Raw genomic sequence first — 56560 nt, 5'->3', positions numbered from 1 at the left:
AGGTCGTAGATCGCCGGCAACAACTTGCGCTTGGCCAGGTCGCCCGTCACGCCGAACAACACCATCACGCACGGTCCCGCCACCCTGGGCAGCCGCTTGTCGCGCGGGTCACGCAGCGGGTTGGCGGCCGCCACCTCAAGGGTGGTGGCGGTGCCCGCGACGGCCGCCGCCACGGTGACGGCCTCCTCTGCGGGCGCTGCCGGGTCTGTCATGTCAAGCCTCCTGTGCGGCTGCGAGCAAGTGCGCGACTCCGGTCACGCGGTCGGTCAGATGCAGGCGTACGGCAGGCCGCCCCCGGCCCGCCAGCGCCTGAAGGTCGCCCAGAGCCTGGGCCAGCTGCAGCCCGCCCAAGCCGTACGGCCGGCCGGGCACCCCGAGGTCGTCCTCCACCACACCGGTGATCAGGACGTACACCCCGTTCCGTGGCCCGCCCTTGTGGTACTGCCCGGTGGCGTGCAGGTAGCGCGGCCCCCACCCGAAGGTCACCGGCCGGTCGGTGCGCAGGGCGAGCAATGCCCGCAGCGTCGCCGCGTCGGCCGCCATCCAGGCGTCGGTCATCTCCTCGAAGTCGGCGCCGTCGCGCACCGGCGCGTCGAAGGCGGCCAGCCGGTCGAGGTGGGCCAGCACGGCCAGGTAGCCGTCGCGGGGCACTGCGGCCAGCAGTTCGGCCAGCAGCCCGGGAAGGTCACGGGCGGCGGTGGGGCCGTAGACCTCCACCGGGCCGTCGGTGAACGCGGGGAGTTCCGCCGCGGGCAGGTGCTCCAGCAGCGCCGCGGTGTTCCGCTCGGCCCCGGCCACGTCCGGCCGGCCGAAGGGATCGACCTCCAGGAGCCGCCCGGCCAGCGCCGTCGCGTACTCCCACACCAGGAACTGCGCTCCGAGCGCGCCGTCCACGCGCACGTCGCCGTTGTCGGAGCCGATCGCCACGACGAGCTCGTCGCCGGCCCCGCTGGGGTCGGCGGCGACGACGGGCAGGATGCCGCGGCCGTCCTTGCCGAGCGACGCGGCGACGAGCTGCTCGATCCAGCCGGGCAGCCCGGTGATCTGCGCGAGCCGGTCCTCCAGGATGAGCTTGTCGCGCCCGGCCAGCGCCGCGCCGCCGAGCACCGCGCCCAGGTCGAGGCCGGGGTTGCCGGCCGAGCGCGCCAGCAGCGGCGTCACCTCGTCGGCGTCGTCGAGCAGCCGCTCGATCTCCGCGCCCGCCAGCGCGCTCGGCACCAGTCCGAACGCCGACAGCGCCGAGTAGCGGCCGTCCACGTCCGGCCTGGCCAGAACCATCTGGTACCCGGCGTCGATCGCGGCCTGCTCCAGCGGGGAGCCGGGGTCGGTCACCACCACGATCCGGTCGCCGGGGTCGATCCCGGCGGCGCGGAAGGCGGCCTCGAACACGCGCAGGGCGGCGTCGGTCTCGACGGTCGTGCCGCTCTTGCTCGCGACCACGAGGACGGTCCGGTCCAGGTCGTCGTCGGCCAGCGCGCGGCGTACCTGCCGGGGGTCGCTCGTGTCGAGCACGGTCAGCGGCACGTCGGCGGTGTCGCAGATGACCTCCGCGGCCAGCGACGAGCCGCCCATCCCGGCCAGGACGACGTTGGTCAGGCCCTGCGCCCCCGCCCACTCGGCCAGCTTGCCGATCTCCGGCAGCAGCTCGCGAGAGGTCAGGGGCAGGTTGAGCCAGCCGAGGCGGGTCGCCGCCCCGGCCGCCGCCTCCTCGCCCCAGAGCCCTGGGTCACCGGCGGCCAGCCGTGCGGGCACACCGTCGTCGAGGAGACGTACCGCGGCGGAGGAGGCGGCCTCGGCCACCTCCTCGTCGCGGATCGTGACTTCCACTAACCGGCCAGCTTCTTCGCCACGCTGTCGAGCAGTTCGGTCCAGGAGGCCTCGAACTTGTCGACGCCCTCGTCCTCCAGGACCTTCACGACGTCGTCGTAGTCGACGCCGGCCTCCTTGAGCGCGGCCATCGTGTTCCAGGCCTGCTCGTAGAAGGGGCGAATGGTGTCGCCGGTGATGTTGCCGTGGTCGGCGGTCGCGTCGAGCGTCTTCTCCGGCATGGTGTTGACCGTGCCGGGCGCGACGAGGTCGTCGACGTACATCGTGTCGCGGTACTCGGGGTTCTTCACGCCGGTCGAGGCCCACAGCGGGCGCTGCGGGCGGGCGCCGGCGGCGCGCAGGCGCTGCCAGCGCTCGGAGTTCATGACCTCCTCGAAGGCCGCGTAGGCCAGGCGCGCGTTGGCCACGCCCGCCTTGCCCTTCAGCTCCGGCTTGCCGGCGGCGTCCAGGCGCTTGTCGATCTCGGTGTCGACGCGGCTGACGAAGAACGAGGCCACCGACTCGACGCCGGACAGCTTGAGCCCCTTGGCCTGCGCGGCCTCCAGGCCGGTCAGCCAGGCGTCCATCACCGCGCGGTAGCGCTCCAGCGAGAAGATCAGCGTGACGTTGACGCTGATGCCCTCGGAGATCGCCTGCGTGATCGCCGGCAGGCCCTCCCGGGTCGCCGGGATCTTGATGAACAGGTTGGGCCGGTCGACCATCCACCACAGCGCGCGGGCCTCGGCGACGGTCTTCTCCGTCTCACGGGCCAGGCGCGGGTCGACCTCCAGCGACACGCGGCCGTCCACGCCGCCGGTGGCGTCGTAGACGGGGCGCAGCACGTCGGCGGCCCAGCGGATGTCGTAGGAGGTGATCGCGCGCACGGCCTCGCCCACGTCGACGCCGCGTACCGCCAGGTCCTGGATCTGGCTGTCGTAGGCGTCGCCCTTGCTGAGGGCGCCCGCGAAGATCGTCGGATTGGAGGTGACGCCGACCACGTTCTTCTCGCGGATCAGCTGCTCCAGGTTGCCGGTGCGCAGGCGCTCCCGGCTGATGTCGTCGAGCCAGATGGACACACCCTGGCCGGACAGCTTGTTCAGGTTCTCGCTGCTGCTCATCTCAGTTTCCCGTCGTCTCGCCCTTGTCGTGGCCGAGCTTGGCGAGGCTGGCCTTGGCCGCCGCCGCCACGCGCTCGGCCGTCAGGCCGAACTGCTCGTACAGCGTCTTGTAGGGAGCAGAAGCCCCGAAGTGCTCAAGGCTGACCGTCTCGCCCGCCTCACCCACAAACTCCCGCCAGCCGAGCGCGATTCCCGCCTCGACCGCGACGCGGGCCTTGACCGAGGGCGGCAGCACGCTCTGCCGGTACGCGGAGTCCTGCCCGTGGAACCACTCCACACACGGCATCGAGACCACGCGCGCCGGAATGCCCTGCGCCTCCAGCAGCTCCCTGCCCTCCACGGCCAGCTCGACCTCGGAGCCGGTGGCGATGAGGATCACCTGCGGCTGCCCGTTGGAGGCCTCGCGCAGCACGTACCCGCCGCGCTTGACGCCCTCGGCGCTCGTGCCCTCGTAGACCGGCAGGTTCTGCCGGGTCAGGGCCAGCGCGGCCGGGCGGTCGGTGTGCTCCAGCACGGCCTTCCACGCGAAGACGGTCTCATTGGCGTCGGCCGGGCGGACCACGTCCAGGCCCGGGATCGCGCGCAGCGCCCACAGGTGCTCGACCGGCTGGTGGGTCGGGCCGTCCTCGCCGAGGCCGATCGAGTCGTGCGTCCAGACGTAGGTGACCGGCAGCTTCATCAGCGCCGCCAGGCGTACGGCCGGCCGCATGTAGTCGGAGAAGACCAGGAAGGTGCCGCCGTAGGGCCGGGTGCCGCCGTGCAGGGCGATGCCGTTGAGGATGGCGCCCATGCCGTGCTCGCGGATGCCGAAGTGCAGCGTCCGGCCGTAGCGGTTACCGGGGAAGTCCTTCGTCTGGTGCTCCTCCGGGATGAAGGACGGCTCGCCCTTCATCGTGGTGTTGTTGGACTCGGCCAGGTCGGCCGAGCCGCCCCACAGCTCGGGCAGCACGCGGGAGACGGAGTTGAGGAACTCGCCCGAGGCCTTGCGCGTGGCGACCGAGGCACCGGCCTCGAACTCCGGCAGCGCGCCGGTCCAGCCGGCGGGCAGTTCGCGGGCGGAGATGCGGTCGAGCTCGGCGGCGCGCTCGGGGTTGGCCAGGCGCCACGCGGCGTAGCCCTTCTCCCACTCGGCGTGCGCCGCGCGGCCGCGCGCGGCCACCAGCCTCGCGTGCTCCAGCACCTCGGCCGGGACGTCGAAGGACTTCTCCGGGTCCATGTCGAGGATCTTCTTGGTGGCGGCGACCTCGTCGGCGCCGAGCTTGGAGCCGTGGATCTTGCCGGTGTTCTGCTTGTTGGGCGCCGGCCAGCCGATGATCGTGCGCAGCATGATGAACGACGGCTTGCCGGTCTCGGCGCGGGCGGCTTCCAGGGCGGCGTTCAGGGCGGCGACGTCCTCGGTGTACTCACCGGTCTTCGTCCAGTCGACCTTCTGCACGTGCCAGCCGTAGGCCTCGTAGCGCTTGAGGATGTCCTCCGACAGCGCGATCTGCGTGTCGTCCTCGATCGAGATGTGGTTGGAGTCGAACAGCACGGTCAGGTTGCCGAGCTTCTGGTGGCCGGCGAGCGCGCTGACCTCGTGGCTGATGCCCTCCTCGATGTCACCCTCGGAGGCGACGCACCAGATGTGGTGGTCGAAGGGGCTCGTGCCGGGGGCGGCGTCCGGGTCGAACAGTCCGCGCTCGCGGCGGGCGGCCATCGCCATGCCGACCGCGTTGCCGACGCCCTGGCCCAGCGGGCCCGTCGTGGTCTCCACGCCGATCGTGTGCCCGTGCTCCGGGTGGCCGGGGGTGAGGCTGTCCCACGTACGCAGGCCCTCGATGTCCTGGAGCGTCAGCCCGTAGCCGGAAAGGTAGAGCTGGATGTAGAGGGTGAGGCTGGAGTGGCCGCACGACAGGACGAAACGGTCGCGGCCGAGCCAGCTCGCGTCGGTCGGGTCGTGCCGCATCGTGCGCTGGAAGAGCAGGTAGGCGGCCGGCGCCAGGCTCATCGCCGTGCCGGGGTGGCCGGAGCCGGCCTTTTCCACCGCGTCCATCGCCAGTGCTCGGACGACGTCGACCGCCTGCTTGTCGAGGTCGGTCCATTCAAAGGTGCTCAACTGCTCGATCTCCGGAATCTCGTTGTCATAGGTGGTGCCGGTTGGCATTTCCCGCCCACACCGGACCCTAACGGAGCAGCGGTCAAGATCGATTCCCTTGCCGCTCCGTGCGTGTCCGAGAGCGGGTCACGCCCCCCATGGCCGGACCGGCCGACCCTGCTACTACAGTTTGTGTGTTCGCAGAGACGCCACGGCGTCCATTCACGGATCCGCTCTAATCAGAGGTTACGCGTTGACTCCGCACGTGCTGGAAGCGCCTTGACGGTGCTCACGAACAGGCAATCGACGGCCCCGGCCCCGCAGGCCACGCCGCCGCGCTCCTTCGGCGCGGTCGTCAAGGCCTATGTCGCGCTGACCAAGCCGCGGGTCATCGAGTTGCTCCTGATCACGACGCTGCCGGTCATGTTCCTCGCGTCGGGCGGCCTGCCGCCCCTGTGGAAGGCCCTGTGGGTCATGGTGTTCGGCACGCTGTCGGCGGGCAGCGCCAACGCGCTCAACTGCTACATCGACCGCGACATCGACGTGAAGATGCGGCGCACCCGCAAGCGCCCGCTGGCCCGCCACCAGGTCACACCGCGCAACGCGCTGATCTTCGGAATCGTCCTCGGAACTTTGTCCGTTGTTGGCATGTGGGTCACCACGAACCTGCTCGCCGCCGCGCTCAACCTGTCGGCGATCCTGTTCTACGTCTTCGTCTACTCGATGATCCTCAAGCGGCGCACGTCCCAGAACATCGTCTGGGGCGGCCTGGCCGGCTGCATGCCGGTGGTCATCGGCTGGTCGGGCATCACCGGCAGCCTGGAGTGGACGCCGCTGGTGCTGTTCGGCGTGGTGTTCTTCTGGACGCCGCCGCACACCTGGACGCTGGCCATGCGCTACAAGGAGGACTACGCCGCCGCCTCGATCCCGATGCTGCCCGTGGTCGCCACCGAGCGCAGGGTCGTCGTGGAGTCCATCGTCTACACGTGGGCGACGGTGATCTGCTCGCTGCTGCTGTGGCCCGTCGCCGGCACCACGCTGCTCTACCCGGTCGTCGCGCTCGCGCTCGGCGTCGTGTGCCTGTGGGAGATCCACCGCATGCTGGCCAGGGTCAACGCCGGCAAGACCGGAGTCGATCTGCGGCCGATGCGCTTCTTCCACTGGTCCAACGCCTACCTGGCGCTCCTGTTCCTCGCCGTCGCCATCGACCCGCTGCTCAGCTGAGCGTGTGCGGCGGGACACCATGCACACGATCCGTTAAAGTCACCCTATGGCGTCCCGTGATCCACGCTGGGTGTTCAAGGACCGGCCATCCTTCGCCCTGATCATCGGGCTGGTCGTCACCGGCATCTGCGCACTCGTCTCGCTCTCCTTCGACGTGATCAACGGCGCGCCTGTCGACTTCCTCGTCGCCCTCCTGCTGGCCCTGGCCCCGGTGCCCGTCCTGCTCGCCGCGGTGCTCGCGCTCGACCGCATGGAGCCGGAGCCGCGCAGCAACCTCGTCTTCGCCTTCGCGTGGGGGGCGGGCGTGGCCGTCCTGGTCGCGGGCGTCGTCAACTCGCTCAACCTGCACTACATCGTGGACGCCGCCAACCTCACCCCCGACAACGCCCGCAGCGTCGCCGCCACGTTCGGCGCGCCCGTCGTCGAGGAGACGATGAAGGGCCTGGTCCTGCTCGGCCTGCTGCGCTTTCGCCGGGCCGAGCTCGACGGCCCCACCGACGGCATCATCTACGCCAGCATGGTCGGCCTCGGCTTCGCGATGAGCGAGAACGTCAGCTACTACGTGGCCGCGCTCACCGAGCGGGGCGTCGAGGGCCTGGCCGTCACCGTCGTGCTGCGCGGCATCCTGTCGCCGTTCGCGCACCCGCTGTTCACCTCGATGATCGGTGTCGCGGTGGCCTACGCGGCGCAGCGCAGCGGCTCGGTGCGGGTCGGCTACATCCTGGCGGGCTGGATCGGCGCGATGCTCCTGCACGGCCTGTGGAACGGCATGGCCTCCTACGGCGGCTTCGGCGGCCTCCTGATCGCCTACCTGATCCTGCTGCTGGTCCTCCTGGTCATGATCGGCATCGTCATCAAGGACAGACGGCGCATCGTCGCCCTCATCCAGCGCTACCTGCCGCCCTACGCACCGACCCGCCTGGTCGACCCGGCCGACATCCACATGCTCTCGGCCCTGTCCCGCCGCCGCCGCGCCCGCCAGTGGGCCAGCGCCCACGGCGGCAAGCGCGGGCTGCGCGCGATGAGCGACTACCAGCTCGCCGCCACCGAACTCGGCCTGCTGCACGACCGCGCCGCCCGCCGCGTGGTCGACGAGCAGACCTTCCACGAGGAACAACGCGCCCTCCTCGAATGCATGAGCGCCGCCCGCTCCGGCTTCCCCGCCCCCGCGAGGAGATGACCGCGTTCCTCTGTCCGGCTGCGTGCGCGAGGACAATCGTCGTGATCGCGCGATGACGGTCGCTTTCCGTTACGGCTGCCGCCACCCCACCGCCACCCGCCGCCGTGGGCGGGCGCCGATCGTGGGGGTCGCTTCTCACGCCGGACGTGGTCCCCGCCGTCACGGCCCACGTGAACCGCTGCTTCAGGCCATGACGACCCGGCTCCGGCATGGGCCGGAACCCAGGCCGTCGCGACCACCCCCTTCTTTGGGCCGATCGCGTCCTGTGGTGTCTCTTGGGCCGGTGCTCCGGCACTCGTGGCTTTGGCCGGGCTTGTGGGTTTCAGGTTTCAGGGGGTGGGGTGGGCCAGGAGGTGGGTCAGGGTGGTTTCTCTCGGGCCTGGGAAGACGGGGTCGGAGCGGAGGAGGACGGCGTCGGCGAAGCCCTTCGCCGTGGCCAGGAGTTCTCTGGTCGCGTAGACGTAGGTGGCCGCCGCCCACTGCTTGGTCGAGTCGTCGCCCACCCCGTAGGTCTCCAGGCCGGCCGTACGGCAGAGCGTGACGGCTCGTGGGATGTGGAAGACCTGGGTGACCACGGTCAGGCGCTGGGCGCCGAAGACCTTGCGGGCGCGTACGCAGGAGTCCCAGGTGTCGAACCCGGCGTAGTCCAGGACCATCGCGCTCACAGGTACGCCCTTGTGGGTCAGGTAGTCGCGCATGGCGGTGGGCTCGTCGTACTCCCTGCGGCTGTTGTCGCCGGACAGCAGCAGTGCCTTCACCTTGCCGGCCCGGTACAGCTCGGCGGCGATGTCGAGGCGGCGGGCGAGCATGGGGGAGGGCTGCCCGCCGTACAGGCCGGCGCCGAGCACGAGGGCGGCCTGCGCGTCCGGGACCCGCGCGAGCCAGCCCTCGGTGCCGGCGGTGGCGCGGTGCGGTGAGCTGTCGAGCCAGGCCCAGGTCATGGGGGCCAGCGCGAGCACGCTGGCCAGGACGAGCGTCTGGTAGCCCCTTCTCTGGAGCTTCCGCTTATTTCCTGACAAGGGGGGCCTTCCGCCGGTGGGGGAGGGGCGGACCTATCGTGCCATAACCGGTCAGGCGGTGGCGGGCTCCCGGCTGGGGGAGGGGAGGGTTCCGACCGGCTCACGGGTGCGTGTAGCGGTCGCCGCGCGCAGCGCGAAGATCCACACCAGGGTCGAGCCGAGCACGTGCAGGCCCACGAGGAAGGCGGGCACGCCCAGGAAGTACTGCGTGTAGCCGATGACGCCCTGCAGCAGTTCGATGCCCAGCAGCGCCAGCGCGGCCCGGCGGGCGGCCCGTGGCGCGTCGCTCACGTGCAGGGCGATCAGCAGCGCGAAGGTCAGGCCGACGACGAGGTAGGCGAGGTCGGCGTGGATCCTCGCCACGGTCTCGATGTCGAAGTCGAAGCGCGAGGCGAGCTCGTCGCCGGAGTGGGGGCCGGTGCCGGTGACCAGCACGCCCGCCATCAGCAGCGCGAACGTCGCCGCGATCAGGACCTGTGCCAGCCGTCTGATGTCGCGGTGCACGGTGCGCCGGATCACTCCCTCGCGCTCGCCCGTGCGCACGTAGAACATCCAGCAGGCGGCCATCAGGCCCACGGAGATCAGGTAGTGCGCGCCGACCGTGGCCGGGTGCAGGGCGGTCCTGACCACCAGCCCGCCCCAGAGCGCCTGCACGACGATGCCGACCGGCTGCAGCCAGGCCAGGCGTACCAGGTCGGGACGGCGCGGCGCCAGGCGCAACGCGGCGATCACGCAGGCGAAGCCGACCGCCAGCACCAGGAACGTGAGCAGCCGGTTGCCGAACTCGACCGCCATGTGCAGCGGCGAGATCTCCGGGTGCAGGACCGGGAGGTAGCTGTCGCTGGTGCACTGGGGCCAGGTCGGGCAGCCCAGCCCCGACTCCGTCACCCGGACCGTGGCGCCGGTGACCGTGATGCCCGCGTTGACCACGACCGACGCCAGCGCCCAATAGCGGATCGAGGCCTGGGTGGGCGCCCAGAAGAAAAGACTCCTGATGATCGGGTTCGGGTGGTCCGTGGGTAGCTTCACGTCATCGATGGTAGGGGCCGTATGTGCCGGTCCTTCCACCGCGATGGCCTCTGGCCGACCGAGCGAAGTTCAGTGTAGTGTGACATATTACTGAAGGGAGGCCGATGTCGGACGTCATCGTCATCGGCGCCGGAGTGGTCGGCGCCGCCTGCGCCTACTACGCGGCGCGCGCCGGGCTGGACGTGACCGTCGTCGACCGCGGCCCCGTGGCGAGCGGCACCACGGGATCCGGCGAGGGCAACGTGCTCGTCTCCGACAAGGAGCCGGGCCCCGAGCTCGACCTCGCCCTTCTGTCCAACCGCCTCTGGCGCGAACTGGCCGGGCACGGCGGGTTCGAGTTCGAGGCCAAGGGCGGGCTCGTCGTCGCCGAGACCGCCGACGTCCTGCGGCAGCTCACCGAACTGGCCGCCAAGCAGGGCGTGGAGCACACGGCGGTACCCGGCGAGGCGCTGGGCGGCTACGAGCCGCACCTGGCGCCGGGGCTGGCCGGCGGCGTCCACTACCCCCAGGACGCGCAGGTCCAGCCCATGCTCGCCGCCGCCCGCCTGATCGGGCTCGGCGCGGACGCCTACGGCCACGGCACCCTCCACCTGCGCACCGGCGTCACCGTCACCGGATTCCTGCGCGGCGGAGAGCGGGTGAACGGCGTGCGTACCTCCCACGGGGACATCCTCGGCGGCGCCGTCGTCAACGCCGCCGGCACCTGGGGCGGCGAGATCGCCGCACTGGCCGGCCTCCACCTGCCGGTGCTGCCCAGGCGCGGCTTCATCCTGGTGACCGAACCGCTGCGCGAACCGCTGATCCGGCACAAGGTCTACACCGCCGCGTACGTCACCAACGTGGCCAGCGACGCCGAAGGGCTGGAGACCTCCGCCGTGGTCGAGGGCACCCCCGCCGGACCCGTCCTCATCGGGGCCAGCAGGGAGCGGGTCGGCTTCGACCGGACCACCTCGGTACCGGTGCTGTCCAGGCTGGCCGCGCAGGCCGTCGCGCTGTTCCCCGCCCTGCGCGAGGTGCGGGCCATCCGCTCCTACTGCGGCTTCCGCCCGTACTGCCCCGACCATCTGCCCGTCATCGGCGAGGACCCCCGGGCGCCCGGCCTCTACCACGCCTGCGGCCACGAGGGGGCGGGCATCGGCCTGGCCCCCGCCACCGGCCACCTGCTGGCTCAGCTCCTCACCGGGCAGCGGCCCGGCCTGGACCTGCGCCCGTTCCGCCCCGACCGCTTCACCCGAGAGGAGACCGGCTGATGGAGCGGTTCGACATCTCCGTCGACGGCCGCGCCGTGCCCGCCGAGCCGGGGCAGACGATCGGCGCGGCGCTGCACGCCGCCGGGGTGCGCTCCTGGCGCAGCACCCGGTTCGGCGGCCGGCCGCGCGGGCTGTTCTGCGGCATCGGGGTCTGCTTCGACTGCCTCGTCGAGGTCAACGGCCGCCCGGCCGAGCGCGCCTGCCAGCTGGAGGCCCGTCCCGGTGACGAGGTGAGCACCTCATGATCCACGACCTGGCCGTCATCGGCGGCGGCCCCGCCGGGGTCGCGGGCGCGCTGACCGCCGCGCTCGCCGGGCTGCGCGTCGTGCTGCTGGACGGCGGCCCGCGCCTGGGCGGCCAGTACTTCCGCCACGCCCACGGCGCGGAACCCGCACCCCGCTTCGCCCGCCAGTCCCACGCCCTGCGCCGGCGGGCCGAGGTCCTGCTCAAGCACCAGGTCTGGGCCGTCAGCCGCGAGGACGACGGGTTCACCGTGCACGCCCACGGCACCGCCCGTACGGAGGTACGGGCGCGGCGCCTGCTCATCGCCACCGGCGCCCACGACCGGCCCCTGCCCTTCCCCGGCTGGGACCTGCCCGGCGTGCTCACCGCCGGCGGCGCGCAGGCGCTGCTCAAGGGCGAGCGCGTCCTGGCCGGGCGGCGGATCGCCGTGGCCGGGACCGGGCCGTTCCTGCTGCCGGTCGCCGCCGGGCTGGCGGGGGCGGGCGCGGAGGTGGCCGGGGTGTTCGAGGCCTCGGGCGGGCTGGGGCTGGCCCGGCATCCGGTCATGGCACTCGGCAAGGCGGGCGAGGCCGCCGGGTACGCGTGGGCGCTGGCCGCGCGGCGCGTGCCGTACCGGAGGAACCACGCGGTGATCGCCGCGCACGGCGAGCACGAGCTGCGCGCGGTCACGGTGGCCAGGCTGGATCGCGACTGGAACGTTCTGGGCACCGAGGAGCTGGAGTGCGACGCGCTGGCCGTCGGCTACGGGTTCGTGCCGCAGATCGAGCTGGCCGTCCAGCTCGGCTGCCGGACCCGCCACGACGCCGACGGCACGCCGGTCGTGGACGTGGACGCGCGCCAGCGCACCAGCGTCCCCGGGGTGTGGGCGGCCGGTGAGCCCACCGGCGTCGGCGGCTGGGAGCTGTCGGAGATCGAGGGCCGCGTCGCCGGCCTCGCGCTCGCCGGCGGGCCCACGGGCGAGGTGCCCGGCCTGCTGCTGCGCAGGCGCGCCCGGCTGCGGGCCTTCGCCGCGGCGCTGCAGAGCGCCTACCCGGTCAGGCCGGGCTGGCAGTCGTGGCTCACCCGGGACACGCTCATCTGCCGGTGCGAGGAGGTGCCGCTGTCTCGCGTGCGCGAGGCGCAGGAGCTCGGCGCCACCGACGCCCGTTCGATCAAGCTGCTGGCCAGGCCCGGCATGGGCTGGTGCCAGGGCCGCATGTGCGGCTACGCGCTCGCCTGCCTGGCCGGGGAACCCCAGCAGCCCCCACGCCGCCCCATCGCCCAGCCGATCTCCCTAGGCGCCCTAGCGGAGCCCCCACAGAAGGAACATCGATGACAACACGCACCAAACCCTGGCACGGCGTCATGGTGGCCACCGCGCTTCCCCTGCACGACGACCTGTCCGTGGACCACGACGGCTACGCCGCGCACTGCCGCTGGCTGGTCGAGAACGGCTGCGACGGCGTCGTGCCCAACGGCTCGCTGGGCGAGTACCAGACGCTCACGCCGGAAGAGCGCGCCAAGGTCGCCGAGACCGCCGTCGCCGCGATCGGCGGCGAGCGCGTCATGGCCGGTGTCGGCGCCTACGGCGCGGCCGAGTCGCGCCGGTGGGCCGAGCACGCCCGCGAGATCGGCTGCGGCTCGGTGCTCGCGCTGCCCCCCAACACCTACCGCGCCGACGAGCGCGCCGTGCTGGAGCACTACCGCCAGGTGGCCGAGGCGGGCGTGCCCGTCGTGGCCTACAACAACCCCTATGACACCAAGGTCGACCTCACCCCGGCGCTGCTGGCCAAGCTGCACGCCGAGGGGCTGATCGTGGCGGTCAAGGAGTTCACCGGGGACGTGCGCCGCGCCTACGAGCTGGCCGAGCTCGCCCCCGGGCTCGACCTGCTGGTCGGCTCCGACGACGTGCTGCTGGAGCTGGGCATCGCCGGGGCCGTGGGCTGGATCGCCGGCTTCCCCAACGCGCTGCCCGCCGCCAACGTCGCCCTGTACCGCGCCGCGCTCGCCCGCGACCTGGACACGGCGCTGCCCCTGTACCGCATGCTGCACCCGCTGCTGCGCTGGGACTCCAAGATCGAGTTCGTGCAGGCCATCAAGCTCTCCATGGACGTGGCGGGCCGCCGCGGCGGCCCCTGCCGCCAGCCGCGCGTGCCGCTGACGGAGGACCAGGCCGCCGCCGTCCGCGCCGCCACCGAAAAGGCCCTCGCCGAGGGGATCGCATGACTCTCCCTTAGCGTTGCTCTCAGAGCAAGGCTTTCCTTTACGGCAAGCCGTGTGACCCCCACCCCGGTCACGGGGCGGGCGGCACTCCAGGGGGACGGCCGGCGGCCGTGCCCCCTCCCGCCGTGACGAGGTCCGCGGCACCGGCCAAGTGGCCCAGGCACCCCCCAGAGGAGCGACATGAGAACCAACCGGGTCTTCCACGCGGTCGACTCGCACACCGAGGGCATGCCCACGCGGGTGATCACCGGCGGCGTCGGGGTGATCCCCGGCGCCACCATGGCCGAGCGCCGGGTGTACTTCCGTGACCACCTCGACCACCTGCGCAACCTGCTCATGCGCGAGCCCCGCGGCCACTCCGCGATGAGCGGGGCGATCCTGCAGCCGCCCACCCGGCCGGACGCCGACTGGGGCGTGCTGTTCATCGAGGTGTCCGGGCTGCTGCCGATGTGCGGGCACGGCACGATCGGGGTGGCGACCGTGCTGGTGGAGACCGGCATGGTGGAGGTGAGCGAGCCGGTGACCACGATCCGGCTGGAGGTGCCCGCCGGGCTGGTCACCGTCGACGTCGCGGTCAGGGACGGCGTCGCCGAGTCGGTCACGCTCCGCAACGTCGCCGCCTTCAGCGACCGGCTGGACGCCGAGGCCGAAGTGCCCGGGTTCGGGCGGATCCGCTATGACCTGGCCTATGGCGGCAACTTCTACGCCATCGTCGGCCTCGACTCCTACAAGCTGCCGTTCGACCGGGCGGCCAAGAACGAGATCATCGCCGCCGGGCTGGCCACCATGGACGCGATCAACGCCGCCGACGAGCCGGTCCACCCGGAGGACCCGCGCATCCGCGGCTGCCACCACGTCTACTTCGCCGCCCCCGGCTCCACCGCCCAGCACTCCCGGCACGCGATGGCGATCTTCCCCGGCTGGTTCGACCGCTCGCCCTGCGGCACCGGCACCAGCGCCCGGATGGCCCAGCTGCACGCCAGGGGCGAGCTGGCGATCGGCGCCGACTTCGTCAACGAGTCGTTCATCGGCACCCGCTTCATCGGGCGGCTGCTGGAGGAGACCACGGTGGGCGGGCGGCCCGCGGTCATGCCGTCCATCACCGGACGGGCCTGGATCACCGGGACCGCCCAGTACTTCCTCGATCCCCGCGACCCCTTCCCCGAGGGGTTCGAGCTGTGATCACGACGGTCGACTACCACACCGGTGGCGAGCCGTTCAGGATCGTGACCGGCGGGGTGCCGGACATTCCCGGCGCCACGGTGCTCGAACGGCGCTCGGCCACCGAGGGGGTCGATCATGTGCGGCGGCTGCTGTGCCATGAGCCGCGGGGCCATGCCGACATGTACGGATGTTTCCTGGTGCCGCCGGACGACGCCGGGGCTCATCTGGGTGTGCTGTTCTGGCACAAGGACGGCTATTCCACCGCGTGTGGTCATGGCACGATCGCGCTGGCCGTACACGCCGTGCAGGAGGGGCTGGTCGCCGCCGGCCCGGACGGTGTCACCGACGTGGTCGTCGACGTCCCGTCGGGGCGGGTGACGGCCCGGGTGGCCAGCGCGGGGGGCCGGGTCACCGGCGTCACCTTCCGCAGCGTGCCCTCGTGGGTGATCGCCCGCGGGGTCGAGGTCGCCGGCGTCGGCCTCGACATCTCCTACGGCGGCGCCATCTACGCCAGCCTGCCCGCCTCCGCCGTGGGACTGTCCGTGGAGCGGGAGCACCTGCCCGCCCTCATCGCCCACGGCCGCCGCGTCAAGGCCGCCCTGCGGGACCACCCCGCCGCCCGCCACCCCACGGACGAGCGGCTGTCCGGGATCTACGGCGTCATCTTCCACGACGAGTTGTCCGCCGACGGGACCGCCCTGCACCAGCGCAACGTCACCGTCTTCGCCGACGGCGAGGTCGACCGCTCGCCCTGCGGCTCCGGCACCGCCGCCCGCATGGCCCTGCTGGCCGCCGAGCACGGCGACGCCGTCACGCTGACCCACGACAGCGTGATCGGCACCCGCTTCACCGCCCGGGTGGCCGGGCGGACGGTCGAGGGGATCGTGCCGGAGATCGACGGCATGGCCTACCGCACCGGCCGCCACACCTTCGACCTCGACCCCGCCGACCCCCTCGGCACCGGCTTCGTCCTCCGTTGACCCCCCTTCCCTTCCCCCCGCCGTGACCTGGATGCTTGGCCCATGAACGCGCTGCCCTATATCGACGCGGAGGCCCTCGGCCGCCTGGTTCCGGTGACGCGGGCCGTACAACTGCTGGAGGAGGCGCTGCGCGACGGCCTGGACCCCGAGGACACCCCGCAGCGGCCGGTCGTGGACCTGCCCGGCGGCCAGATGCTGCTGATGCCCGCCGCCACCCGCGCCTACGCCGGAGTCAAGGCGGTCACGATCGCGCCCGACGGGCCCGAGCGCGACCTGCCCCGCATCCAGGGCGCCTACCTGCTGTTCGACGGCGGCACCCTGAGCCCGCTCGCGGTCATGGACGGCATCGCGCTGACCAGCCTGCGCACCCCGGCCGTCTCCGCGCTGGCCGCCACCCACCTGGCCGCCGCCGACGCCCGCACGCTGGTGGTCTTCGGCTCCGGCCCGCAGGCCTGGGGTCACGTCCTGGCCCTGCGCGCCGTACGCCCGGTGGAGCACGTCACCGTCGTCGCCCGGCACAGAGAGCGGACCGAGGCCATGGCCGCCCGATGCCGGTCACTCGGGCTGACCGCGCAGGCCCTCTGCGGCGACGATCCCGGCACCCGCGCGGCCGTCGACGCCGCCGTGGCCGGAGCCGGCCTCATCGCCTGCTGCACCACCGCCCGCGAGCCGCTCTTCGCCGGTAAGCTCGCCCGCGACGGCGCCACCATCCTCGCCGTCGGCTCCCACGAACCCGGCGCCCGCGAGGTCGACGACGACCTCGTCGCCCGCTCGTGCGTGGTCGTCGAATCCCGGGCGAGCGCGCTGGTCGAGGCCGGAGATGTGATCGTCCCGATCCGCCACGGTACGATCACGACTGGTCACCTCGCCGGAAACCTCGCCGAGCTGATCAACGGCCGCATCACCGCAGGCCCGGGGCCCAGACTGTTCAAGAGCACAGGGATGGCCTGGCAGGACCTCGTGGTGGCCGCGGCCGCATACGAGGCGTGGACGTAGGGAAAGGGATGCGCGCGATGGCTGCGGAGGACCGGCTCGACCTGCCGATGGTGGGGGAGCGGCAGAGCCTGCGCGAGCAGGTCGCGCACGCGCTCCGGGCGGCGCTGATCACCGGCGAGATGCGGCCGGGCGTGGTGTACTCCGCGCCGGTGCTGGCCGCCCAGTTCGGGGTGTCGGCGACCCCCGTCCGCGAGGCCATGCTCGACCTGGCCAAGGAGGGCCTGGTCGAAGCGGTCCGCAACAAGGGCTTCCGGGTCACGGAGCTGTCCGACCGCGACCTCGACGAGCTCACCGAGATCCGCCAGCTGATCGAGGTGCCGACGGTGACCCGGCTCGCGGACGCCTCGCGGGCCGCGGAGTTCGAGAGCCTGCGGCCGATCGCGGAGGAGATCGTCTCCGCGGCCGAACGCGGCGACCTGCTGGCCTATGTGGACGCCGACCTGCGCTTCCACGTGGAGCTGCTCAAGCTGTCGGGCAACGCGCACCTGGTGGAGGTCGTCCGCGACCTGCGCAACCGGGCCCGCCTGTACGGCCTGCAGCAGCTCTTCGAGCGCGGCAAGCTCCCCGACTCGGGACGCGAGCACCTGGCCCTGCTCAGCGCCCTGGCCGCGGGCGACTCCGCCGCGGCCGAAAGCATCATGAGCGCCCACATCCAGCACGTACGCGGCATCTGGGCCGACCGCCCCGAATAGGCGGTCAGGGGGTGCGCGCCCTGACCAGCCACAGGTCCATCGCCGGGGTGCGCAGCCGCCGCGGCAGCGGAGGCAGCCACCTGCACGCCCCCGCCGCGATCTCGCGGTGCAGGGCGGCCGAAGCGCTCCACCCGTGCCGCGCCAGCAGCCCCGCCGGATCGCGCAGAGCCCCCACGAACGGCACGCCCCGCAGCGCCATCTCCCGCAGGAACGGCTGCATCACCGGATCCCGCAGGAACAGCTCGTGCGGCACGTCGAACGTCAGCCACGACCCCGGTGCCGCCAGCGCGCTGACCGAGTCCAGCACCGCGTGGGTCTGGGCCGGGGTCAGGTAGTAGAAGAGGCCGTCGGCGATCCAGCAGGCGGGCTCGGAGACGGAGAACCCGGCCGCGACCAGCGCCGGGGCCCAGTCGAGCCGGAGGTCGGCCTCGACCACCCGCACGTCGCAGCGCGCGCCGAACCCGGCCGCGGCCAGCAGTTCCGCCTTGCCGTCCAGCTGGCCGGGCAGGTCCACCTCGTAGTAGACGAGCGAGGGCTCGACGGGCAGCCGGTAGGCGCGGGCGTCGGTGCCGGACCCGAGGCAGACGGCCTGCCGTACCCCGGAGGAGAGCAGCGTGAGGTCGCCCAGCCGCGCGCGCAGCGGCACCACCGCGGACGGCAGCGCGTCGGCGCGCACGGTGTCGACGCCCGCCTCGGAGGCCGGGGTGACGAAGACGGCCGCGCACGGATCGTCCAGGTACGCATCGGGCTGGGCGTGTTCGCGGGCACGCAGCACGGCCATCCAGTCGCTGGTGAGCTTGACCGGCTCGGACCCCATCGCCCACGACCCTTCGCATCCGAAGAATGACTCAGGGTAATAGTGCCTGGTGGCGGCGGCGGAAACCAGTCCGGGATCAGAGCTTCTTGCGCGCGCGGGTGGCGCCCAGGCTGGCCGCGACCACGCAGATGACCGCCGCCCACTCGCGGAGGTGCAGGATCTCGCCCAGCACCACCAGCCCGATCATGGCCGCCACGGCGGGCTCCAGGCTCATCAGGATTCCGAACACGTGCTTGGGCATCCGGCGCAATGCCTGCAGCTCCAGCGAGTACGGGATCACCGACGACAGCAGCCCGACCCCCAGCCCGATCAGCAGCACCTCGGGCTGCAGCAGGTCGGCCCCGCCGGCCGTGACGCCGACCGGCGCGACCACCACCGCCGAGACCACCATGGCCAGCGACAGCCCGGTGGCGCCGGAGAAGCGCTGCCCGGCCGCCGCCGACAGCAGGATGTACCCCGCCCAGCAGGCCCCGGCCACCAGCGCGAAGCCGATGCCGGCCCAGCTCACCGAGGTCGACTGCCCCCAGGGCGCGAGCAGGACGACGCCGCCCCCGGCCAGGAGCACCCACAACAGGTCGAGCCGCCGCCGCGAGGCCGCCACCGCGACCCCCAGCGGCCCCAGGAACTCGATCGCCACCGCGATCCCCATGGGCAACCGGGCCAGAGCCTCGTAGAACGTCAGGTTCATGAGCGCCAGCGTGCCGCCGAAGCCGACCACGACGGCCCAGTCACGCCTGGTCATGCCCCGCAGCCGCGGCCGCGCGACGGCGGTGATGATCAGCGCCCCCGCCGCGATGCGCAGGAACACCATGGCGCTCGGCGGCAGCAGGTGGAACAGGTCCTTGGCGAACCCGGCGCCCAGCTGGACGGAGACGATGGCCAGCAGCACGAGCCCGGACGGCGGGATCGAGTCGGCGGCCGTGCGCAACAGACCGCCCGGTCCCGGTACGCGGGCCTTGGAGCGGTCGAATGGGTCATCAAGTGCAAAGGCGGTCAAAGGGACTCCTCAGGTCGTCGTCAGAGGGTACTCACGACGACCGACACAAACCGAGCCCGGGTGTCACTCCCAGCGGAACGTGCGCGAGGCCAGCCCCAGCGTGAGCACCGCCCAGACCACCAGGACGGCCAGCGCGCCGAGCGGCAGCGCGGCTCCGTCGCGCAGCACCGCGCGCAGGCCGCCGGTCAGCGCCGAGATCGGCAGCAGCTCAAGCGCCGAGCGCAGCCCCTCGGGGAACTTCGACAGGGGGAACACCACCCCGCCCGCCCCCAGGAGCACGAGATAGACGAGGTTGGCCGCGGCCAGCGTCGCCTCCGCGCGCAGCACCCCCGCCATGAGCAGGCCCAGCCCGCTGAAGGCCGCGGTGCCGAGCAGCACCAGCAGGGCCGCCCCCAGGAACGAGCCCTGCGGCCGCCAGCCGAGCGCCAGCGCCACGGCCACGATGACCACCACCTGCAGGGCCTCCACCGCGAGTACGGCCAGCGTCTTGGCCAGCATGAGCCCGGCCCGCGACAGCGGCGTGGCCCCGAGCCGCTTCAGCACGCCGTAGCGGCGCTCGAAGCCGGTCGCGATCGCCTGCCCGGTGAACGCCGTGGACATCACGGCCAGGGCCAGCACGCCGGGGGCCAGGAAGTCCACCCTGCTCCCGCCCCCGATGTCGATCAGCGGCGCCAGCGAGAAGCCCGCGAGCAGGAGCACCGGAATGATCAGCGTGAGCAACAGCTGCTCGCCGTTGCGCAGGATGGCCCGCACCTCGGCTCCCGCCTGCGCCAGCACCATCCTGGGCAGCGGCGCCGCGCCGGGCGCCGGAGTGAGGTCAAGGGTGGTCATCGCAGTTCGCGTCCCGTCAGTTCGAGGAAGACGTCCTCCAGCGTGCGGCGCTCGATGCGCAGGTCGTCGGCGGTGACGCCCTCGGCGGCGCACCAGGCGGTGACCGTGGCCAGCAGCTCGGGCCCGACCTGGCCCTCGAGGATGTAGTGGCCGGCCGGGGACTCCTTGGCGGCGCTGCCGGCCGGCAGCGCGTTGAGCAGTTCCTCCAGCGCCAGTCCTGGACGGGCGCGGAAACGCAGCTGCCGCTCGGCGCCGGTGAGCTGGGCGGGGCTGCCCTCGGCCACGACCTGGCCCCGGTCGATGATGACGACGTGGTCGGACAGGCGCTCGGCCTCGTCCATGTGATGGGTGGTGAGCACCACGGAGACCCCGGCCGCGCGCAGGTCGCCGACCAGGTCCCAGCAGCCGTGCCTGGCCTGCGGGTCGAGCCCGGCGGTCGGCTCGTCGAGGAAGACCAGTTCGGGGCGGCCGACGACCGCCGCGGCCAGGGACAGGCGCTGCTGCTGGCCGCCGGAGAGCCTGCGGTAGGGGGTGCGGGCGTGCTCGGCCAGCCCGAGGCGTACCAGAAGGGCCTGCGGGTCGAGGGGGCGGGCGTAGAAGCGCGAGACCAGCCGCAGCCACTCGCCGCAGCGCATCGCGGGCGGGACGCCGCCCGCCTGGAGCATGACGCCCACCCGGGGGCGCAGCGCGTGGGTGCGCGGATCGGCGCCGAGCACGCGGACGGTGCCGGCGTCGGCGCGCCTGAAGCCCTCGCAGATCTCGATCGTGGAGGTCTTGCCCGCGCCGTTGGGGCCGAGGATCGCGGTGACCGCGCCGCGCGCCGCCGAGAGCGTGAGGCCGTCGATCGCCGTGGTGGCGCCGTAGCGCTTGACCAGTTCGATGATCTCGACGGCTGGGGAATCCATGGCAAGAGTCTAGGGACTGCCCGCGGTGGTCCGGGCTTCGACCTGGCAGTGCGTAAAGGCTTGCGGATGAACTTTCGGACGAACCCGTCAAGTCGCCGGACGGGTGAGACGGGACGTGATTGGGTGATTGTGGTCCATCTCACAGAAGGAGGGGGAAGTGTCAGTACGCAGTGCTTATGATCCAGGCGTTCCCTGCTGGGTGGATCTGTCGACCACCGATGTGGGCGGCCGCGGTCGGCTTCTACGGCGAGCTGCTCGGGTGGCGGGCCGAGATGGCGGAGGACCCGGCCGCGGGCGGTTACGGGCAGTTCTACGTCGGCGACAAGGTCGTGGCCGGCGTCGGCCCGATCCAGGCGCCGGGCATGCCGCCGGTCTGGAACATGTACGTCTCCACCGACGACGCGGCGGCGGTCGCCGACCGGGTCAAGAACGCGGGCGGCACGGTCTTCGCCGAGCCGTTCGCGGTGTTCGAAGAGGGCACGATGGCGGTCTTCCAGGGCCCCGACGGCGGCTTCTTCAGTGTCTGGCAGCCCGGCAACCACCACGGAGCGGCGCTGGTCAACGAACCGGGCGCGTACTGCTGGAACGAGCTCGTCAGCCGCGACGTCGAGGCGGCCACCCGCTTCTACGCCGAGGTCTTCGGCTGGCGGCCCCACGCGCAGCAGATGGGCGAGATCGCCTACACCGAGTGGTACAACGGCGAGAACAGCGTCGCGGGCATGATGCCCATGGGCGAGGAGTACCCGCCGCAGGTCCCGTCCCACTGGGGCACCTACTTCGCCGTGGCCGACCTCGACGCCACGATCGCCAAGGCCCGTGAGAAGGGGGCCACGGTCCTCGTGGACAGGATGGACGCGCCGCCCGGCCCGTTCGGCGTGCTCACCGACCCGCAGGGAGCGGCGTTCAACGTCATCCAACTTCGTGAAAATTCCTGAAATAGGGAATTAGGGCGACCTAATCCCGGTTCCACCCCTCGGCCCTCGTGGGCCATCGGCCTGCGAGGGAGAGGGGATCACGCATGTCCGTGGCAGAGGCCACGCCGGCGATCGAGGTCAGGAAAGAACGCCGCGGACTGCTCCTGGTGATCCTGGGCGCGCTGAGCGCCATCGGACCGCTGTCCATCGACATGTACCTGCCCGCGCTCCCGGCCATCTCCGGCGAGATGATGTCGGCCCCGGCGCAGGTCCAGCTCACCCTCACCGCCTGTCTCATCGGCGTCTCCGTCGGCCAGGTGCTGGCCGGGCCGCTGAGCGACGTACGCGGGCGCCGCGGGCCGCTGCTCGTGGGCGTCGGCGGGTTCGCGCTGGCCTCGCTGCTGTGCGCCTTCGCCCCGAACGTGCCGGCGCTGATCGCGCTGCGCCTGCTGCAGGGCGTGCTCGGCGGCGCCGCGCTGGTGATCGTCCGCGCCGTGGTGCGCGACCTGTACGACGGGGCGGCCATCGCCCGCATCTTCGCCACCCTCATGCTCGTCAGCGGCCTCGCGCCGATCCTGGCCCCGATCGCCGGCGCGCAACTGCTGGCGTTCACCTCCTGGCGCGGCGTCTTCGTCGCGCTGAGCCTGCTCGGCCTGGCGCTGCTGCTCGCGGTCATCCCCGGCGTCAAGGAGACGCTCCCCGCCGACCAGCGGGAGAGCGGCGGGCTCCGGCACACCGCGATGACGTTCTGGCGCCTGCTGCGCGACCGTGCCTTCATGGCCAGCGCGCTGACCGCCGGCCTGGCCTTCGCCGCCATGTTCGCCTACATCTCCGGCTCGCCGTTCGTCCTGCAGGGCGTCTACCAGGCCACGCCGCAGCAGTACTCGCTCATCTTCGGGCTCAACGCCCTCGGCCTGACCGTCATGGCGCAGGTCGGCGGGCGCCTGGCCGGACGCGTCCGCCCGGCGCTCCTGGTCCGTGTCGGCCTGGTCGTCACGCTGGCGGGCGGCGTGCTGCTCGTCGCCGCCGCCACCGCGGGGCAAGGCCCTGGCGGCCTCGGCGGCCTCGGCGGCCTCGGCGGCATCGTGGCGGGGCTGTTCGTCATCATGTGCGGGCAGGGCCTCGTGCTGCCGGGCACCGGCGCGCTCGCCCTCGCCAGCCAGCCCCCGCAGGTGGCCGGCAGCGCCTCGGCGCTGCTCGGGGTGCTGCAGTTCGCCCTCGGCGCGGTCGCCGCGCCGCTGGTGGGACTCGCCGGATCCGGTACGGCGGTGCCGATGGCGAGCGTCATGCTCGGCCTCATCCTGGCCTCCGGAGTGGCGTTCACCCTGCTCCGGCGTGGAGTTAGGTAAGGCTACCCTGCGTGAGAAATTGCATTCTCCGCATCTCCGGAACCGTTTGTGAACGGGGAAGGAATTACGGCACACTGATGTTGTGAAAAACGTGACCTCCTCGATCGAGCCAGGAAGCGAGCGCAGCACACGCGCCCGCGTGGCCCGGCTGATCCTGGAGCACGGTCCCATCACGGCCGCCGCGCTCGGCGAGCGGCTCGGGCTCACGCCCGCAGCCGTCCGACGCCATCTCGACGCGCTGCTGACCGACGGGATGATAGAGCCTCGCACCGTGCGGCCGCGCGGGCAGCGCGGCAGAGGGCGGCCGGCCAAGCTGTTCGCCATCACCGACGCGGGGCGCAGTGCTTTCGAGCACGCCTATGACGACCTGGCCGGGAGCGCGCTGCGTTTCCTGGCCGAGCGCATGGGTGAGGAAGCGGTGACCGAGTTCGCCCGCTCGCAGGTCAAGAGCCTGCTGCAGCGGCTTGAGCCGGTCATGGCGACGGTGCCGGAGGACCAGCGGGTGCACGTGCTGGCCCAGGCGCTGTCGGCAGAGGGTTACGCCGCCTCGGCCAGCAAGGCCAAGTCCGGCGGCGACCAGCTCTGCCAGCACCACTGCCCGGTGGCGCACGCGGCGGCGGAGTTCCCGCAGCTGTGTGAGGCCGAGACGGAGGCGTTCGCGCAGCTGCTCGGCACCCCGGTGCAACGCCTGGCCACCATCGCACACGGCGACGGGGTCTGCACCACGCATGTGAGCCCCGTTCGGATACAGGGAACGCATCCGCTCGCCCAGCGCAATGAGCGAGGAGCGGTGCGCGACCCATTGGACACTGAGAGCAAGGAGACCGGAAGGTGACTGTCACCGACCGCCCGGAGCTGGAAGGCCTCGGGAATTACAAGTTCGGCTGGGCCGACTCGGACGCGGCGGGCGCGGCCGCCAAGCGCGGCCTGTCCGAGGAGGTCGTCCGCAACATCTCCGCGCTCAAGAACGAGCCGGAGTGGATGCTCGACCTGCGTCTGAAGGGCCTGCGGCTGTTCGGCAAGAAGCCGCTGCCCACCTGGGGCTCCGACCTCACCGGCATCGACTTCGACAACATCAAGTACTTCGTGCGCTCCACCGAGAAGCAGGCCGCTTCCTGGGAAGAGCTGCCCGAGGACATCAAGAACACCTATGACCGGCTCGGCATCCCCGAGGCCGAGAAGCAGCGCCTCATCGCCGGCGTCGCCGCCCAGTACGAGTCCGAGGTCGTCTACCACAAGATCCGTGAGGACCTTGAGGAAAAGGGCGTCATCTTCGTCGACACCGACACGGGCCTGAAGGAGCACGAGGAGCTCTTCAAGGAGTACTTCGGCTCGGTCATCCCGGTCGGCGACAACAAGTTCGCCGCGCTCAACACGGCGACCTGGTCCGGCGGCTCCTTCATCTACGTGCCCCCGAACGTCAACGTCGAGATCCCGCTGCAGGCCTACTTCCGGATCAACACCGAGAACATGGGCCAGTTCGAGCGCACGCTGATCATCGTCGACGAGAACTCCTACGTTCACTACGTCGAGGGCTGTACCGCGCCGATCTACTCCAGCGACTCGCTGCACTCCGCGGTCGTCGAGATCATCGTGAAGAAGGGCGCCCGCTGCCGTTACACGACCATCCAGAACTGGTCGAACAACGTCTACAACCTGGTCACCAAGCGCGCCGTCGCCTACGAGGGCGCCACCATGGAGTGGATCGACGGCAACATCGGCTCCAAGGTCACGATGAAGTACCCGGCCGTCTACCTCATGGGCGAGCACGCCAAGGGCGAGACCCTGTCGGTCGCGTTCGCGGGCGAGGGCCAGCACCAGGACGCCGGATCCAAGATGGTCCACCTGGCGCCCCACACCTCCTCCAGCGTCATCTCCAAGTCGGTGGCGCGCGGCGGCGGCCGTACCTCCTACCGCGGTCTGGTGCAGATCGAGGAGGGCGCCCACGGCAGCGCGAGCACGGTCAAGTGCGACGCGCTCCTGGTCGACCAGATCAGCCGCTCCGACACCTACCCCTACGTCGACGTCCGCGAGGACGACGTCTCGATGGGTCACGAGGCCACGGTCTCCAAGGTCAGCGAGGATCAGCTGTTCTACCTCATGAGCCGCGGGCTCGGTGAGGACGAGGCGATGGCGATGATCGTGCGCGGCTTCGTCGAGCCGATCGCCCGCGAGCTCCCCATGGAGTACGCCCTCGAACTGAACCGCCTGATCGAGCTGCAGATGGAAGGAGCCGTCGGCTGATGGGCCTGAACGAGAAGCCCCTGTCGACCCTGCACGAGAAGTCCTCCTACAACCTGGACGACTTCGAGGTGCCCACGGGCCGCGAGGAGCAGTGGCGTTTCACGCCGCTGTCCCGTCTCAAGGGCCTGCACAACGGCACCGCCGCTGCCTCCGGCCACGTGATCGTGGACGTCGACGCGGCCCCCGAGGTCACCGTGGAGACGGTCGGCCGCGACGACGCCCGGGTCGGCAAGGCGTACGTGCCCGCCGACCGGGTCAGCGCGCAGGCCTACAACTCCTTCGAGAAGGCCACAGTCATCACCGTGCCGCGCGAGGCCGTCGTCTCCAAGGAGACGGTCATCACGCTCACCGGCTCCGGCGACGGCGCCACCTACGGTCACATCGTGATCAAGGTGGAGCCGATGGCCGAGGCCGTGGTCGTGCTCGACCACAAGGGCAGCGCGGTCTACGCCGACAACGTCGAGTTCGTGGTCGGCGACGGCGCCACGCTGAAGGTCGTCAGCCTGCAGGACTGGGCGGCCGACGCCGTGCACGTCTCCCACCACCACGCCCAGCTCGCCAAGGATGCGACCTTCCGCAGCTTCGTGGTGACGCTCGGCGGTGACCTGGTACGCCTGTCGCCCAGCGTCTCCTACACCGGCCCCGGCGGCGACGCCGACATGTCGGGCGTGTACTTCGTCGATGCCAAGCAGCACCTGGAGCACCGCCTCCTGGTCGACCACTCCGAGCCCAACTGCAAGAGCAACGTGGACTACCGCGGCGCCCTGCAGGGCGAGGAGGCGCACGCCGTCTGGATCGGCGACGTGATCATCCGCGTGGCGGCCGAGGGCACCGACACCTACGAGCTCAACCGCAACCTCATCCTCACCGACGGCGCCCGCGCCGACTCGGTGCCGAACCTGGAGATCCTCACCGGCGAGGTCGCCGGGGCGGGCCACGCCTCCACCTCGGGCCGCCTGGACGACGAGCACCTGTTCTACCTCCAGGCCCGCGGCATCCCCTTCGACGAGGCCCGCCGCCTGGTCATCAGGGGTTTCCTCGGCCAGCTGATCGAGAAGATCGAGGTCGAGGCGATCCGCGAGCGCGTGATGAACGCGGTGGAAGCGGAGCTCGCGCGGTGAGCTACCAGAAGGTCTGCAGGGTGGGTGACATTCCCGACTCGGGGGTCATCGCCGTCGAGGTGGGCGAGACGCCGGTCGCGCTCGTGCGCAAGGGCGCGGAGGTCTTCGCACTGCACGACATCTGCTCACACGCCGAGGTCAAGCTCAGCGAGGGCGAGGTCTACGACGACACCCTCGAATGCTGGCTGCACGGATCGTGCTTCGACATCCGCAGCGGCAAGCCGACCGGTCCGCCGGCCACCAAGCCCGTGAACGTCTACACAGTGAAGATCGATGGCGATGACGTGCTCGTCTCGCTCTCGAAGGAGTCATAAATGAGCACTCTCGAAATCCGCGAGCTGAAGGTCGCCGTCGAGGACAAGGAAATCCTGCGCGGCGTCAACCTCACCGTGAAGTCGGGCGAGACCCACGCCATCATGGGCCCCAACGGCTCGGGCAAGTCGACGCTGGCCTACGCCATCGCCGGCCACCCGAAGTACACCATCACCGGCGGCCAGGTGCTGCTCGACGGTGTCGACCTGCTGGAGCTGACGGTCGACGAGCGGGCCCGCGCCGGCCTGTTCCTGGCCATGCAGTACCCGGTCGAGGTCCCCGGCGTCTCGGTCTCCAACTTCCTGCGCTCGGCCGTCACCGCGATCCGCGGCGAGGCGCCGAAGCTGCGTGAGTTCGCCAAGGACCTCAAGGGCGGCATGGACGCGCTGGCCATCGACGCGGCCTTCGCCCAGCGCAACCTCAACGAGGGCTTCTCCGGCGGCGAGAAGAAGCGCCACGAGATCCTCCAGCTCGAACTGCTCAAGCCGAAGATCGCGGTGCTCGACGAGACCGACTCCGGCCTCGACGTCGACGCCCTGCGCGTGGTGTCGGAGGGCATCAACCGCTTCCGCGCCACCGGCGAGACCGGCGTCCTGCTGATCACGCACTACACCCGCATCCTGCGGTACGTGAAGCCCGACTTCGTGCACGTCTTCGCCAACGGCAAGATCGTCGAGGAGGGTGGCCCCGAGCTGGCCGACAAGCTGGAGGCCGAGGGCTACGAGGCCTACACGAAGGCTGCCGTCTAATGTCGGCGGCCTTCGACGTGGAGAGGATCAGGAAGGACTTCCCGGTCCTCTCCCGCGAGCTGCCCGGCGGCCGGTCGCTGGTCTATCTCGACTCGGGCAACTCCTCGCAGAAGCCGGCGCAGGTCGTCGAGACCATGCGCGAGCACCTGGCGATGCACTACAGCAACGTCGGCCGTGCCATGCACGTGCTCGGCGCGGAGTCCACCCAGGCCTATGAGGACGCCCGTGACAAGGTCGCGGCCTTCGTCGGCGCGCCCTCGCGCGACGAGGTGGTCTTCACCAAGAACGCCTCCGAGGCGCTCAACCTGGTCGCCTACAGCTTCGGCAACAGGACGAACGAGGACCCGCGCTTCACCATGGGTCCCGGCGACGAGATCGTCATCTCGGAGATGGAGCACCACTCCAACATCGTGCCGTGGCAGATGCTGGCCCAGCGCACCGGCGCCACCCTGAAGTGGTTCGGCGTCACCGAAGAGGGCCGGCTGGACCTGTCGGGCGAGGTCATCACCGAGCGCACGAAAATCGTCTCGATCGCGCACCAGTCGAACGTGCTCGGCACCGTCAACCCCGTCGCGCCCGTGCTCAAGCGGGCCCGCGAGGCCGGCGCGCTGGTCATGCTCGACGCCTCCCAGTCGGTCCCGCACCACCCGGTGGACGTGGCCGCGCTGGGCGTCGACTTCGTGGCCTTCACCGGCCACAAGATGCTCGGCCCTTCCGGCATCGGCGTGCTCTGGGCCCGCGGCGAACTGCTGGAGGCCATGCCCCCGTTCCTGGGCGGCGGCGAGATGATCGAGGCGGTCTGGATGGACCACTCGACCTACGCGCCCTACCCGCACAAGTTCGAGGCCGGTACGCCGCCGATCGTCGAGGCCATCGGTCTCGGCGCCGCCGTCGACTACCTCGCGGCCGCCGGGATGGAGGCGATCGAGGCGCACGAGCGCGCCCTGACCGCCCATGCTCTCGACGCGCTGGCCGAGGTCCCGTCGCTGCGGCTCATCGGCCCCTCCACGCTGGAGGAGCGCGGCGGGACCGTCGCGTTCACGCTTGAGGGGATTCATCCGCACGACGTGGGGCAGATCCTCGACGACGAGTTCGGCATCGCGGTACGCGTCGGGCACCACTGCGCCCGGCCGCTTCACCTGCGCTTCGGAATACCCGCGACCACGCGGGCGTCGTTCTACCTGTACAACACCACGGGCGAGATCGACGCCCTGGTGCGCGGCCTCCATCACGTCCAGAAGGTGTTCGCATAGTCATGATCGGCGAGTCGATGTACCAGGAGCTGATCCTGGAGCACTATAAGCACCCGCAGGGGCGGGGGCTGCGCGAGCCGTACGATGCCGAGGTTCACCACGTGAACCCGACGTGCGGCGACGAGATCACGCTCCGGGTGAAGCTCGGCGACGGCGGCAAGATCGAGGACGTGTCCTACGACGGCCAGGGCTGCTCCATCAGCCAGGCCGCCGCGTCGGTGCTGCACGAGCTGACCACCGGTTCGACCGTCACCGAGACGTTGTCCGTGGTCGATGAGTTCACCCGTCTCATGCAGGGCAGGGGACAGGTGGAGGCGGACGAGGACGTGCTGGGCGACGCCGTCGCCTTCGCCGGGGTCGCCAAGTTCCCGGCGCGGGTCAAGTGCGCGCTGCTGTCGTGGATGGCCTACAAAGACGCTGTGGTGAGGAGTGCCTCGTGAGTAAGCCAACGCAGACCCCGACGCAGGGGTATGACGGTGAGGCCACCGTCGAGGAGGTCATGGAGGCCCTGAAGGACGTCGTGGACCCCGAGCTCGGGATCAACGTCGTCGACCTCGGCCTGATCTACGGCCTCCACCTCGACCCGGCCGAGGGCGCCACCGCGCCCGTGGCCACCATCGACATGACCCTGACCAGCGCCGCCTGTCCGCTGACCGATGTCATCGAGGACCAGGCGCACTCGGCGCTCGACGGCATGGTCTCCGACGTGAAGATCAACTGGGTCTGGCTCCCGCCGTGGGGCCCGGACAAGATCACCGACGAGGGGCGCGAGCAGCTCCGTATGCTAGGCTTCAACGTCTGATCCCCAAGGGTCTGACTTTTTCTTGTGCTGCACGGCTGACGCAGCCCGTGTCAGCCGCTTCAGCGTGCCAGGGCGGGAATAGATCGATCTCCTCCCGTGTTGGCCACCACGTGCACCTGACGCATCATCTCGCGTCTTCAGCCGCCTGCGCCGGCACCGGGTGCGCGTAGACGACCGCCTCCATCAAGGCGGGCACGTCCCCACCCCGAGGTGTTTTCTCTGCACAGGTACGGCGCTGCCGTACGCCCCGGCTCGTCCTTTCGCAGAAGTGACGCGCCACTTCGACCGAAAGGCACGATTTTCCGTGACCATGCTTGACGTTGTCCTGCCCGAAACCTCCCCGGAGTCGGGTCCGTCCGAGTTCGAGCTGCTGGGCCTGCCCGCGCCGATCGTGAACGGCCTCACCCGTATGGGCATCAACGCCCCGTTCCCCATCCAGAGCGCCACCATCCCGGACGTGCTGGCGGGTCACGACGTGCTCGGCCGCGGCCAGACCGGCTCCGGCAAGACCCTGGCCTTCGGCCTGCCGACGATGGTCCGCATCGCCGGCGACCGGCCCAAGCCGAAGCACCCGCGCGCCATGATCCTCGTTCCCACCCGTGAGCTCGCCCTCCAGGTGCACGACGCCCTCGAACCCCTCGGCCGCGGCCTCGGCCTGCGCATGAAGGTCGTCGTCGGTGGCATGTCCATGGGCAAGCAGGTCGAGGCGCTGCGCCGCGGCATCGACCTCGTCATCGCCACCCCCGGCCGCCTCGGCGACCTCATCCGCCAGGGTGAGTGTTCGCTGTCGGAGGTCGAGGTCAGCGTCCTGGACGAGGCCGACCACATGTGCGACCTCGGCTTCTTCCCCGTCGTCACGGACCTGCTCTCGCAGACCGCGCCCGGCGGCCAGCGCCTGCTGTTCTCGGCCACGCTCGACGGCGACGTCGACAAGCTGGTGCGGAAGTTCCTGAAGGACCCGATCACCCACTCCGTGGCCCCGGCGACCTCCCCGGTCGACACCATGGAGCACCACGTGCTGCAGGTGACCCGCGACGAGAAGTTCGACGTGACCGCCGAGATCGCCAACCGCGAGGGCCGCACGATCATCTTCGTCCGCACCCAGCACGGCGTGGACCGGCTGTGCAAGCAGCTGGCCCGGGTCGGCGTGCGCTCCGGCGGCCTGCACGGCGGCAAGCGCCAGAACCAGCGCACCCGCATCCTGGCGGAGTTCCGTGAGGGCTCCGTCAACGTCCTGGTCTGCACCGACGTGGCCGCCCGCGGCATCCACGTCGACAACATCAGCCTGGTGCTGCACGTGGACCCGCCGCAGGACCACAAGTCCTACCTCCACCGCGGTGGCCGTACGGCCCGCGCGGGGGAGAAGGGCACCGTCGTCACCCTGGTGCTGCCCAACGAGCGGCGCTCGACCGACCAGCTGACCCGGCGCGCGGGCATCCACCCGTTCCGCCTCAAGGCCGCTCCCGGCAACTCCCGGGTGGCCGAGGTCACCGGCGCCCGCGTTCCCAGCGGCGAGCCGATCCCGGTCTGGGAGCCGGACGTCCGCAAGCCGCTGCGTCCCCGCCGCGAGGGCGGCCACGGCGGCGAGCGTCGCGGCCGTCGCGGCGACCGTTCCTACGGACGTCGTCCCGAGGGCGGTGACCGCCCCGCCGGCGGCCGCCGTCACGAGGACGGCGAGCGTTACCCGAAGCGCCACTTCGACGGCGGCCCCCGCACGGCCGGCGAGAACCGCCCCGAGCGTGAGGACCGCGGTCAGGGCGGCGGCGGCTTCCGTTCGGGCGAGCGCTCCGGCGACCGCGGTCCCCGTGGGGGCGGCTTCCGCTCCGACGACCGCGGCCGTGGTGGCTACCGTTCCGACAACCGTCAGGGCTACCGGTCCGACGACCGTCAGGGCCCTCGTTCCGACGACCGCGGCGGCTTCCGCTCCGGCGAGGACCGCGGTCCCCGTGGTGGCGGGTTCCGCTCCGACGACCGTCAGGCTCCCCGTTCCGACGACCGTGGCTTCCGCTCGGACGACCGTGGTGGTTTCCGCTCTGACGACCGTGGCGCTCGTGGTGGCTCCTTCCGCTCCGACGACCGGGGCTCGCGTCCCTTCCGCGCCGACGACCGCGGCCCGCGCGGTGGCGCGTTCCGTGCCGACGACCGTGGCGAGCGCCGTCCGTTCTCGGCCGACCGCGGCGAGCGTCCCCGTGACGGTTACCGCTCCGGCAACACCGGCAACTCCGGCCGCCGCTACGGCCGCTGACCCCGGCCGCCGGGCCTGACGCCCGGCGCGCCTCCTGAGATCCCGGCCGATCAGCGCGATCGGCCGGGATTTTCGCATTCCGGTACGGCCCGCCCGCGGTAACCCGCGAAGCCGTGACTGGCTGTGCCCGCCGTTCCCCCGCAGGAGGCACGGCGGGCCGCAGCACCCCGTTGTGTCCGTGCGCCCTGAGGCGCACTCCCCCGACACAGCCGCGAGCGTAGCGCCGAGCGCTTTCGATTCGTTATCGACGGACCGAAACCAGGGCGTCTCGGGTCGCGGACGCCGCACGTACCAAGCCGCCGCGAACGTTAGGCTGGAGCCGCATGTCAGCCGACCGACGAGAGAGATCATGAAGACCTTCGAAGAGCTGTTCGCCGAGCTGTCAGACAAGGCACGCCTGCGCCCCGAGGGATCGGGCACCGTGGCGGCGCTCGACGCCGGCGTCCATGCCATCGGCAAGAAGGTCGTGGAGGAGGCGGCGGAGAGCTGGATGGCCGCCGAGCACGAGTCGAAGGACCGCGCCGCAGAAGAGATCTCTCAGCTGCTGTACCACGTGCAGGTGCTGATGATCGCCCGGGGTATCGGGCTGGACGAGGTTTACAAGCACCTGTAGGGGGTTGACCACTGATGTTGCGGCTTGCCGTACCGAACAAGGGCGCGCTCAGCGAAGCGGCCCAGACCATGCTCAAGGAGGCCGGCTACCGGCCCCGCCGCGACAGCAAGGAACTGGTCGTCGTCGACACCGACAGTTCCTGCGAGCTGTTCTTCCTGCGCCCGCGGGACATCGCCGTCTATGTCGGCGAGGGCACGCTCGACGCCGGCATCACCGGGCGCGACATGCTCATCGACTCCGGCGCGCAGGTCGAGGAGGTGATGCCGCTCGGGTTCGGCGGCTCCACCTTCCGCCTGGCGGCGAGCAGCGGGCAGATGAGCTCCGTGCAGGATCTCAAGGGGCTGCGCGTGGCCACCGCGTACCCGGGGCTGCTGGAGAAGTACCTGGCCGAGTGCGACGTCGACGCCCGCGTGATCAAGCTCGACGGCGCCGTCGAGACGGCCATCAGGCTCGGCGTGGCCGACGCGGTCGCCGACGTCGTCGAGACCGGCACCACCCTGCGCAACGTGGGGCTGGAGGTGTTCGGCGAGCCGATCATGCGCTCGGAGGGCGTGCTGATCAGGGGCCGCGAGGGCGCGGGCACCCCCGGGCTCGAACAGGTCGTGCGCCGCCTGCAGGGCGTCATCCACGCGCGCGACTACGTGATGATGGACTACGACATCCGCGCCGAGCGGATAGAGGAGGCCATCGCGCTGACCCCCGGCATGGAGGGCCCGACGGTCTCCCCGCTCCACCGCGAGGGCTGGGTGGCGGTACGCGCCATGGTCCGGCGCAAGGGGCACCAGCACGTGATGGACGAGCTGTGGGACATCGGCGCCCGGGCCATCCTGGTCACCGACATCTACGCCTGCAGGCTGTAGCACTGGGATCTCCCGGCGACCACCGCGCCGCCGGGAGTTCCTAGCGCAGGGCCGCGACCGCCTTGACCGCCCGGTCGACCTCCTCGGGCGTGTTCATGATCGTGGTCCCGAGCCGCAGCAGCGACTCGCGGTACGGGGTGCTGCTGGCCACGATCCGGTGCTGCTCGCGCAGCCTGCCCACCGCCTCGTACGGGCTGGCGATCCCGTCCACCTCCATGCACACCAGCCCCGCCGACAGCTCGGGTGCGACCGGCGTGGCCAGCTTGACGTGGGCGACCCCGGCCAGGCCGCTCTTGAGCCGGGTGGCCAGTTCCTGGATGCGGGCCTGGACCCGGTCCTTGCCGATCGCCTCCTGGAAGGCGAAGGCGGCGCCGGCCGCCCAGCGGTGCTCGAACGCCTTGTAACCACCGGGAGTGAAGTACTCGGCGGTGACCGGCTGCTGCGAGGACCCCTCGAAGAAGTAGTCGAAACTGGCCTGACCGAAACTCGGGATCAACGGCACGACCGCCTCCCACGCCCGTCCCCACACGATGCCGGTGCCGCGCGGCCCGCACAGCCACTTGTGGGTGCCGCTGGCCAGGAAGTCACAGCCGAGGTCCTCCGCGCCGTCGGCCATGGCGCCGAAGCCGTGTACGCCGTCCACGCACAGCAGCGCCCGGTCCTTGTCCTCGCGGCCCTTGTTGGCCTCGGCGACGACCGCGGCCATCTCCTTGACCGGCAGCCGCACGCCGGTGCTTGAGTGCACCCAGGTGACGGCGACGATCCTGGTCTTCGGGCCGATCGCCTTGCGCAGCCGGCCGGCGATCTCGTCCACGGAGGCCTTGGCGGGCTCGTCGTACAGGCGCACCCTGCGTACGGCGGCGCCGGTGCGCTCGGTACGCAGCCGCAGCGCCTCGTGCGTGGCCAGGAAGTCGTGCTCGGTGGTCAGCACGTCCTGGCCGGGCAGGAGCCTGATGCCGCCGTACAGGAGGGCCAGGCCCATCGTGGTGCTGTCGGTGAGCACGATCTGGGCGGGGGCGCCACCCAGGTAGCGTGCCGCGGCCTCGCGTACGGCCTGGTCGGGGTCGCCCCCGGCGGGAAGGTACTCGGGATCGGCGTCCAGCCCCCTGCGGTGCTCCTCGATCGCGCGGCGGACCTCGGCGGGGTGGCGGGCCAGCACGAACGCGGCGAAGTCGGCACGATCCTTCGGCAGGTCGAACTGGGCGCGCACCGACGCCCAGTCGTCGGCCTTGAGCGGTGGCGCCAGACTGCCGCCGGTCGGGGCGGCGGCCGGGGGAGCGGAGGTGCACGCGCCTGCCCCGGCCAGGAGTCCGGCGCTGAGCAGGGCCCGTCTGTTCAGCTGCTTGCTCACGCCTCCTGCTTACCCGCACGCGAGGCCGCGAGACAGGGCCGATCCATCACGGTTTCACGACATGTCAGGCCTTGGAGACATGCCGGATCAAGTCGGAGACGCGGACGATGCCCAGGCAGCGGTTCAGCTCGTCGGTCACCACCAGGTCGTCGTACACGCGCATCGAGTCGCGCCCCGCCGCCTGCATGGCCGCCACCGCCGGGGTGGTCCGCGGCACCGTCCTCGGCGGGTCGGCCAGCCGGTGGGCGGGCTTCTTGCCGTGCAGCGCGTGCCCGTAGCGCGCCGCGAACGACAGCAGGAACCGGCTGCGGTCCAGGCTCCCCTTGGGCCGCTGGTACTCGTCGACCAGGATCACGCTGGAGATCGACGGCTCGTGCCCGAACGCCGCGACCACGTCCTCGGCGTTGGCCTGGGCGGGCAGCGTCACCGCCGGCAGCAGCAGCTCCTGAACCCGCGGCCCCAGCATGAACGCCTCGGGAGTCTCCTCGGGCGCGGGCAGCGGCACCCGCACCCGCCCGTCGGGTCCCGGGGCCAGCAGCGGCCCGTAGGCCAGCCGTACGCCGCAGTTGCGCGCCGCGCCCAGCTCCGCCTCGTCCTCGACGCCGGGCGCCAGCACATGCGCTCCCAGCCCGCGGGCCAGCGTCGCGGTCGCGCGCGCCACCGCGACGCTGCGGTGGTCGCGCGGCATCCGCGCGACCAGCTCCGTCTCCAGCAGCAGCAGGTACGGCGAGGCCTGCGACACCAGATCCAGCGGCACGCCGCCGGACCCGCTGAAGGCCAGCAGGTATCCGTGGGCCCGCAGCCCGTCGAGGCCGACCTTGAACACGTCCTTCTCGGTCTCCCCACACGTACCCCGGAGGGTGAGCACCACCTCCCGCGGGTGCCGGCCGGCCCGGCGGAGCGCTTCGTGGAGCGGGGCCAGCGCGCCGGCGCCGTTCAGGACCACCTGGACGGGCAGGTCGAGCAGCAGCGGCAGCGGTCCCTGAGGGATGCTGTCTGTGGCGTGCGTCGCGATGACCGCCCCCGTGTCAAGATCTACAACAGGGGCTGTGAACTGGGAAGACACGCCAAAATGATCCGCCCGGCAAGTGGTGCGGCATAAGTGCCGGGAAACGAAGTTCACCGACATTTCAGCAGGTGTTCCTTACCACCGAACCCCTGAATTGGCCACCCCCAACTCCCGCCCACGCCTGGAACCCACCCCACCTGCACCCCAGGCCCCACCACCCCCGCCGGCCCCCTGTGAGACCCTCACGCCCCAGCCCCCACCCACCCTGACCAGAACCCCGCCCAAGCCCCAACGGCCCCTGACCAGAACCCCAAACACAACCCCATCCCCAGCCTCCACCCGTCACCTGCCACGAGGCGGAGCGTGCCGGACAACACGTGCCGCACGAGAGAGCCATGCTCGGGGCATGCCCTGGGGGGAGGCGCTGGCGCAGAGGAAAGAGTGCGCCGGCGCGGGGGCTGCCCGAGGGCAAAGCAAGGGCGCGGGCACGACGCCGGGGCAGGGAGGTAGGTTGCCCACGGAGGTGGGTGACGAAGGGTCGTTGCGGTGGGGACCACGTCCGACGTGAGAAGCGATCCCCACGATCGGCGCCCGCGCACGGCGGCGGGTGGTGGATGGGCGGCGACAGCCGTAACGGATAGGCGTCCTTAGGACAGATAGGGCGGCCCCAAAGCGGCCGCCCTCCAGAGAGAGAACAGAAGAGAGAGATAAGGTGCGGGGGTGGGGCCGGCGCGGGGTGGGGGGAGATGGGTGGCGGTCGCGCCTGGGCGGTTGAACAGGTGGATCGATGGGTTCGCCGACCGGCATGGGGCGTTCGAGGCCAGTGGGGATGACCTGGTCGTGCGGCTGCGGGCCGCGGACGGGGCGCTGGCGGAGATGCACGTGCCGTTTCCGCCGCTGGTCCAGGGGGCGCCGTTCGTGTCGAGGTTCGTGGCGCATGCTCAGCGTGAGCGGCGGGTGGGCGTGGTGCTGGTGCGGCTCGGCGGGTATGCGGCGGGGGTGTTCCAGGGGAGCGAGCTGGTCGCGTCCAAGGTGGGGTCGCGGCTGGTGCAGGGGCGTACGGCGGCCGGCGGCTGGTCGCAGCAGCGGTTCGCCAGGCGGCGCGCGCTCCAGGCGAACCAGGCGTTCGAGGCGGCGGCCGAGACGGCGCTGCGGGTGCTGACGCCGCACCTGGACGGGCTGGAGGCCGTGGTGTTCGGGGGCGACAGGAAGGCCGCCGACGCGCTCAGGGCCGATCGGCGGCTGGCGCCGCTGGTGGCGCTGGAGGTGGAGCCGTTCCTGGTGGTGCCCGATCCCAGGCTGGCGGTACTGAAGGAGGCTCCGGAGCAGTTCCGCGCGGTGCGCATCCGGGTGGTGGACCCCGAGCCCGGTGGCCACGCGGGACCGTAGACTGGCCGCATGCACACTCCCGGTTAACCGGCGCAAGCATGCCCACGTCTCCGACGTCCTTTCCTAGCCCGGGAGCGTCCTTTCAACCATGATCCTTGCTACTGACATCGAGCTGCGCGCCGGTGCGCGTCTGCTGATCGAGAAGGCCAACTTCCGCGTCAATCCAGGCGACAAGATCGGACTTGTCGGCCGGAACGGGGCGGGCAAGACCACGTTGACCAAGGTGCTGGCGGGTGAGGGCCTGCCCGCCGCGGGCACGGTCACGACGACGGGCGCGGTCGGCTACCTGCCGCAGGACCCGCGTACCGGCGACCTGCAGGTGCTGGCGCGCGACCGCATCCTGTCGGCGCGCGGCCTGGACGAGGTGCTGCGCAAGCTGCACCAGGCGGAGCTGGCGATGTCCTCCGCCGACGACAAGACCCGCGAGAAGGCCGTGCGCAGGTACGGCAGGCTCGAGGACCAGATGCACGTCCTGGGCGGCTACGCGGCCGAGGCGGAGGCGGCCTCGATCGCCTCCAGCCTGGGCCTGCCGGACCGGGTCCTGAAGCAGCCGCTCGAAACGCTCTCGGGCGGCCAGCGCAGACGCGTGGAATTGGCACGCATTCTTTTCAGCGGAGCGGAAACTCTCCTTCTCGACGAGCCGACAAACCACCTTGATGCAGACTCAATCGGGTGGCTTCGTGATTTTTTGCGATCACATCACGGCGGGTTGGTGATCATCAGTCACGACGTCGGTCTTCTTGAAGCGACGGTCAACAAGGTCCTCCACCTCGACGCCAACCGCTGCGTGATCGACCACTACAACGTCGGCTGGAAGGCCTATCTGGACCAGCGCGAGACCGACGAGAAGCGCCGCAAGCGCGAGCGGGCCAACGCCGAGAAGCAGGCGGGCGCGCTGCTGGCGCAGGCCGACAAGATGCGCGCCAAGGCCACCAAGGCCAAGGCCGCCCAGGACATGATGCGCCGCGCCAACCGCCTGCTGGCCGGCACCGAGGAGGAGCGCCAGAGCGACAAGGTCGCCAAGCTGCGCTTTCCCGACCCCTCCCCGTGCGGCAAGACGCCGCTGCAGGCCGTGGACCTGTCGAAGTCCTACGGCTCGCTTGAGGTCTTCACCGACGTCGACGTGGCCATCGACCGAGGTCACCGGGTCGTCATCCTCGGGCTCAACGGCGCGGGCAAGACCACGCTGCTGCGCATCCTCGGCGGCGTCGAGGATGCCGACACCGGCGAGATCCGCCCGGGCCACGGCCTCAAGATCGGCTACTACGCCCAGGAGCACGAGACCCTGGACGCCGATCGCACCCTCTTGGAGAACATGCGCTCGGCCGGCGGGGAGTTCACCGACACCGAGCTGAGAAAGGTCCTCGGATCTTTCCTGTTCACCGGCGACGACGTTGACAAGCCGGCGGGGGTGCTGTCAGGAGGGGAGAAAACTCGGCTGGCCCTTGCGCTGCTGGTGTTGTCGAGCGCCAACGTCCTCCTCCTGGACGAGCCCACTAACAACCTCGACCCCGTCTCCAGGGAGCAAGTCCTCACCGCTTTGCGGTCGTATTCAGGAGCAATCGTCCTGGTTACCCATGACGAGGGTGCCGTTGATGCTCTTTCACCGGATAGGGTGATCTTGCTACCAGACGGAACTGAAGACGCGTGGAGCGAGGAATTTTCCGATCTTGTGGCACTCGCCTGATCTGAATTTGAGTGGGTACGGATCTTTTCCCGTGGAGTAGGTAGCCGATCCCGCTGAAATGACTGATCATGGCGGTGTAACGCTGCGGAAGTCTGGCACTACAGGAGGTACTCGTGGCCGAGACTCTGAAGAAAGGCACCCGGGTGACCGGGGCCGACCGCGACAAGCTGGCCGGTGATCTCAAGAAGCGCTACGCCGCGGGTGAGAGCATCCGCGCCCTGGCCGCTTCGACCGGTCGCTCCTACGGGTTCATCCACCGCATCCTCAGCGAGTCCGGAGTGACTCTGCGCGGGCGCGGCGGGGCGACCCGAGGCAAGTCCAAGCGCTAAGGCCGCCTCGGAACGTCGCGACCGCAGCCGCTTCGTCTCCAGTCGACCGGCCGTCGCGCCCGGGTCAGAATCTTATTCTGTAAGCTCGGGCGCGACGGCACAGCGACGGATCGGAGCGAGGCGATGGCGGAAGCGAAGGCGCCTTATCAGCGCGGGGGGAGTGCGAGGGACGCCTCTTTCGAGGAGGCGGGCCTGCGCTTCGAGGTGGACGGTGAGATTGCCACGATCACGCTCGCACGACCGGAGAAGCGGAACGCGCAAACGTTCGCGACCTGGTCGGCACTGGCCGGCATCGGCGACAGCCTGCCGGAGCGGGTACGCGTCGTCGTGGTGAGAGGTGAGGGACCGTCCTTCTCGGCAGGGATCGACCTACGCATGTTCACCCCTGAGGGGGTTCCGGGACAGGGCTCGTTCAGCTCTGTGGCCCGGCAGGATCAGGACACGTTCGACAAGGGGATCGAACGAGCACAGCAGGGCTTCCTGTGGTTGCGCCGTCCGGAGATCGTCTCGATCGCGGCCGTTCAGGGCCATGCGATCGGCGCCGGATTCCAGCTCGCGCTCGCCTGCGATCTACGGATCGTGGCCGATGACGTCAAATTCTGCATGAAGGAGCCCGCACTGGGCCTGGTCCCCGACCTGACCGGCACCAAGCCGCTGGTCGAGCTGGTGGGCCTCGCCAAGGCGAAGGACCTGTGCCTGACCGCCCGCGTCGTCGGCGCGGAGGAGGCCTTCCGGATCGGCCTGGCCGAACAGGTCGTCGAACCGGGTGAGCTGGCGAAAGCCGTACAGGAGAAGGTCGCGCAGCTGCTGTCGACCAACAGGGAAGCGGCCGCGGCGACCAAGCGTCTCCTCCAGGGGGCGCAGACGCGCACCCTGGAGGAGCAGAGTGCCGCCGAGCGGACCGAGCAGGCGGCGCGGATCCGGGCGTTGTTCGCCGGGAGCTGAGAGGGGAACAGCCGCAGACGCCCACGTGCTGACCAGACAATGGCGATGATGGGTGGCGGGTTCGGCCCGCAGGCGATGCGCTCGCTGCGCCGTGACGAGTCGGTCATGGACCAGCGGCTGACGCCTGGCACCGTGCGGCGCATCGCCGCCTACGCGCGGCCGTACAAGAAGCAGATCACCGCGTTCCTGTTGCTGGTCGTGGCGGGCGCGGTGATCGTGGTGGCCAACCCGCTGCTCATGAAGGCCATCATCGACGACGGCATCCTGCCCAAGCGGCCGGGCGTGGTGATCGCGCTGGCCGTCTCGATCGCCGCGCTGGCCCTGCTGGACGCGGGGCTGACGCTGGCGCAGCGCTGGTTCTCCTCGCGCATCGGCGAGGGCCTCATCTACAACCTGCGCACCGAGGTCTTCGACCACGTGCAGCGCATGCCGGTGGCCTTCTTCATGCGCGCCCAGACCGGCGCGCTGGTCTCCCGCCTCAACACCGACGTCATCGGCGCCCAGCGCGCCCTGACGAGCACGCTGTCGTCGGTGGTGTCCAACGTCATCAGCCTCCTGCTCGTGCTCGGCGCCATGCTCGCGCTGTCGTGGCAGGTCACGCTGGTCGCGCTGGTGCTGCTGCCGGTCTTCATCGTGCCCGCCAAATGGGTGGGCCGCCGCATGTCCGTGCTGACGCGCGAGCAGATGCGGCTCGACGCCGAGATGAGCTCGGTGATGACCGAGCGTTTCAACGTGGCGGGCGCGATGGTCGCCAAGCTGTACGGCCGGCCGCAGGAGGAGACCGACCTGTTCGGCAAGAGGGCGGCCAGGGTGCGCGACGTCGGCGTGACCGTCGGCATGTACGGCACCGTCTTCCGGGTCGCGCTCGGCCTGGTCGCCGCCCTGGCCACCGCGCTGGTCTACGGCATCGGCGGCGTCATGGCCACCCGCGACGTCTTCGAGCTCGGCACGCTGGTCGCCCTGGCCGCGCTGCTCATGCGCCTGTACGGCCCGCTGACCTCGCTGTCCAACGTGCACGTGGACGTGATGACGGCGCTGGTCAGCTTCGACCGGGTCTTCGAGGTGCTCGACCTCAGGCCGATGGTCGCCGAGAAGCCCGAGGCCAGGCCGCTGCCCGACGGGCCGGTCACGATCACCTTCGACGACGTGCACTTCCGCTACCCGGCCGCCGAGGAGGTCTCGCTGGCCTCCCTGGAGTCGGTGGCCCGCCAGGACACAGGCCCGTCGCACCCGGTGCTCAAGGGCGTCTCGTTCACCGCCGAGCCGGGACAGCTCATCGCCCTCGTCGGCCCCTCGGGAGCGGGCAAGACCACGATCACCTCGCTGGTCTCGCGCCTGTACGACGTGAACGAGGGCGCGGTGCGCGTCAACGGCGTCGACGTGCGCGAGGCCACGCTGGCCTCGCTGCATGACACCGTGGGCGTCGTCATGCAGGACGCGCACCTCTTCCACGACACCATCGGCGCCAACCTTCTCTACGCCAGGCCCGGCGCCGAGGAGGAGGAGATCTGGGAGGCGCTGCGCGCGGCGCAGATCGCCGACCTGGTCGAGGCGCTGCCCGACCGGCTCGACACCGTCGTCGGCGACCGGGGCTACCGGCTGTCCGGCGGGGAGAAGCAGCGCCTCGCGCTGGCCCGGCTGCTGCTGAAGGCGCCGCGCGTGGTCGTGCTGGACGAGGCCACCGCCCACCTCGACTCCGAGTCGGAGTCGGCCGTGCAGCAGGCGCTGAAGACGGCGCTGGCCGGGCGTACCTCGCTGGTCATCGCCCATCGGCTGTCGACGATCCGCGAGGCCGACACGATCCTCGTCGTCCAGGACGGCCGCATCGCCGAGCGCGGCGGGCACGACGAGCTGCTGGAGCGCGGCGGGCTGTACGCCGAGCTCTACCGCACCCAGTTCAGCTCGACAGGTAGCCCAAGCGGGTGAGCTCCTGCCTGGCGACCTTCTCCACCAGGGCCAGGTCGTCGGGGCGCAGGCCGGAGCGCCAGGAGCCGACCTTCGGGGTGGGCCGGCCGTACAGGGCGACCTTCGACACGCGCGTCTCCAGAAACTCCGACACCGACGCGATCGTCTGCGCGGGCCGCAGCACGAGGTCCTCGTAGCGCAACGTCAGCAACTGCTCGGCGGGCAGGTCGCGGCGCAGGGAGGCGCTCAGGCGCACGGCGCTGCGCCAGCGCAGCGCCGACTTGCCCGCGGCCGGCATGTCCTTCCAGCGCTCGCGGTGCTCGTCGCGGCTGAGCCCCAGGAACGCGTTCGGGAACTCGGTGCCCTCGGCCAGCATCACCGGACGGAACCAGGCCAGGCACGACGGGTCGGCCAGCATGTCCACCGCGACGTCGCGGCCGTCGCGGATCAGCTGCAGGAACCGGGCGTCGGGGAAGGCCTGCCGCAGCACCGGCGCGCTGTAGAGCAGGTCGGGGCTGGCGTCGCCGAAGCGGGTCACGGTGTTGGTGGCCACGCACGGGCCGAGCCCGGTCACGCCGCCCGCCTCGCGGCAGGTCTCCGGGCACAGCCCGCACGAGCCGCGCAGCACCTGCCACGACTCGGCCAGCGAGTCGCGCAGCACGCGGACGGCTCCCGGACCACCGGCGATGGACGGTTTGCGGGCGAAGGCGTAGACGACGTTGGCCACGCAGGCCCTGCCCGTCGTCACGTGGAAGCCGGGGGAACGTTTCAACGCGCGGGCGAGCAGGTCCGTACCCGAATGCGGAGCTCCGAGCAGGAACACCGGGCGGCGGACCTTGATGCCGTTGACCACGAGGATGTGAGGCGGAAGTCGCATACGGCATCCAAGTGTGGCACCGTTTGCCAGGTGAGCGAGCCAATGTCGGTGACCGTCCTGACAGGTGCGGGAATCTCCACGGATTCCGGGATTCCCGACTTTCGCGGGCCCCAGGGAGTATGGACGAAGGACCCCGCCGCCCAGGAGCTGTACACCATCGACAACTACCTGGCCGACCCCGACGTACGGCGCCGCGCGTGGATCGGCAGGCGCGAGCACGCCGCCTGGGACGCCCGCCCCAACGGCGGCCACGCCGCCCTCGTCGAGCTGGAGCGCGCCGGACTGCTGCGTGCCCTGGTCACCCAGAACATCGACGAACTGCACCAGCGCGCGGGCAGCTCGCCGGAGAAGGTCATCGAGCTGCACGGCACGCTCTTCCACGTCGTCTGCCTGTCCTGCGGGCTGCGCACGCCCATGCGCGAGGTGCTCGACCGGGTCGAGGCGGGGGAGGAGGACCCGCCCTGCCCGGAGTGCGGCGGCATCCAGAAGGCCGACACGATCTCCTTCGGCCAGTCGCTCAAGCCGCTCGTCATCCACGCGGCGCTGGACGCGGCGCGGTCCTGCGACCTGTTCCTCGCCGTGGGCACGTCGCTGACCGTGCATCCGGCCGCCGGGCTGTGCGGCGAGGCGATCGACGCCGGCGCCCGCCTGGTCGTCATGAACGCCCAGCCCACCCCCTACGACGACTTCGCCCACGAGGTCGTCCGCGAGCCGATCGGCCAGGCGCTGCCGGCGCTGGTGAAGGAGCTGGTTCATGCGGCCGGGTGACACCGTCGCCGTCGTCTCCCCCTCGGGGCCGCCCGACGCCGTCCGGCTCGCGCGCGGGGTGGCGCTGCTGGAAGGGCTCGGCGTGCGGGTCGTGGTGGGCGCGCACACGATGGCGCGCCAGAACCTTCCCTACCTGGCCGGCTCGGACGCCGCGCGCGCCGCCGACCTGCAGGCCGCCTGGTGCGATCCGGCCGTCACCACGGTGTTCTGCACCAGGGGAGGGTACGGCGCCGCCAGGGTCCTCGACCTGCTGGACTGGAACGCCATGCGGGCCGCCGGGCCCAAGACGCTCGTGGGGTCGAGCGACGTGACGGCTCTGCACCACGCGTTCCGGGCGGAGCTGGGGGTGGCGACGCTGCACGGGCCGATGCCGGCCTGCACGACGTTCTCCGACGAGGGCGGGCCGGAACCGGCGACCTGGGCGTCGCTGACCGGCGCGCTGAAGGGCGAGCCGTGGTCGGTGGCGGGCACCTCGATGCTGTCGCAGGCGCCCCCGGGAGCCGCCGGTCGGATCGCCGGTCCGGTCGCCGGGGGGAACCTGTCGGTGCTGGCGTCGTTGTGCGGGACCCGGTGGCAGCCACGCTTTACCGGAAATATCGTGTTTTTGGAGGATGTGGGGGAGGCGCCTTACCGCATCGACCGGATGCTCACGCAACTCCTGCGGGCTGGGGCCTTCCAAGGAGTGCTCGGCTTTGCGCTCGGCTCCTGGGAGGAGTGCGGGGACCCGTACCCCGTTCTGCGGGAGCGGTTGCTGCCGCTCGGCGTCCCCGTGCTGGCCGGGCTTCCCGTGGGACACGGCACTCCGCAGCTGAGTATCTGGCTTGGTGCGCTTGGTGCTATCGATACCGAATCGTGCTCGCTGGCTGGTCAGTTCAGCGACGTCGACACGGCAAGGTAGGAGAAACACGCAGGGACGAAACCGGCATGAGGGGATAGAGCGCGTGAAATTCTTCAGGCGTGAGCCGTCCCGCCGCCGCCCTGAGGACGTGGACCTCGATTCGCTTCTCGCCCTGGTGGCGGACTCGCTGGGCTACGGCTGCGACTTCGCCGCCGACGGTGCCACCCTGACCCTGACGCCCGGCCCGGACGGTGGCGTCCGGTCGGCGTTCGACCTGGGCAGGGACACCCGGCCGATGCGTGACGGCCTTGTGCTGGTCCGGCTGACCGGCCTGCGCAGGGAGGCCGGTCGACGGCCCCGCGAGGACTGGCCCACGCTCGTCTCCGAGCATCTCGGCAACGCGGTCTCCGGCGACCTGGTCGACTTCTGCGACCTGGACCAGGTGCGCACGCTGCTGCGGACCCGTGTGGAGGCCGTGGACGCCGTCGAGGACCTGACCCGCGTCGTCGGCCGCCACCTGAACGGCGACCTGGTGGAACTGCTGAGCGTCGGCCCCCGCCTGATCCGCCCGGAGGAGGCCGGCTGCTGGCCGCTGCCGTCGGCCAAGGCGCTCGAACTGGCCTCCAGGAACGTGCGCGAGGGCGAGCGCCTGACCGTCGAGTCCATCGAGCTGTCCGGCACCCCCGTCACCCGCCTGACCGGCCCCTCCCCGACCGCCCCGACACACCTGCGCTGGCTGCCCGACTACCTTCCGGTGCCGAGGGACGGGGTGCTGGTGGTCCTGCCCGACCCGTACACGCTGCTGGTGCACCCGGTCAACGGCCTCGGCGTCGTGCGCGCCATCGAACGGCTGCGCCTGCACGCCGCGCGGACCGACGGCCTGAGCGACCAGGTGTACTGGTGGCACGAGGGCCGCCTGACCCATCTGCGGGCCGACATCGTTCTGCACGAGGGCCACGCCCGCCTCGTGGTCACCCCGCCCCCGGACTTCGCTCAGGTCCTCGCCCGCCTGGCCGTCTGAGCCCGCGTTCCGGCACCTTCTGCAGGGGATGACTCCCCGATCCCTTAATTTCCTACCAAATGTGTGGGATAGTAGCGAGGGTGAGCCACGAGCGGACCACTCCTCTGAACGCGGCCATCCTGGCCGGACGCTGGATCAGGTCGGCGGGGTCCGACCACGGGCACGGGCGGCGCTGGCGGGCCAACCCGGACCACCGCGGCCGCGCGGCCGTGGGATCGGAACCGGCCTCCCTGTACGCGGGCGCCGCCGGTATCGTGCTGTTCTTCCTCGACCTGGCCGCCGCCACCGGCCACGAGGCGTACCTGGAGGAGGCCCGCCAAGGCGCCCGGTACCTGGCCGCCACCTGGCGGCAGCAGCAGGACCTCACGCTCTACCACGGCCTGGCCGGGACCGTCTTCGCGCTCACCGAGGCCGGATGGGTGCTGGGGGAGGAGCGGCTCGAAGACGAGGCGCGGGCCGCGGCCGGCCACATCGTCGCCAGGGCCCGCCCGCTGACAGGAGGGCTCGGCTGGTCGAACGACCCCGCCCAGCGGGGAGACGGCGGGATCGTGCTCGGGCTGCTGCGCGCCGCGGCCATGCTCGGCGTGCCCGCCTACGAGCGGGCGGCGCTGGAGGCGGGCGAGCGCATCGCGGCGCAGGCGGTGCCGGGGCACCGGTTCGGGGACTGCCCCGGCATCCCGACCGACGCGGTCACGCCCGGCTTCTACAGCGGTACGGCCGGCACCGCCTTCCTCCTGGCCCGCCTGTACGGCGTCACCGGCGACGAGCGTTTCCTGGAGGCGGCCAGGCGGGGCTCGGGGTTCGTCAGGTCGGTGGCGGTGGTGACGGGCCACGCGGCGTACGTGCCGCACCACGTGCCCCACGGGCGGGGGCTGCACTATCTCGGCTACTGCTCCGGCTCGGCGGGTGTGGCCCGCATGTTCTACGAGCTCTACCGCGTGGCCGGCGATCCGGGCGACCTGGACTGGACCGAGCGCCTGGCCGCCGGGATCATCGCCAGCGGCGTGCCGTACCAGCAGACCAACGGCTACTGGAACTCCGCCTGCCAGTGCTGCGGGACGGCCGGTCTCGTGGAGCTGTTCGTGGGGTTGTGGGCGGCGACGGGGCGCGAGCCGTACCGGGAGTACGCGCGCACGCTCGCCGAGCACCTCATCGGACGGGCGACCGGGCACGACGGGCGGGGGAATCGGTGGTACCAGGCCTACCGGCGGCTGCGGCCGGGGGAGGTGAGCGCGGACACCGGCTACATGGTCGGGGCCGCGGGCATCGGGGCTGCGCTGCTGCATCTGGACGCGGCCGAGCAGGAGGGCGAGACGCGCCGGGTCATCCTGACGCCCGACAACCCCTTCCCGGCGATCCCGTCCCCGGCTTTCTCGCCTTGACAGAGGAGCTCCGATGACCTCCTTCGCCCCGCCCGAGGACACGCACCATCGGGGCCCTGCGTGACCCCCGCTCCCGCCGCCCGGGCGGCCTCATGATCCGGTACGGCCGCGCCGCCGCGGCGGCCGTACCGTTCACCCGGCGGGACGGGTCACGACAGGGCGCGGGCGGCGTGGACCAGGGGCACGTGGCTGAAGGCCTGCGGGAAGTTGCCGACGAGCCGGGCGTAGCGGGGGTCGTACTCCTCGGCCAGCAGCCCGAGGTCGTTGCGCAGCCCGAGCAGGCGGCCGAACAGCTCCTCGGCCTCCTTCTTGCGGCCCTGCAGTGCCATGACCTCGACCAGCCAGAAGCTGCAGGCCAGGAAGGCGCCCTCGGCTCCTGCCAGGCCGTCGACGTCGTTGTCGGCGGCCACCGGGTAGCGCAGCACGAACCCGTCGGACAGCAGTTCCTTCTCGATGGCCGCCACGGTGCCGGTGACCCGCGGGTCCTCGATGGGCAGGAAGCCGACGAGCGGCATGAGCAGCAGCGCGGCGTCCAGCTCGGTCGAGCCGTAGGACTGGGTGAAGGTGTTGCGCACGGGGTCGTAGCCCTTGTCGCAGATCTCCGCGTGGATCGTGTCGCGCAGTTGCCGCCAGCGTTCGAGCGGGCCGACGCGGCCGAATTCCTCGCAGTAGCGGACGGCGCGATCCAGGGCGACCCAGCACATGATCTTGGAGTGGGTGAAGTGGCGGCGCGGGCCGCGTACCTCCCACAGGCCCTCGTCCGGCTCGTCCCAGTGCTCCTCGACATAGGCCAGCAGCTCGCGCTGGATGGACCAGGCCCGGTCGTCGGCGCCCAGGCCCATCTTCCTGGCGACGAACAGGCAGTTCATGACCTCGCCGTAGACGTCGAGCTGGAGCTGGTTGACGGCGCCGTTGCCGATGCGCACCGGGCGGGAGTCCTCGTAGCCGTCCAGCCAGGTGAGCTCCAGCTCGGGCAGGCGGCGCTCGCCGGCCACGCCGTACATGATCTGGAGGTCCTGCGGGCGGCCGGCGATCGCGCGCAGCAGCCACGCGCGCCACGCGCCCGCCTCCTCGATGTAGCCCGAGCTGATCATGGCCTCAAGGGCGAGGGTGGCGTCGCGCAGCCAGCAGAAGCGGTAGTCCCAGTTGCGCACGCCGCCGATGTCCTCGGGCAGCGAGGTGGTGGGGGCGGCCACGATGCCGCCGGTCGGCGCGTAGGTGAGCGCCTTCAGCGTGATCAGCGAGCGGACGACGGCCTCGCGGTGGGGGCCCTCGTGGGCGCACCTGGCCACCCATTCCGTCCACATGGCCTCGGTCTCGCTGAGCTGGCCCTCGGCGGAGATCTGGGGAGGCATCGGCTCGTGCGAGGGGTGCCAGGTGAACACGAACGGCAGCCGCTGGCCCTCGCGGACGGTGAACGTGGCGCGGTGGGCGTAGTCGCCGCCCTTGAGCGGGACGGGGGAGTGCAGCCAGACCGAGTCGGGCCCGCCGATGGCCTGCAGGTGGCCGTCGCTGCGGCGCACCCACGGCACGATGCGGCCGTAGTCGAAGCGGACGCGCAGGTGGGTGCCCATCTCGACCTCGCCGGAGACGCCCTCGACGATCCGGACGACGTCGGGGTTCTTGTCACGCGGCGGCATGAAGTCGATCACGCGGACGGTGCCGGTGGGGGTGTCCCACTCGCTTTCCAGGATGAGCGTGTCGGGGCGGTAGCGGCGTCTGGTCGCCGGGTTCCTGCCGGTGGGGCCGAGCCACCAGTGCCCGTTGCGGTCGCCGCCGAGCAGGGCGGAGAAGCACGACGGTGAGTCGAACCTCGGTAGGCACAGCCAGTCGATGGAGCCGTCTCTGCCCACCAGGGCCGCCGACTGCATGTCCCCGATCATCGCGTAGTCCTCGATCCGCATGGGACCGACGCTACCCGCCCGCGGGGTGGTCCCGTGGAAGCTATCGATCATGTCGCGTCATGTCCGTCAGCTTCCACGGGGGGTTCAGGGGGTCTCCCTCGTCAGCGGGAACCAGCGGGTGAACATCTGCGTGAGCGGGCCGATGGCCAGGGCGAAGACGAGGGTGCCGAGGCCGAGCGTGCCGCCGAGCAGCCAGCCGACGCCCAGCGCGGTGATCTCGATGAGGAAGCGGCCGAGCCGTACCGACAGGCCGAGGCGCATGAGGCCGGTCATGATGCCGTCGCGCGGTCCGGGACCGAGACCGGCGCTGATGTAGAGCGCGGTGGCCAGGGCGATGGTGACGACGGCGGTCAGCAGGTACGTCCAGCTGAGCGCCCAGTGGCCCGGGGTGGGAAGCAGCCAGAGGGCGGCGTCGGCGAACAGGCCGAGGAAGACGACGTTGCTGATCGTGCCGATGCCGGGCTTCTGCTTCAGCGGGATCCACAGCAGCATCACCAGCGCGCCGACCGCGATGATGATCGTGCCGATGGTCAGGCCCGTCCGGAGTGCTACGCCCTGGTGGAAGACGTCCCACGGGCTGTTGCCCACGCCGGACTCGATCTGGAGGCCGATGCCGAGGCCGTACAGGGCCAGGCCGCCGTAGAGGCGCAGGAGACGGGACGGGAGGGAACCCACGGTAGGGACGGACATTTCGCTCATAGTGGTCTCATGGTGGCAGGGGATTGGGTTGCGCCAAAAGGGCCAATCGTGAAAAGTGGCCTTATGAGGTTCTTGAGTGCGGCGCAGGTCGCGAGGCTCGTCGCGGTGCCGCGCGACGCCCGGCCCTACTACCGCGCGCTGGCCGGCGCGGTACGGGCGCGCATCCTGGACGGCCAGATCCCGGTCCGCGTGCGCATGCCCGCCGAGCGCCATCTGGCCGAGCAGCTCCGCGTCAGCCGCACCACCGTGACCTCCGCCTACGACCTGCTGCGCGAGCAGGGCTACCTCGACAGCCGCCAGGGCTCGGGAAGCTGGACGGAACTGCCCGACCCGGCCACCACCGTCGACAACCCGTGGCTGTCCACGGGCGACGACGGGCTGCTCCAACTGCACTGCGCCGCCCCCGGCGCCCCCTCGCACCTGCGCCAGGCCATGCTGGAGGCGGTCGACGACGTGGGCCGCTACGGCATGGGCAACGGCTACGACCCGATGGGCCTGGCCGTGCTGCGCGAGCGCATCGCCGCCCACTACGGCGCCCGCGGCCTGGCCACCCGGCCCGAGCAGATCCTCGTCACCACCGGCTCCCAGCACGCCATCCAGCTCGTCATGGGCCTGCTCGTCGGCTCCGGCGACACCGTGCTCGTCGAGTCGCCCACCTATCCGCACGCCATCGACGCCGCCCGCCAGCGCGGCGCCAGGATCGCGCCGGTCGGCATCACCCACGCGGGCTGGCAGGCCGACCTCGTCGCGGGCGCGATGCGGCAGTCGGCGGCCAGGCTCGCCTACCTGATGCCCGACTTCCAGAACCCCACCGGGGCGCTCATGGACGACGCCACCCGGGCGGCGGTGGTGGGGGCGGCCCGCCGTACCGACACCATGCTGCTCATCGACGAGACCTGGGCGGAACTGGCGATGGAGGAGGTGCCGGGGACCGCGCCGATGGCCGCCTTCGACACCGACAGCCGCGTGATCACGATCGGGTCGGCGTCCAAGCTGTGGTGGGGCGGGCTGCGTATCGGCTGGATCCGCAGCACCGAGGCGCTCACCCGCCGCCTGGCCCTGCACCGCGCGGCCGTCGATATCGCCAGCCCGGTGATGGAACAGCTGATCGTGGCACGGCTGTTCGACCGGATGGAGGAGACGCGCGCCGAGCGCCGCCGCACGCTGCGCGCCTCGCGTGACGCGCTCGTCGCCGCGGTGCGCGCGCACCTGCCCGAGTGGAGCTTCACCGTCCCGCGTGGCGGCGGCACCCTGTGGATACGGCTGCCGCGCGGCAACGCCATCGCCTTCGCCGAGGCCGCGGCCACTCACGGGCTACGGCTGGCGCCCGGCCCCTGGTTCGGCCTGGAGGGGACTCTGGAGTCCTACGTGCGCCTGCCGTTCACCCAGCCTCCGGCGGTGCTGGCCGAGGCGGCCCGCATGCTCGCGGCCGCCGACGCCCGCGGCCCGGTCGGCCCCCGCCCGGCCGAGACGCTCATCCCGATGGTCTGACTCCTGGAGCGTGGACGGCGAAACGCCCGGCCCCTCGGGACAAGAGGGCCGGGCGTTCCGCTTGCGCTGTGACTAGTGGCGAATGACCCGCACCCAGTCGGTCGCGGCCGAGCCCTCGAGGTACCTGCTGCCCTCGAAGACCGCCTTCCACGTGCCGGAGGTCCAGGCGCGGGCCCCGGTGTGGAAGTAGCCGCCGTTGTCCGTGCGGACCGTGTCGACGTAGTGCCAGCGGCCGGAGTAGTTCGGCTTGAAGAGGATCGTGATCCGCTTGCCGCCGAGCCAGTACCAGCTGCCCTCACGGCAGTGGTCGGCGTTGAACACCTGCACGTAGCCGTTGATGTAGTCCTCGTCGCACTGCACCGAGAGCTTGCCCTCAAGGCTCAGGCGCGAGCCCTTCCAGACCGGCTCCGGGTTGGCGTCGAACGACAGGCGGGTGTTGCCGCCGTCGCCGTAGTCGCCGGTGTCGAAGCCGAGGCCGGGAGGTTCGGCCATGGCGGGAGTGGCGGTCGCCAGCACGGCGGTGCCGAGCGCGGCAGCAGCTGCCGCGGCCGCGAGACGTCGCATCATCTAAGAAACTTCCTTCCCCGTCGAGACGTGCTCCGGGACAGAACACGTCTACGCCAATGACGCGCAAAGGCAGGGAAAGGTTGCCGCCAAAATGATCACGATTCGGCAACGACCGTTAAAGCGAAGGTCAAGGACGATCTCCGATGTGTTCGACAGAGGAGAGTTCCGCGGCGTAGTGACCGGTGCCCGGGAACCGGGCCCGCCACTGCCCCCTCGCCGGGCCCAGCACGGTCTTGCCGAACTTGCCCAGCTCCGAGGTGGTCGCCACGGCCTCCTGCCTCCACGGCGACTTCTCGTCACGGCGGTGCAGGATCTCCATGCGCTGGTTGCCGAACGGGGCGTAGTCGGTGAAGCCCATCGGGTCCACGCGGGTCAGCACGCCGCGCAGCCGTACGGCCTTCGTACCGGCCACCTTGGTGGCCTGCACCGAGGTCAGGCGGGTCTCCTTGCGCAGCTTGAACGACTTGTGCGCGGTCACGGTCCTGCCGTCGGGGCTCGTCGCCGTGGCGACGATCGTCCAGGTGCCCGACGGGTAGTAGCGGGTCAGGCCCTTCTCGGGCAGGAAGCGCCAGGTCTGCCAGCCGTCGCCGCGGCGCATCGGCCCGGCCATCTCCTCGTGCCACCGCGGAGCCTGCCCCGGTACGGCCAGCCCGGGTGCGGGCGGCAGCGGCGCGGGCAACGGCGGCACCTGGGAGGGCACGGCCGACGGCAGCACGGAAGGCGCCGCGGACGGCAGCGCGGACGGAAGAGCCGACGGCACCGCGGACGGCGCGACCGAGGGCACGGCGGACGGAACGGCGGACGGCGCGACCGACGGGAGGACGGACGGCGCGGCGGACGGGACCGCGGTGGGCGCGGGTAGCGGCGGCGGGGTCACCGGCGGCGGATCCACGGGGTCCACCGGAGGCGCGGGCACCCCGTCCGGTGGCGCGCCCGGGTCCACCTTGACGGTGACCCCTTCGCGGCCGTCCACCCCCTGGGCGACGACCTCGATGATGAGGCGGACCGATCCGGTGGGCCCGACCACCGGATCGGCCGGACGTATGGTGATCTCTCTGATGGCGGGCTCGCTCGCCGCGTCGGCCACCGGCACGGGTACCGCGAGGGCCCCCGCCGCGAGCGAAGCCAGAAGGACTCTACTGGTCATGATCAAGACGGTAGGAACCATCCGGTAATGGCCAGGGGTAGGACACACGCCCCCAACGGCAAAAGCCGTCAGTCCACGTAAAGCCCCTCGATGACGTCGGCGTACTTGGCGTGGATGACGCGCCGCTTCAGTTTCAGGCTCGGCGTGAGCTCCGCCGTCTCGGCCGTCCACTCGCTGCCGATCAGCGCCCAGCGCTTGACCTGCTGCACCCGTGCCAGCTTGGCGTTGGCCGCCTCAACGGCCCGTTCGACCTCCTTGAGCACCTCGCCGTTCTGGGCCAGCTCGGCCAGTGAGGAGAAGGCGATCCCGCGGGCCTGCGCCCACCCGGGCGCGAGCTCGGCGTCGAGCGTCAGGACCGCCACCGGGTGCGGGCGGCCGTCGCCGTAGGCGAGCGCCTGGCCGATGAGCGGGTGTTCCTTCAGGTGGCTCTCGATGTTGGCGGGCGAGATGTTCTCGCCGCCCGCGGTGATGATGAGCTCCTTCTTGCGGTCCACGACCCGTACGAAGCCGTCCTCGTCGATCGAGCCGATGTCACCGGTGTGCAGCCAGCCGTCCTCGTCGATCAGGGCCGTGCTCTCCTCCGGCCGGTTCAGGTAGCCGCCGGTGTTGAGCGGGCTGCGGGTGAGGATCTCGCCGTCCTCGGCGATGCGGATCTCGACGCCCGGCTCGGCCCTGCCGACGGTGCCGAGCTTGTAGTCGGCCGGGCTGTTGCCGGTGAAGGCGCCGGTCGTCTCCGTCATGCCGTACACGTCGATGACCTTCAGGCCGAGGCCGGCGAAGAAACGCTGCACCTCGCCGGGCAGCGGCGCGGCGCCGGTCGCGGTCCACTGGGCCTGGTCGAAGCCGATCATCGCGCGGACCACCGACAGCAGCGCCTTGTCGGCCTGGTCGTAGGCGGCCTGGATCTCGGGGGTGATGGTGCCGCCGTGCTGGCCCGCCTCGACGTAGGCGACGCCGGCCGCCATGGCCTGCCGTACCTGCTGCTGCTGTTCTTCCGGCTGGGTGGCGAGGACGGCCTGCAGGCGCGCCATCATCTTCTCCCACACGCGCGGCACGCCGAAGAACATCATCGGCCGGACCTGCCCCAGCGTGGCGCCGAGGTTGGCCAGGTCGGTGCAGAAGTAGACGTGCGAGACCTTCATCAGCGGCAGGTAGAGGCTGAGGACGCGCTCGGCGATGTGCGCGTAGGTCAGATAGCTGATCTGCGTGCCCTGGACGGGCAGCGTGGTGAGGCGGTCGGTGGAGGCCACCTCGTAGAAGACGTTGCGGTGGGTGAGCGGCACGCCCTTGGGCATGCCGGTGGTGCCCGAGGTGTACAGGACGGTGACGGTGTCGTCGGCGCGGACGGCCTGCCAGCGGGCGTCCACGGCGGCGCGGCCGGCGGCCAGCGCGCGCTCGCCGAGCGCCAGGAAGTCCGCCCACGGCAGGAACCGCTCGTCGCCCTCGGGCGCGCCGTCCAGCACGATGATCCGCCGCAGCTCCGTGAGCTGGTCCAGGACCGGCATCCAGCGGTCCACATCGGCGGGCCCGCCCAGCACGGCGTAGCGGGCGCCGACGTCGGCGGCCACGAAGGCGATCTGCTCGGCGGCGAAGGTCGAGTAGATGGTGCAGCCCACGCCGCCGGCGTGCACCGCTCCGAGGTCGGCGAGCACGTGCTCGCCGCGGTTGACCATCATCAGCGCCACGGCCTCGCCGGGCTCCAGCCCGAGCTCCGCGAACGCCGCCGCGATCGTCAGCACCCTCTCGCGCGCCTCGGCGTAGGTGAGCGTGCGCCAGCCCTCGCCCTCGGGGTCGGAGTAGGCGGGGGAGTCGGGATGGTCCGCGGCGACCTGTCTCAGCTGCTCGCACACGGTACGGCCGGCGATCTGCGACTCGATCTCGGCCCGTACCTCAAGGACTTCGGCCATGGCGCCCGCCTCCAGTCAGTATTCACTTGCACGAGTGGGATGCATCGCACCACACGCGGGGGGAAGCGGCAAGACCCTGTGAGACAGCTTCACGAGAGCGGTCACGTAGAGTGTTGGATCACATGCACAACGTGTCGTTCGGGGGGCGCGCATGAGCAGCAGCGGCAGGACGTTCTTCGGCCATCCCTGGGGTCTGGCCACGCTCTTCGGCACCGAGATGTGGGAACGTTTCAGCTGGTACGGCCTGCGCGCCATCCTGGCCACCTTCCTGGCCGCCTCCCCGGCCACCGGCGGCCTCGGCATGACCGAGGAGACCGCCCAGGCCGTCGTCGGCGTCTACGGCGCGCTCATCTACCTCGTCGCGCTGCCCGGCGGCTGGGTCGCCGACCGCATCCTGGGCGCCCGCAGGTCGGTGTTCTGGGGCGGCTTCGTCATCATGCTGGGCCACATCAGCATGGCCATCCCGGTCCAGGGACCGGTCTTCATCGCGGTCGGCCTGCTGCTCATCATCACCGGCACCGGCCTGCTCAAGCCCAACATCTCGGTGATGGTCGGCAAGCTCTACCCCGAGGGCGACGACGGCCGCCGCGACTCCGGCTTCTCGCTGTTCTACCTGGGCATCAACCTCGGCGCCTTCTTCGCCCCGCTGGTCGTGGGCTGGCTGGCCGCCGGCGACCGCTGGCACCTGGGCTTCGGCGCGGCGGCGGTCGGCATGGCGCTCGGCCTGGTGCAGTACACCCTCGGCCGCAAGCAGTTGCGCGGCGTAGGCGACCGGCCCGGCGAGCCGCTGACCCCGGCGGAGCGCACCAAGGTGCTGCGGCTGACGCTGGTCAGCGTCGTGGTCGTGCTGGCCGTCCTGGCCGTCTGGATCGCCAGCGGCACCTTCGACCTCGACCGCTTCACGCTGGTCGTGACCATCGTCATCCTGGCCGTGCCGATCGTCTACTTCCTCTACGTGCTGCGCGGCCCCCACGAGCTGACCGCCGACGAACGCTCCAAGATGAAGGCCTACATCTGGTTGTTCGTCGCCGCGGCCATCTTCTGGATGATCTACGACCTGGCGCCGAGCAAGCTGCTGTTCTTCGCCCAGAACAACACCGACCTCAACCTGCTGGGCGTGCCGATCCAGGCGGCCACCACCCAGTCGTTCAACCCGCTGTTCATCATGATCTTCGTACCGGTCTTCGCGGCGCTGTGGCTCAAGCTCGGCAACCGGGTCAGCACGCCGCAGAAGTTCGCGTTCGCGCTGATCATGGTCGGCCTGAGCTTCGTCGTGATGGCGCTGGCCGCCAAGCTCGCCGAGAGCGGCAAGGTCAGCGTGTGGTGGCTGGTGCTGGTCTACCTCATCCAGGTCTTCGGCGAGCTGTCGCTGAGCCCGGTCGGGCTTTCGGTCACGACCAAGCTCGCGCCCGCGGCCTTCAAGGGCCAGATGCTCGGCGTCTGGTTCATCGCCGTCTCGGTCGGCGACGCCGTGGGCGGCCAGACCGGCAGGCTGAGCAGCGTCATGTCCGACACCACGTACTACCTGGTGCTCGCCGCGATGGCGATTGTCGCGGGGGTGGCGCTGTTCATGTTCGTGCGCAAGCTGAGGGAGATGATGGCCGAGCACGACACGCCGACGATGCCCCCGATCCGGTAAAACATCCACCGTGTCCGAAATTCTCGACCTGGCCGGAATCTTTGTCTTCGCCCTCACCGGGGCGCTCATGGGCGTGCGCAAACGGCTGGACGTGGTCGGGATGGCGGTGCTCGCCTCGATGACCGCGCTGGGCGGCGGCATCGTCCGCGACCTCATCCTCAACGTACGGCCCGCCGCCTTCCAGAGCCTCGGCTACGTCCTGGTGCCGCTCGCCGCCACGGTCATCGTCGCCTTCTGGCATCCGCACGTGGCCAGGGTCATGCCCGCCATCATGATCCTCGACGCGGCCGGCCTCGGCCTGTTCTGCGCCGTCGGCACGGAGAAGGCCCTCGAATACGGCCTGAACCCCCTGCACGCGGTCCTGCTGGGCGTGACCACGGCGGTCGGCGGCGGCATGCTGCGCGACCTGCTGGCCGGCGAGATCCCGACCCTCCTGTACGACCGCCAGCTCTACGCCGTGCCCGCGATGGTCGGCTCCGCCGTCATGGGCGCCCTGTACGTCTACGACCTGCACGGCTGGCCCGCGACGCTGGCCGCCGCCGTGATCGCCTTCGTCCTGCGCATCGCCGCCATGAGGTACGGCTGGCGCGCCCCCCTGGCCCGCGGCGTCCGCCCCGACGGCTAGCTGTTCTGTCCTGAGAGGTTAGGTACGCGGTTGGCGGGTGGTTGGCCGCCGAGTGCGGTGTGGCCGCGGTGGTGATTGTAGGCGTGTAGCC

The 56560-nt window shown here is 71.2% G+C and carries 53 protein-coding genes (1 of these 53 cut by a window edge); 35 read left to right on the top strand and 18 right to left on the bottom strand.

Going from position 1 to position 56560, the window contains the following annotated elements; translation table 11 throughout:
• The 4 genes in view from zwf to tkt are tightly spaced (at most 1 nt apart) and all read right to left on the bottom strand, a layout consistent with a single transcriptional unit that may run on beyond the window.
• Window positions 1–212 carry the beginning of a glucose-6-phosphate dehydrogenase gene (gene zwf / locus ACFWY5_RS50090; protein ID WP_379617651.1) on the bottom strand. The gene continues 1390 nt to the left of window position 1, outside the view, so the window shows 212 of its 1602 coding nt (coding positions 1–212); it begins with the start codon at window positions 210–212; its stop codon lies beyond the left edge, outside the window.
• A 1-nt stretch (window position 213) separates the two neighbouring features.
• Window positions 214–1827, bottom strand: a complete 1614-nt coding sequence (locus tag ACFWY5_RS50085) for a glucose-6-phosphate isomerase (RefSeq protein ID WP_379639209.1) — start codon at window positions 1825–1827, stop codon at window positions 214–216.
• Window positions 1827–2924 (bottom strand): transaldolase, encoded by a 1098-nt coding sequence (gene tal / locus ACFWY5_RS50080; protein ID WP_379639208.1) that lies wholly within the window; start codon window positions 2922–2924, stop codon window positions 1827–1829. Before tal ends, ACFWY5_RS50085 begins: the two co-directional genes overlap by 1 nt.
• A gap of 1 nt (window position 2925) precedes the next feature.
• Window positions 2926–4956, bottom strand: a complete 2031-nt coding sequence (tkt, locus tag ACFWY5_RS50075; RefSeq protein ID WP_379617786.1) for a transketolase — start codon at window positions 4954–4956, stop codon at window positions 2926–2928.
• A gap of 321 nt (window positions 4957–5277) precedes the next feature.
• Between tkt and ACFWY5_RS50070 the strand changes: the two genes are divergently transcribed.
• Entirely contained in the window at window positions 5278–6222 is a 945-nt protein-coding gene (locus tag ACFWY5_RS50070; protein WP_379639207.1) for a heme o synthase, read from the top strand.
• A gap of 46 nt (window positions 6223–6268) precedes the next feature.
• Window positions 6269–7402, top strand: coding sequence for a PrsW family intramembrane metalloprotease (locus tag ACFWY5_RS50065; protein WP_379617659.1), 1134 nt, complete (start codon window positions 6269–6271; stop codon window positions 7400–7402).
• A gap of 329 nt (window positions 7403–7731) precedes the next feature.
• Here ACFWY5_RS50065 and ACFWY5_RS50060 read toward each other — a convergent pair whose 3' ends face one another.
• Together ACFWY5_RS50060 and ACFWY5_RS50055 are read right to left on the bottom strand one after the other, a co-directional pair.
• A complete protein-coding gene (locus ACFWY5_RS50060; RefSeq protein ID WP_379639206.1) occupies window positions 7732–8421 on the bottom strand; it encodes a vancomycin high temperature exclusion protein in 690 nt (229 codons plus the stop codon).
• 51 nt (window positions 8422–8472) lie between these two features.
• Window positions 8473–9450: a heme A synthase gene (locus ACFWY5_RS50055; RefSeq protein ID WP_379617663.1), complete on the bottom strand. Its 978-nt coding sequence runs from the start codon at window positions 9448–9450 to the stop codon at window positions 8473–8475.
• 104 nt (window positions 9451–9554) lie between these two features.
• Here ACFWY5_RS50055 and ACFWY5_RS50050 point away from each other — a divergent pair, with 104 nt between their 5' ends.
• From ACFWY5_RS50050 to ACFWY5_RS50015, 8 genes are all read left to right on the top strand, one after another.
• Complete coding sequence (locus ACFWY5_RS50050; protein ID WP_379617665.1) at window positions 9555–10700, top strand: NAD(P)/FAD-dependent oxidoreductase; 1146 nt, start codon at window positions 9555–9557, stop codon at window positions 10698–10700.
• A complete protein-coding gene (locus ACFWY5_RS50045; protein WP_184974140.1) occupies window positions 10700–10945 on the top strand; it encodes a (2Fe-2S)-binding protein in 246 nt (81 codons plus the stop codon). Before ACFWY5_RS50050 ends, ACFWY5_RS50045 begins: the two co-directional genes overlap by 1 nt.
• Complete coding sequence (locus ACFWY5_RS50040; RefSeq protein ID WP_379639205.1) at window positions 10942–12258, top strand: NAD(P)/FAD-dependent oxidoreductase; 1317 nt, start codon at window positions 10942–10944, stop codon at window positions 12256–12258. The genes ACFWY5_RS50045 and ACFWY5_RS50040 overlap by 4 nt, the downstream gene beginning before the upstream one ends.
• Complete coding sequence (locus ACFWY5_RS50035; RefSeq protein WP_379617669.1) at window positions 12255–13148, top strand: dihydrodipicolinate synthase family protein; 894 nt, start codon at window positions 12255–12257, stop codon at window positions 13146–13148. The genes ACFWY5_RS50040 and ACFWY5_RS50035 overlap by 4 nt, the downstream gene beginning before the upstream one ends.
• A gap of 177 nt (window positions 13149–13325) precedes the next feature.
• Window positions 13326–14327, top strand: coding sequence for a proline racemase family protein (locus tag ACFWY5_RS50030; RefSeq protein WP_379639204.1), 1002 nt, complete (start codon window positions 13326–13328; stop codon window positions 14325–14327).
• The gene (locus tag ACFWY5_RS50025; protein WP_379639203.1) at window positions 14324–15289 is read left to right on the top strand and encodes a proline racemase family protein; all 966 of its coding nucleotides are present in this window, start codon (window positions 14324–14326) and stop codon (window positions 15287–15289) included. The genes ACFWY5_RS50030 and ACFWY5_RS50025 overlap by 4 nt, the downstream gene beginning before the upstream one ends.
• A gap of 42 nt (window positions 15290–15331) precedes the next feature.
• Window positions 15332–16285, top strand: a complete 954-nt coding sequence (locus ACFWY5_RS50020; protein ID WP_379639202.1) for an ornithine cyclodeaminase family protein — start codon at window positions 15332–15334, stop codon at window positions 16283–16285.
• 17 nt (window positions 16286–16302) lie between these two features.
• On the top strand, window positions 16303–16977 hold the full coding sequence (locus ACFWY5_RS50015) for a GntR family transcriptional regulator (RefSeq protein ID WP_379617677.1): 675 nt from the start codon (window positions 16303–16305) through the stop codon (window positions 16975–16977).
• Window positions 16978–16981: 4 nt separating this feature from the next.
• Here ACFWY5_RS50015 and ACFWY5_RS50010 read toward each other — a convergent pair whose 3' ends face one another.
• From ACFWY5_RS50010 to ACFWY5_RS49995, 4 genes are all read right to left on the bottom strand, one after another.
• Window positions 16982–17794: a class I SAM-dependent methyltransferase gene (locus ACFWY5_RS50010; protein WP_379639201.1), complete on the bottom strand. Its 813-nt coding sequence runs from the start codon at window positions 17792–17794 to the stop codon at window positions 16982–16984.
• A 76-nt stretch (window positions 17795–17870) separates the two neighbouring features.
• The gene (locus ACFWY5_RS50005) at window positions 17871–18791 is read right to left on the bottom strand and encodes a DMT family transporter (RefSeq protein ID WP_379617681.1); all 921 of its coding nucleotides are present in this window, start codon (window positions 18789–18791) and stop codon (window positions 17871–17873) included.
• 63 nt (window positions 18792–18854) lie between these two features.
• The gene (locus ACFWY5_RS50000; RefSeq protein ID WP_379617683.1) at window positions 18855–19622 is read right to left on the bottom strand and encodes an ABC transporter permease; all 768 of its coding nucleotides are present in this window, start codon (window positions 19620–19622) and stop codon (window positions 18855–18857) included.
• Window positions 19619–20527, bottom strand: coding sequence for an ABC transporter ATP-binding protein (locus ACFWY5_RS49995; RefSeq protein WP_379617685.1), 909 nt, complete (start codon window positions 20525–20527; stop codon window positions 19619–19621). The genes ACFWY5_RS50000 and ACFWY5_RS49995 overlap by 4 nt, the downstream gene beginning before the upstream one ends.
• 218 nt (window positions 20528–20745) lie before the next feature.
• Between ACFWY5_RS49995 and ACFWY5_RS49990 the strand changes: the two genes are divergently transcribed.
• The 13 genes from ACFWY5_RS49990 to hisG all read left to right on the top strand — a co-directional run bounded on the left by ACFWY5_RS49990 (window position 20746) and on the right by hisG (window position 32989).
• Window positions 20746–21462, top strand: a complete 717-nt coding sequence (locus tag ACFWY5_RS49990; protein WP_379639200.1) for a VOC family protein — start codon at window positions 20746–20748, stop codon at window positions 21460–21462.
• A gap of 83 nt (window positions 21463–21545) precedes the next feature.
• Window positions 21546–22790 carry a multidrug effflux MFS transporter gene (locus ACFWY5_RS49985; protein WP_379639198.1) on the top strand — a complete coding sequence of 415 codons (1245 nt, stop codon included), beginning with the start codon at window positions 21546–21548 and terminating at the stop codon, window positions 22788–22790.
• A gap of 82 nt (window positions 22791–22872) precedes the next feature.
• Window positions 22873–23625, top strand: a complete 753-nt coding sequence (locus ACFWY5_RS49980) for a helix-turn-helix transcriptional regulator (RefSeq protein WP_379617691.1) — start codon at window positions 22873–22875, stop codon at window positions 23623–23625.
• Complete coding sequence (gene sufB, locus ACFWY5_RS49975) at window positions 23622–25034, top strand: Fe-S cluster assembly protein SufB (protein ID WP_379617693.1); 1413 nt, start codon at window positions 23622–23624, stop codon at window positions 25032–25034. Before ACFWY5_RS49980 ends, sufB begins: the two co-directional genes overlap by 4 nt.
• On the top strand, window positions 25034–26155 hold the full coding sequence (gene sufD, locus ACFWY5_RS49970) for a Fe-S cluster assembly protein SufD (protein ID WP_379617695.1): 1122 nt from the start codon (window positions 25034–25036) through the stop codon (window positions 26153–26155). The genes sufB and sufD overlap by 1 nt, the downstream gene beginning before the upstream one ends.
• Window positions 26152–26469, top strand: a complete 318-nt coding sequence (locus ACFWY5_RS49965) for a non-heme iron oxygenase ferredoxin subunit (protein ID WP_379617697.1) — start codon at window positions 26152–26154, stop codon at window positions 26467–26469. The genes sufD and ACFWY5_RS49965 overlap by 4 nt, the downstream gene beginning before the upstream one ends.
• Window positions 26470–27216, top strand: a complete 747-nt coding sequence (gene sufC, locus ACFWY5_RS49960; RefSeq protein ID WP_379617699.1) for a Fe-S cluster assembly ATPase SufC — start codon at window positions 26470–26472, stop codon at window positions 27214–27216.
• On the top strand, window positions 27216–28469 hold the full coding sequence (locus ACFWY5_RS49955; RefSeq protein WP_379639197.1) for a cysteine desulfurase: 1254 nt from the start codon (window positions 27216–27218) through the stop codon (window positions 28467–28469). Before sufC ends, ACFWY5_RS49955 begins: the two co-directional genes overlap by 1 nt.
• 2 nt (window positions 28470–28471) lie before the next feature.
• Window positions 28472–28909, top strand: a complete 438-nt coding sequence (gene sufU / locus ACFWY5_RS49950; protein WP_379617703.1) for a Fe-S cluster assembly sulfur transfer protein SufU — start codon at window positions 28472–28474, stop codon at window positions 28907–28909.
• A complete protein-coding gene (locus ACFWY5_RS49945) occupies window positions 28906–29271 on the top strand; it encodes a metal-sulfur cluster assembly factor (RefSeq protein ID WP_379617705.1) in 366 nt (121 codons plus the stop codon). The genes sufU and ACFWY5_RS49945 overlap by 4 nt, the downstream gene beginning before the upstream one ends.
• Before the next feature lie 310 nt (window positions 29272–29581).
• Window positions 29582–31516 carry a DEAD/DEAH box helicase gene (locus ACFWY5_RS49940; protein ID WP_379639195.1) on the top strand — a complete coding sequence of 645 codons (1935 nt, stop codon included), beginning with the start codon at window positions 29582–29584 and terminating at the stop codon, window positions 31514–31516.
• A 349-nt stretch (window positions 31517–31865) separates the two neighbouring features.
• A complete protein-coding gene (locus ACFWY5_RS49935; RefSeq protein ID WP_184974198.1) occupies window positions 31866–32129 on the top strand; it encodes a phosphoribosyl-ATP diphosphatase in 264 nt (87 codons plus the stop codon).
• 14 nt (window positions 32130–32143) lie between these two features.
• Window positions 32144–32989, top strand: a complete 846-nt coding sequence (gene hisG / locus ACFWY5_RS49930) for an ATP phosphoribosyltransferase (protein WP_379639194.1) — start codon at window positions 32144–32146, stop codon at window positions 32987–32989.
• A 40-nt stretch (window positions 32990–33029) separates the two neighbouring features.
• On the opposite strand, the gene ACFWY5_RS49925 is transcribed toward hisG, so the two are convergent.
• Together ACFWY5_RS49925 and ACFWY5_RS49920 are read right to left on the bottom strand one after the other, a co-directional pair.
• Window positions 33030–34340: an aminotransferase class V-fold PLP-dependent enzyme gene (locus tag ACFWY5_RS49925; RefSeq protein WP_379639193.1), complete on the bottom strand. Its 1311-nt coding sequence runs from the start codon at window positions 34338–34340 to the stop codon at window positions 33030–33032.
• A gap of 64 nt (window positions 34341–34404) precedes the next feature.
• Entirely contained in the window at window positions 34405–35406 is a 1002-nt protein-coding gene (locus tag ACFWY5_RS49920) for an EAL domain-containing protein (protein WP_379639192.1), read from the bottom strand.
• Between the two features lie 663 nt (window positions 35407–36069).
• Between ACFWY5_RS49920 and ACFWY5_RS49915 the strand changes: the two genes are divergently transcribed.
• The 5 genes from ACFWY5_RS49915 (at window position 36070) to ACFWY5_RS49895 (ending at window position 41625) form a co-directional block, all read left to right on the top strand.
• A complete protein-coding gene (locus ACFWY5_RS49915; protein ID WP_379639191.1) occupies window positions 36070–36738 on the top strand; it encodes an acVLRF1 family peptidyl-tRNA hydrolase in 669 nt (222 codons plus the stop codon).
• 88 nt (window positions 36739–36826) lie between these two features.
• A complete protein-coding gene (locus ACFWY5_RS49910; protein WP_379617718.1) occupies window positions 36827–38425 on the top strand; it encodes an ABC-F family ATP-binding cassette domain-containing protein in 1599 nt (532 codons plus the stop codon).
• Between the two features lie 113 nt (window positions 38426–38538).
• On the top strand, window positions 38539–38754 hold the full coding sequence (locus ACFWY5_RS49905; protein ID WP_157247547.1) for a helix-turn-helix domain-containing protein: 216 nt from the start codon (window positions 38539–38541) through the stop codon (window positions 38752–38754).
• A 123-nt stretch (window positions 38755–38877) separates the two neighbouring features.
• Window positions 38878–39699, top strand: coding sequence for an enoyl-CoA hydratase/isomerase family protein (locus tag ACFWY5_RS49900; RefSeq protein ID WP_379639190.1), 822 nt, complete (start codon window positions 38878–38880; stop codon window positions 39697–39699).
• Between the two features lie 39 nt (window positions 39700–39738).
• Window positions 39739–41625, top strand: coding sequence for an ABC transporter ATP-binding protein (locus ACFWY5_RS49895; protein ID WP_379639188.1), 1887 nt, complete (start codon window positions 39739–39741; stop codon window positions 41623–41625).
• Here ACFWY5_RS49895 and ACFWY5_RS49890 read toward each other — a convergent pair.
• Window positions 41597–42481, bottom strand: coding sequence for a sulfotransferase family protein (locus ACFWY5_RS49890; RefSeq protein WP_379617726.1), 885 nt, complete (start codon window positions 42479–42481; stop codon window positions 41597–41599). The two genes, ACFWY5_RS49895 and ACFWY5_RS49890, sit on opposite strands and share 29 nt — an antisense overlap.
• A gap of 42 nt (window positions 42482–42523) precedes the next feature.
• Here ACFWY5_RS49890 and ACFWY5_RS49885 point away from each other — a divergent pair, with 42 nt between their 5' ends.
• The 4 genes from ACFWY5_RS49885 (at window position 42524) to ACFWY5_RS49870 (ending at window position 46490) form a co-directional block, all read left to right on the top strand.
• Window positions 42524–43249, top strand: a complete 726-nt coding sequence (locus tag ACFWY5_RS49885; protein WP_379617788.1) for an NAD-dependent deacetylase — start codon at window positions 42524–42526, stop codon at window positions 43247–43249.
• A complete protein-coding gene (locus ACFWY5_RS49880; protein ID WP_379639187.1) occupies window positions 43236–44147 on the top strand; it encodes an LD-carboxypeptidase in 912 nt (303 codons plus the stop codon). Before ACFWY5_RS49885 ends, ACFWY5_RS49880 begins: the two co-directional genes overlap by 14 nt.
• A 43-nt stretch (window positions 44148–44190) precedes the next feature.
• Complete coding sequence (locus ACFWY5_RS49875) at window positions 44191–45108, top strand: hypothetical protein (protein ID WP_379617730.1); 918 nt, start codon at window positions 44191–44193, stop codon at window positions 45106–45108.
• An 80-nt stretch (window positions 45109–45188) separates the two neighbouring features.
• Entirely contained in the window at window positions 45189–46490 is a 1302-nt protein-coding gene (locus ACFWY5_RS49870) for a lanthionine synthetase LanC family protein (RefSeq protein ID WP_379617732.1), read from the top strand.
• A 149-nt stretch (window positions 46491–46639) separates the two neighbouring features.
• On the opposite strand, the gene ACFWY5_RS49865 is transcribed toward ACFWY5_RS49870, so the two are convergent.
• Together ACFWY5_RS49865 and ACFWY5_RS49860 are read right to left on the bottom strand one after the other, a co-directional pair.
• Window positions 46640–48394: a glycoside hydrolase family 15 protein gene (locus ACFWY5_RS49865; RefSeq protein ID WP_379639186.1), complete on the bottom strand. Its 1755-nt coding sequence runs from the start codon at window positions 48392–48394 to the stop codon at window positions 46640–46642.
• An 84-nt stretch (window positions 48395–48478) separates the two neighbouring features.
• Window positions 48479–49084, bottom strand: coding sequence for a YitT family protein (locus tag ACFWY5_RS49860; RefSeq protein WP_379617736.1), 606 nt, complete (start codon window positions 49082–49084; stop codon window positions 48479–48481).
• 72 nt (window positions 49085–49156) lie between these two features.
• On the opposite strand from ACFWY5_RS49860, the gene ACFWY5_RS49855 reads away from it, so the two are divergent.
• Window positions 49157–50584, top strand: coding sequence for a PLP-dependent aminotransferase family protein (locus ACFWY5_RS49855; protein ID WP_379617738.1), 1428 nt, complete (start codon window positions 49157–49159; stop codon window positions 50582–50584).
• A gap of 72 nt (window positions 50585–50656) precedes the next feature.
• On the opposite strand, the gene ACFWY5_RS49850 is transcribed toward ACFWY5_RS49855, so the two are convergent.
• The 3 genes from ACFWY5_RS49850 to ACFWY5_RS49840 all read right to left on the bottom strand — a co-directional run bounded on the left by ACFWY5_RS49850 (window position 50657) and on the right by ACFWY5_RS49840 (window position 54205).
• Window positions 50657–51151 carry a hypothetical protein gene (locus tag ACFWY5_RS49850; RefSeq protein WP_379617740.1) on the bottom strand — a complete coding sequence of 165 codons (495 nt, stop codon included), beginning with the start codon at window positions 51149–51151 and terminating at the stop codon, window positions 50657–50659.
• Between the two features lie 127 nt (window positions 51152–51278).
• Entirely contained in the window at window positions 51279–52298 is a 1020-nt protein-coding gene (locus ACFWY5_RS49845) for a hypothetical protein (protein ID WP_379639184.1), read from the bottom strand.
• A 68-nt stretch (window positions 52299–52366) separates the two neighbouring features.
• Complete coding sequence (locus ACFWY5_RS49840; protein ID WP_379639183.1) at window positions 52367–54205, bottom strand: AMP-dependent synthetase/ligase; 1839 nt, start codon at window positions 54203–54205, stop codon at window positions 52367–52369.
• 151 nt (window positions 54206–54356) lie between these two features.
• Here ACFWY5_RS49840 and ACFWY5_RS49835 point away from each other — a divergent pair, with 151 nt between their 5' ends.
• Together ACFWY5_RS49835 and ACFWY5_RS49830 are read left to right on the top strand one after the other, a co-directional pair.
• A complete protein-coding gene (locus ACFWY5_RS49835) occupies window positions 54357–55844 on the top strand; it encodes a peptide MFS transporter (protein ID WP_379617746.1) in 1488 nt (495 codons plus the stop codon).
• A 10-nt stretch (window positions 55845–55854) separates the two neighbouring features.
• Complete coding sequence (locus ACFWY5_RS49830; protein ID WP_379639182.1) at window positions 55855–56469, top strand: trimeric intracellular cation channel family protein; 615 nt, start codon at window positions 55855–55857, stop codon at window positions 56467–56469.
• Window positions 56470–56560: the final 91 nt, after the last annotated feature.

The sequence above is a fragment of the Nonomuraea sp. NPDC059007 genome (assembly GCF_042740555.1).
GTDB lineage: Bacteria > Actinomycetota > Actinomycetes > Streptosporangiales > Streptosporangiaceae > Nonomuraea.
This window is presented reverse-complemented; position numbering and strand designations above follow the sequence as displayed.

Coding starts and splice junctions, on each gene's coding strand:
- tal (WP_379639208.1), bottom strand. CDS start 2,924: ATGAGCAGCAGCGAGAACCTGAACAAGCTGTCCGGCCAGGGTGTGTCC.
- tkt (WP_379617786.1), bottom strand. CDS start 4,956: ATGGACGCGGTGGAAAAGGCCGGCTCCGGCCACCCCGGCACGGCGATG.
- ACFWY5_RS50065 (WP_379617659.1), top strand. CDS start 6,269: ATGGCGTCCCGTGATCCACGCTGGGTGTTCAAGGACCGGCCATCCTTC.
- ACFWY5_RS50050 (WP_379617665.1), top strand. CDS start 9,555: ATGTCGGACGTCATCGTCATCGGCGCCGGAGTGGTCGGCGCCGCCTGC.
- ACFWY5_RS50045 (WP_184974140.1), top strand. CDS start 10,700: ATGGAGCGGTTCGACATCTCCGTCGACGGCCGCGCCGTGCCCGCCGAG.
- ACFWY5_RS50040 (WP_379639205.1), top strand. CDS start 10,942: ATGATCCACGACCTGGCCGTCATCGGCGGCGGCCCCGCCGGGGTCGCG.
- ACFWY5_RS50035 (WP_379617669.1), top strand. CDS start 12,255: ATGACAACACGCACCAAACCCTGGCACGGCGTCATGGTGGCCACCGCG.
- ACFWY5_RS50030 (WP_379639204.1), top strand. CDS start 13,326: ATGAGAACCAACCGGGTCTTCCACGCGGTCGACTCGCACACCGAGGGC.
- ACFWY5_RS50020 (WP_379639202.1), top strand. CDS start 15,332: ATGAACGCGCTGCCCTATATCGACGCGGAGGCCCTCGGCCGCCTGGTT.
- ACFWY5_RS50015 (WP_379617677.1), top strand. CDS start 16,303: ATGGCTGCGGAGGACCGGCTCGACCTGCCGATGGTGGGGGAGCGGCAG.
- ACFWY5_RS50010 (WP_379639201.1), bottom strand. CDS start 17,794: ATGGGGTCCGAGCCGGTCAAGCTCACCAGCGACTGGATGGCCGTGCTG.
- ACFWY5_RS50000 (WP_379617683.1), bottom strand. CDS start 19,622: ATGACCACCCTTGACCTCACTCCGGCGCCCGGCGCGGCGCCGCTGCCC.
- ACFWY5_RS49995 (WP_379617685.1), bottom strand. CDS start 20,527: ATGGATTCCCCAGCCGTCGAGATCATCGAACTGGTCAAGCGCTACGGC.
- ACFWY5_RS49990 (WP_379639200.1), top strand. CDS start 20,746: ATGTGGGCGGCCGCGGTCGGCTTCTACGGCGAGCTGCTCGGGTGGCGG.
- ACFWY5_RS49985 (WP_379639198.1), top strand. CDS start 21,546: ATGTCCGTGGCAGAGGCCACGCCGGCGATCGAGGTCAGGAAAGAACGC.
- sufD (WP_379617695.1), top strand. CDS start 25,034: ATGGGCCTGAACGAGAAGCCCCTGTCGACCCTGCACGAGAAGTCCTCC.
- sufC (WP_379617699.1), top strand. CDS start 26,470: ATGAGCACTCTCGAAATCCGCGAGCTGAAGGTCGCCGTCGAGGACAAG.
- ACFWY5_RS49955 (WP_379639197.1), top strand. CDS start 27,216: ATGTCGGCGGCCTTCGACGTGGAGAGGATCAGGAAGGACTTCCCGGTC.
- sufU (WP_379617703.1), top strand. CDS start 28,472: ATGATCGGCGAGTCGATGTACCAGGAGCTGATCCTGGAGCACTATAAG.
- ACFWY5_RS49940 (WP_379639195.1), top strand. CDS start 29,582: ATGCTTGACGTTGTCCTGCCCGAAACCTCCCCGGAGTCGGGTCCGTCC.
- ACFWY5_RS49935 (WP_184974198.1), top strand. CDS start 31,866: ATGAAGACCTTCGAAGAGCTGTTCGCCGAGCTGTCAGACAAGGCACGC.
- hisG (WP_379639194.1), top strand. CDS start 32,144: ATGTTGCGGCTTGCCGTACCGAACAAGGGCGCGCTCAGCGAAGCGGCC.
- ACFWY5_RS49910 (WP_379617718.1), top strand. CDS start 36,827: ATGATCCTTGCTACTGACATCGAGCTGCGCGCCGGTGCGCGTCTGCTG.
- ACFWY5_RS49900 (WP_379639190.1), top strand. CDS start 38,878: ATGGCGGAAGCGAAGGCGCCTTATCAGCGCGGGGGGAGTGCGAGGGAC.
- ACFWY5_RS49895 (WP_379639188.1), top strand. CDS start 39,739: ATGGCGATGATGGGTGGCGGGTTCGGCCCGCAGGCGATGCGCTCGCTG.
- ACFWY5_RS49890 (WP_379617726.1), bottom strand. CDS start 42,481: ATGCGACTTCCGCCTCACATCCTCGTGGTCAACGGCATCAAGGTCCGC.
- ACFWY5_RS49885 (WP_379617788.1), top strand. CDS start 42,524: ATGTCGGTGACCGTCCTGACAGGTGCGGGAATCTCCACGGATTCCGGG.
- ACFWY5_RS49880 (WP_379639187.1), top strand. CDS start 43,236: ATGCGGCCGGGTGACACCGTCGCCGTCGTCTCCCCCTCGGGGCCGCCC.
- ACFWY5_RS49865 (WP_379639186.1), bottom strand. CDS start 48,394: ATGCGGATCGAGGACTACGCGATGATCGGGGACATGCAGTCGGCGGCC.
- ACFWY5_RS49860 (WP_379617736.1), bottom strand. CDS start 49,084: ATGTCCGTCCCTACCGTGGGTTCCCTCCCGTCCCGTCTCCTGCGCCTC.
- ACFWY5_RS49855 (WP_379617738.1), top strand. CDS start 49,157: ATGAGGTTCTTGAGTGCGGCGCAGGTCGCGAGGCTCGTCGCGGTGCCG.
- ACFWY5_RS49850 (WP_379617740.1), bottom strand. CDS start 51,151: ATGATGCGACGTCTCGCGGCCGCGGCAGCTGCTGCCGCGCTCGGCACC.
- ACFWY5_RS49845 (WP_379639184.1), bottom strand. CDS start 52,298: ATGACCAGTAGAGTCCTTCTGGCTTCGCTCGCGGCGGGGGCCCTCGCG.
- ACFWY5_RS49840 (WP_379639183.1), bottom strand. CDS start 54,205: ATGGCCGAAGTCCTTGAGGTACGGGCCGAGATCGAGTCGCAGATCGCC.
- ACFWY5_RS49835 (WP_379617746.1), top strand. CDS start 54,357: ATGAGCAGCAGCGGCAGGACGTTCTTCGGCCATCCCTGGGGTCTGGCC.